The sequence below is a fragment of the Streptococcus sp. 27098_8_75 genome, from assembly GCF_041432475.1.
Classification (GTDB): domain Bacteria; phylum Bacillota; class Bacilli; order Lactobacillales; family Streptococcaceae; genus Streptococcus; species Streptococcus gordonii.
This window is the reverse complement of record NZ_JAPVZR010000001.1, coordinates 1-57,671: the sequence shown is the minus strand read 5'-3', so window position 1 is coordinate 57,671 and position 57,671 is coordinate 1. Positions and strand designations below refer to the sequence as shown.

Annotated in this window: 52 protein-coding genes and 1 other RNA gene (1 of these 53 running past the window's edge); 45 read left to right on the top strand and 8 right to left on the bottom strand. The window is 40.3% G+C overall.

Annotation, left to right across the window (positions count from 1 at the left end):
- The 7 genes from O3640_RS00265 to O3640_RS00235 all read left to right on the top strand — a co-directional run.
- A protein-coding gene (locus tag O3640_RS00265; RefSeq protein WP_268722996.1) for a restriction endonuclease subunit S crosses the window boundary here: on the top strand, nucleotides 1-620 show its 3' portion. It extends 607 nt beyond the left edge of the window; the window shows 620 of its 1,227 coding nt (coding positions 608-1,227); its start codon lies off the left edge, out of view; its stop codon occupies nucleotides 618-620.
- A 29-nt stretch (nucleotides 621-649) separates the two neighbouring features.
- Nucleotides 650-1,846, top strand: a complete 1,197-nt coding sequence (locus O3640_RS00260) for an HAD family hydrolase (RefSeq protein ID WP_268722995.1) — start codon at nucleotides 650-652, stop codon at nucleotides 1,844-1,846.
- Nucleotides 1,847-2,812: 966 nt separating this feature from the next.
- Nucleotides 2,813-4,414, top strand: coding sequence for a type I restriction-modification system subunit M (locus O3640_RS00255; RefSeq protein ID WP_268722994.1), 1,602 nt, complete (start codon nucleotides 2,813-2,815; stop codon nucleotides 4,412-4,414).
- A 130-nt stretch (nucleotides 4,415-4,544) separates the two neighbouring features.
- A complete protein-coding gene (locus O3640_RS00250) occupies nucleotides 4,545-4,883 on the top strand; it encodes a type II toxin-antitoxin system RelE/ParE family toxin (protein WP_268722993.1) in 339 nt (112 codons plus the stop codon).
- Entirely contained in the window at nucleotides 4,876-5,961 is a 1,086-nt protein-coding gene (locus tag O3640_RS00245) for a HigA family addiction module antitoxin (RefSeq protein WP_268722992.1), read from the top strand. The genes O3640_RS00250 and O3640_RS00245 overlap by 8 nt, the downstream gene beginning before the upstream one ends.
- 48 nt (nucleotides 5,962-6,009) lie before the next feature.
- Complete coding sequence (locus O3640_RS00240; protein WP_268722991.1) at nucleotides 6,010-6,225, top strand: hypothetical protein; 216 nt, start codon at nucleotides 6,010-6,012, stop codon at nucleotides 6,223-6,225.
- Entirely contained in the window at nucleotides 6,209-6,574 is a 366-nt protein-coding gene (locus tag O3640_RS00235; RefSeq protein WP_268722990.1) for a TIGR02328 family protein, read from the top strand. Before O3640_RS00240 ends, O3640_RS00235 begins: the two co-directional genes overlap by 17 nt.
- Before the next feature lie 297 nt (nucleotides 6,575-6,871).
- On the opposite strand, the gene adhP is transcribed toward O3640_RS00235, so the two are convergent.
- Nucleotides 6,872-7,894, bottom strand: a complete 1,023-nt coding sequence (adhP, locus tag O3640_RS00230) for an alcohol dehydrogenase AdhP (RefSeq protein ID WP_060552954.1) — start codon at nucleotides 7,892-7,894, stop codon at nucleotides 6,872-6,874.
- Between the two features lie 322 nt (nucleotides 7,895-8,216).
- Here adhP and O3640_RS00225 point away from each other — a divergent pair, with 322 nt between their 5' ends.
- The 4 genes from O3640_RS00225 to O3640_RS00210 all read left to right on the top strand — a co-directional run bounded on the left by O3640_RS00225 (nucleotide 8,217) and on the right by O3640_RS00210 (nucleotide 16,357).
- The gene (locus O3640_RS00225) at nucleotides 8,217-12,758 is read left to right on the top strand and encodes a S8 family serine peptidase (protein ID WP_371586413.1); all 4,542 of its coding nucleotides are present in this window, start codon (nucleotides 8,217-8,219) and stop codon (nucleotides 12,756-12,758) included.
- 359 nt (nucleotides 12,759-13,117) lie between these two features.
- Nucleotides 13,118-14,035 carry a glycine--tRNA ligase subunit alpha gene (gene glyQ / locus O3640_RS00220; protein WP_268722988.1) on the top strand — a complete coding sequence of 306 codons (918 nt, stop codon included), beginning with the start codon at nucleotides 13,118-13,120 and terminating at the stop codon, nucleotides 14,033-14,035.
- Nucleotides 14,036-14,037: 2 nt separating this feature from the next.
- Nucleotides 14,038-16,077 carry a glycine--tRNA ligase subunit beta gene (gene glyS / locus O3640_RS00215; RefSeq protein ID WP_268722987.1) on the top strand — a complete coding sequence of 680 codons (2,040 nt, stop codon included), beginning with the start codon at nucleotides 14,038-14,040 and terminating at the stop codon, nucleotides 16,075-16,077.
- 22 nt (nucleotides 16,078-16,099) lie between these two features.
- Nucleotides 16,100-16,357 (top strand): DUF896 family protein, encoded by a 258-nt coding sequence (locus O3640_RS00210; protein WP_048778781.1) that lies wholly within the window; start codon nucleotides 16,100-16,102, stop codon nucleotides 16,355-16,357.
- A gap of 215 nt (nucleotides 16,358-16,572) precedes the next feature.
- Here O3640_RS00210 and O3640_RS00205 read toward each other — a convergent pair whose 3' ends face one another.
- Together O3640_RS00205 and O3640_RS00200 are read right to left on the bottom strand one after the other, a co-directional pair.
- On the bottom strand, nucleotides 16,573-17,112 hold the full coding sequence (locus tag O3640_RS00205; RefSeq protein ID WP_048778778.1) for a DUF3278 domain-containing protein: 540 nt from the start codon (nucleotides 17,110-17,112) through the stop codon (nucleotides 16,573-16,575).
- A gap of 47 nt (nucleotides 17,113-17,159) precedes the next feature.
- On the bottom strand, nucleotides 17,160-17,375 hold the full coding sequence (locus tag O3640_RS00200; protein ID WP_048778776.1) for a helix-turn-helix transcriptional regulator: 216 nt from the start codon (nucleotides 17,373-17,375) through the stop codon (nucleotides 17,160-17,162).
- A 184-nt stretch (nucleotides 17,376-17,559) separates the two neighbouring features.
- Here O3640_RS00200 and rsmH point away from each other — a divergent pair, with 184 nt between their 5' ends.
- The 13 genes from rsmH (at nucleotide 17,560) to pepC (ending at nucleotide 31,069) form a co-directional block, all read left to right on the top strand.
- Nucleotides 17,560-18,510, top strand: coding sequence for a 16S rRNA (cytosine(1402)-N(4))-methyltransferase RsmH (gene rsmH, locus O3640_RS00195; RefSeq protein ID WP_268722986.1), 951 nt, complete (start codon nucleotides 17,560-17,562; stop codon nucleotides 18,508-18,510).
- An 8-nt stretch (nucleotides 18,511-18,518) separates the two neighbouring features.
- On the top strand, nucleotides 18,519-18,839 hold the full coding sequence (gene ftsL, locus O3640_RS00190; protein ID WP_012000070.1) for a cell division protein FtsL: 321 nt from the start codon (nucleotides 18,519-18,521) through the stop codon (nucleotides 18,837-18,839).
- A 3-nt stretch (nucleotides 18,840-18,842) separates the two neighbouring features.
- The gene (gene pbp2X / locus O3640_RS00185) at nucleotides 18,843-21,098 is read left to right on the top strand and encodes a penicillin-binding protein PBP2X (protein WP_096754708.1); all 2,256 of its coding nucleotides are present in this window, start codon (nucleotides 18,843-18,845) and stop codon (nucleotides 21,096-21,098) included.
- Between the two features lies 1 nt (nucleotide 21,099).
- A complete protein-coding gene (gene mraY, locus O3640_RS00180) occupies nucleotides 21,100-22,083 on the top strand; it encodes a phospho-N-acetylmuramoyl-pentapeptide-transferase (protein WP_061601454.1) in 984 nt (327 codons plus the stop codon).
- 99 nt (nucleotides 22,084-22,182) lie between these two features.
- Nucleotides 22,183-23,526: a DEAD/DEAH box helicase gene (locus O3640_RS00175; RefSeq protein ID WP_053794076.1), complete on the top strand. Its 1,344-nt coding sequence runs from the start codon at nucleotides 22,183-22,185 to the stop codon at nucleotides 23,524-23,526.
- A gap of 169 nt (nucleotides 23,527-23,695) precedes the next feature.
- Nucleotides 23,696-24,505, top strand: coding sequence for an amino acid ABC transporter permease (locus O3640_RS00170; protein ID WP_061596067.1), 810 nt, complete (start codon nucleotides 23,696-23,698; stop codon nucleotides 24,503-24,505).
- The gene (locus O3640_RS00165) at nucleotides 24,505-25,248 is read left to right on the top strand and encodes an amino acid ABC transporter ATP-binding protein (RefSeq protein WP_061596066.1); all 744 of its coding nucleotides are present in this window, start codon (nucleotides 24,505-24,507) and stop codon (nucleotides 25,246-25,248) included. The genes O3640_RS00170 and O3640_RS00165 overlap by 1 nt, the downstream gene beginning before the upstream one ends.
- Nucleotides 25,249-25,353: 105 nt before the next feature.
- Nucleotides 25,354-25,578 carry a DUF4059 family protein gene (locus O3640_RS00160; protein WP_045772959.1) on the top strand — a complete coding sequence of 75 codons (225 nt, stop codon included), beginning with the start codon at nucleotides 25,354-25,356 and terminating at the stop codon, nucleotides 25,576-25,578.
- 63 nt (nucleotides 25,579-25,641) lie between these two features.
- Nucleotides 25,642-26,556, top strand: coding sequence for a thioredoxin-disulfide reductase (gene trxB / locus O3640_RS00155; RefSeq protein WP_048778762.1), 915 nt, complete (start codon nucleotides 25,642-25,644; stop codon nucleotides 26,554-26,556).
- Between the two features lie 210 nt (nucleotides 26,557-26,766).
- Nucleotides 26,767-28,227 carry a nicotinate phosphoribosyltransferase gene (locus O3640_RS00150; protein ID WP_061596065.1) on the top strand — a complete coding sequence of 487 codons (1,461 nt, stop codon included), beginning with the start codon at nucleotides 26,767-26,769 and terminating at the stop codon, nucleotides 28,225-28,227.
- A complete protein-coding gene (nadE, locus tag O3640_RS00145) occupies nucleotides 28,224-29,048 on the top strand; it encodes an ammonia-dependent NAD(+) synthetase (RefSeq protein ID WP_061596064.1) in 825 nt (274 codons plus the stop codon). The genes O3640_RS00150 and nadE overlap by 4 nt, the downstream gene beginning before the upstream one ends.
- A 47-nt stretch (nucleotides 29,049-29,095) precedes the next feature.
- The gene (locus O3640_RS00140) at nucleotides 29,096-29,656 is read left to right on the top strand and encodes a GNAT family N-acetyltransferase (protein WP_049553156.1); all 561 of its coding nucleotides are present in this window, start codon (nucleotides 29,096-29,098) and stop codon (nucleotides 29,654-29,656) included.
- A gap of 78 nt (nucleotides 29,657-29,734) precedes the next feature.
- Nucleotides 29,735-31,069, top strand: coding sequence for an aminopeptidase C (pepC, locus tag O3640_RS00135; RefSeq protein WP_125367266.1), 1,335 nt, complete (start codon nucleotides 29,735-29,737; stop codon nucleotides 31,067-31,069).
- Between the two features lie 111 nt (nucleotides 31,070-31,180).
- Here pepC and pbp1a read toward each other — a convergent pair whose 3' ends face one another.
- Together pbp1a and recU are read right to left on the bottom strand one after the other, a co-directional pair.
- Nucleotides 31,181-33,319, bottom strand: coding sequence for a penicillin-binding protein PBP1A (gene pbp1a / locus O3640_RS00130; protein WP_020992772.1), 2,139 nt, complete (start codon nucleotides 33,317-33,319; stop codon nucleotides 31,181-31,183).
- On the bottom strand, nucleotides 33,312-33,914 hold the full coding sequence (gene recU / locus O3640_RS00125) for a Holliday junction resolvase RecU (protein ID WP_008808581.1): 603 nt from the start codon (nucleotides 33,912-33,914) through the stop codon (nucleotides 33,312-33,314). Before recU ends, pbp1a begins: the two co-directional genes overlap by 8 nt.
- A 65-nt stretch (nucleotides 33,915-33,979) precedes the next feature.
- Between recU and O3640_RS00120 the strand changes: the two genes are divergently transcribed.
- The 5 genes from O3640_RS00120 (at nucleotide 33,980) to O3640_RS00100 (ending at nucleotide 38,043) form a co-directional block, all read left to right on the top strand.
- Complete coding sequence (locus O3640_RS00120) at nucleotides 33,980-34,507, top strand: DUF1273 domain-containing protein (protein ID WP_045505956.1); 528 nt, start codon at nucleotides 33,980-33,982, stop codon at nucleotides 34,505-34,507.
- A gap of 69 nt (nucleotides 34,508-34,576) precedes the next feature.
- On the top strand, nucleotides 34,577-34,927 hold the full coding sequence (gpsB, locus tag O3640_RS00115; RefSeq protein WP_008808583.1) for a cell division regulator GpsB: 351 nt from the start codon (nucleotides 34,577-34,579) through the stop codon (nucleotides 34,925-34,927).
- A gap of 14 nt (nucleotides 34,928-34,941) precedes the next feature.
- Nucleotides 34,942-35,307: RNase P RNA component class B (gene rnpB / locus O3640_RS00110), an RNA gene on the top strand.
- A gap of 160 nt (nucleotides 35,308-35,467) precedes the next feature.
- On the top strand, nucleotides 35,468-36,634 hold the full coding sequence (locus O3640_RS00105) for a class I SAM-dependent RNA methyltransferase (protein ID WP_125367265.1): 1,167 nt from the start codon (nucleotides 35,468-35,470) through the stop codon (nucleotides 36,632-36,634).
- Nucleotides 36,635-36,636: 2 nt separating this feature from the next.
- Nucleotides 36,637-38,043 carry a cell division site-positioning protein MapZ family protein gene (locus tag O3640_RS00100; RefSeq protein WP_125367264.1) on the top strand — a complete coding sequence of 469 codons (1,407 nt, stop codon included), beginning with the start codon at nucleotides 36,637-36,639 and terminating at the stop codon, nucleotides 38,041-38,043.
- A gap of 61 nt (nucleotides 38,044-38,104) precedes the next feature.
- Here O3640_RS00100 and O3640_RS00095 read toward each other — a convergent pair whose 3' ends face one another.
- Nucleotides 38,105-38,587 carry an S-ribosylhomocysteine lyase gene (locus tag O3640_RS00095; RefSeq protein ID WP_008808586.1) on the bottom strand — a complete coding sequence of 161 codons (483 nt, stop codon included), beginning with the start codon at nucleotides 38,585-38,587 and terminating at the stop codon, nucleotides 38,105-38,107.
- Nucleotides 38,588-38,818: 231 nt separating this feature from the next.
- Here O3640_RS00095 and O3640_RS00090 point away from each other — a divergent pair, with 231 nt between their 5' ends.
- The 13 genes from O3640_RS00090 to O3640_RS00030 all read left to right on the top strand — a co-directional run bounded on the left by O3640_RS00090 (nucleotide 38,819) and on the right by O3640_RS00030 (nucleotide 53,247).
- The gene (locus tag O3640_RS00090; protein WP_371586405.1) at nucleotides 38,819-40,426 is read left to right on the top strand and encodes a ribonuclease Y; all 1,608 of its coding nucleotides are present in this window, start codon (nucleotides 38,819-38,821) and stop codon (nucleotides 40,424-40,426) included.
- 114 nt (nucleotides 40,427-40,540) lie between these two features.
- Entirely contained in the window at nucleotides 40,541-41,167 is a 627-nt protein-coding gene (gene gmk, locus O3640_RS00085; RefSeq protein WP_045505966.1) for a guanylate kinase, read from the top strand.
- A gap of 24 nt (nucleotides 41,168-41,191) precedes the next feature.
- Nucleotides 41,192-41,506: a DNA-directed RNA polymerase subunit omega gene (gene rpoZ, locus O3640_RS00080; protein WP_008808589.1), complete on the top strand. Its 315-nt coding sequence runs from the start codon at nucleotides 41,192-41,194 to the stop codon at nucleotides 41,504-41,506.
- Between the two features lie 120 nt (nucleotides 41,507-41,626).
- Nucleotides 41,627-44,008 carry a primosomal protein N' gene (locus tag O3640_RS00075; RefSeq protein WP_125375859.1) on the top strand — a complete coding sequence of 794 codons (2,382 nt, stop codon included), beginning with the start codon at nucleotides 41,627-41,629 and terminating at the stop codon, nucleotides 44,006-44,008.
- 12 nt (nucleotides 44,009-44,020) lie between these two features.
- A complete protein-coding gene (gene fmt / locus O3640_RS00070; RefSeq protein WP_268722984.1) occupies nucleotides 44,021-44,956 on the top strand; it encodes a methionyl-tRNA formyltransferase in 936 nt (311 codons plus the stop codon).
- Nucleotides 44,946-46,259 carry a 16S rRNA (cytosine(967)-C(5))-methyltransferase RsmB gene (gene rsmB, locus O3640_RS00065; protein ID WP_195321920.1) on the top strand — a complete coding sequence of 438 codons (1,314 nt, stop codon included), beginning with the start codon at nucleotides 44,946-44,948 and terminating at the stop codon, nucleotides 46,257-46,259. Before fmt ends, rsmB begins: the two co-directional genes overlap by 11 nt.
- Nucleotides 46,260-46,279: 20 nt before the next feature.
- Entirely contained in the window at nucleotides 46,280-47,020 is a 741-nt protein-coding gene (locus O3640_RS00060; protein ID WP_045772999.1) for a Stp1/IreP family PP2C-type Ser/Thr phosphatase, read from the top strand.
- Nucleotides 47,017-48,870: a Stk1 family PASTA domain-containing Ser/Thr kinase gene (gene pknB / locus O3640_RS00055; RefSeq protein WP_125367259.1), complete on the top strand. Its 1,854-nt coding sequence runs from the start codon at nucleotides 47,017-47,019 to the stop codon at nucleotides 48,868-48,870. The genes O3640_RS00060 and pknB overlap by 4 nt, the downstream gene beginning before the upstream one ends.
- Before the next feature lie 172 nt (nucleotides 48,871-49,042).
- A complete protein-coding gene (gene liaF, locus O3640_RS00050; protein ID WP_125367352.1) occupies nucleotides 49,043-49,741 on the top strand; it encodes a cell wall-active antibiotics response protein LiaF in 699 nt (232 codons plus the stop codon).
- Nucleotides 49,738-50,739: a sensor histidine kinase gene (locus tag O3640_RS00045; protein WP_125367258.1), complete on the top strand. Its 1,002-nt coding sequence runs from the start codon at nucleotides 49,738-49,740 to the stop codon at nucleotides 50,737-50,739. The genes liaF and O3640_RS00045 overlap by 4 nt, the downstream gene beginning before the upstream one ends.
- Nucleotide 50,740: 1 nt before the next feature.
- Nucleotides 50,741-51,373 carry a response regulator transcription factor gene (locus O3640_RS00040; protein ID WP_061603669.1) on the top strand — a complete coding sequence of 211 codons (633 nt, stop codon included), beginning with the start codon at nucleotides 50,741-50,743 and terminating at the stop codon, nucleotides 51,371-51,373.
- Between the two features lie 87 nt (nucleotides 51,374-51,460).
- On the top strand, nucleotides 51,461-52,864 hold the full coding sequence (locus O3640_RS00035; RefSeq protein WP_125367257.1) for a bifunctional Cof-type HAD-IIB family hydrolase/peptidylprolyl isomerase: 1,404 nt from the start codon (nucleotides 51,461-51,463) through the stop codon (nucleotides 52,862-52,864).
- The gene (locus O3640_RS00030) at nucleotides 52,861-53,247 is read left to right on the top strand and encodes a S1 RNA-binding domain-containing protein (protein WP_060552930.1); all 387 of its coding nucleotides are present in this window, start codon (nucleotides 52,861-52,863) and stop codon (nucleotides 53,245-53,247) included. The genes O3640_RS00035 and O3640_RS00030 overlap by 4 nt, the downstream gene beginning before the upstream one ends.
- A 36-nt stretch (nucleotides 53,248-53,283) precedes the next feature.
- Here O3640_RS00030 and cysK read toward each other — a convergent pair whose 3' ends face one another.
- Together cysK and O3640_RS00020 are read right to left on the bottom strand one after the other, a co-directional pair.
- Nucleotides 53,284-54,213: a cysteine synthase A gene (gene cysK, locus O3640_RS00025; RefSeq protein ID WP_125367256.1), complete on the bottom strand. Its 930-nt coding sequence runs from the start codon at nucleotides 54,211-54,213 to the stop codon at nucleotides 53,284-53,286.
- Nucleotides 54,214-54,310: 97 nt separating this feature from the next.
- Nucleotides 54,311-54,943 carry a YigZ family protein gene (locus O3640_RS00020; protein WP_045772978.1) on the bottom strand — a complete coding sequence of 211 codons (633 nt, stop codon included), beginning with the start codon at nucleotides 54,941-54,943 and terminating at the stop codon, nucleotides 54,311-54,313.
- 55 nt (nucleotides 54,944-54,998) lie between these two features.
- Between O3640_RS00020 and O3640_RS00015 the strand changes: the two genes are divergently transcribed.
- From O3640_RS00015 to hpf, 3 genes are all read left to right on the top strand, one after another.
- Nucleotides 54,999-56,300: a DEAD/DEAH box helicase gene (locus tag O3640_RS00015; protein WP_125367255.1), complete on the top strand. Its 1,302-nt coding sequence runs from the start codon at nucleotides 54,999-55,001 to the stop codon at nucleotides 56,298-56,300.
- Nucleotides 56,297-56,962 (top strand): ComF family protein, encoded by a 666-nt coding sequence (locus O3640_RS00010; RefSeq protein WP_125365837.1) that lies wholly within the window; start codon nucleotides 56,297-56,299, stop codon nucleotides 56,960-56,962. The genes O3640_RS00015 and O3640_RS00010 overlap by 4 nt, the downstream gene beginning before the upstream one ends.
- A gap of 84 nt (nucleotides 56,963-57,046) precedes the next feature.
- Nucleotides 57,047-57,589, top strand: coding sequence for a ribosome hibernation-promoting factor, HPF/YfiA family (hpf, locus tag O3640_RS00005; protein WP_012000104.1), 543 nt, complete (start codon nucleotides 57,047-57,049; stop codon nucleotides 57,587-57,589).
- The last annotated feature ends 82 nt before the right edge of the window (nucleotides 57,590-57,671 follow it).

Below are 57,671 nucleotides of genomic sequence, written 5' to 3'. Positions count from 1 at the left end.
CCAAAGCTGGACAGACCGTTCCTGAGATTCGTTTAGATGGATTTGAAGGTGAGTGGAAAAAGTCTAAATTAAAAGATGTCGCTCATCGTGTGCAGGGTAATGATGGAAGAATGGATTTACCAACTTTAACAATTTCTGCATCTGGCGGTTGGATGAATCAAATTGATCGATTTTCTGCTAATATTGCTGGAAAAGAACAAAAGAATTATACCCTGTTAAAAAAAGGGGAACTATCATATAACCATGGTAATTCAAAATTAGCAAAATATGGAGTTGTTTTTGAATTACAGGATTATGAAGAAGCACTTGTTCCAAAGGTTTATCATAGTTTTAGAGTTAATCAACTTGCAAATGCAAAATTTATTGAGATAATGTTTTCAACAAAAATCCCAGACCGGGAATTAGGGAAACTTGTTTCATCGGGGGCGAGAATGGATGGATTGTTAAATATTAGTTTTGAAGATTTTATGAATATTGCAATTATTATCCCAACTATTGAAGAACAACAAGCCATCGGCACATACTTCTCTAACCTCGATAACCTCATCACTGCTCATCAAGAAAAAATTTCTCAGCTAGAAATACTCAAAAAGAAACTCTTGCAGGATATGTTTATTTAAAGTTTTTATTTAACTGAAAGGGGCGAATTATGTCAGATACAACTTTTAACCGTGAAAAGAAAACAGATAGACCTGTTATTGCGCTTTGCTATGATTTTGATAAGACACTTTCTCCAGATGATATGCAGGCTCAAGGATATATCCAAACAGTACAACCAGAAGGCAGCGATATGATTGGTGATTTCTGGAGGGAGTCAAATGGTCGTGCCACGGCAAATAATATGGATAAGAACCTTGCTTATATGTATACAATGAAGAAAAAAGCACGTGGGCAAATCGTCTTTACAAAAGAAAAGCTAGCTGACTATGGATCTAAAGTAGCACTCTTCCCGGGTGTGGATAAATGGTTTGATCGCATAAGAGAATATGGAGCAGAAAAAGGGATTATTATCGAACATTATATTATATCTTCGGGTTTAAAAGAGATGATAGAAGGAACATCAATTGCGAAAGAGTTTAAAGAACTGTACGCAACATCTTTCTATTTTGATGAAGATGGGGTAGCTGTTTGGCCTGCTCAAGTAGTGAATTATACTAATAAGACACAGTTTCTTTTTCGTATCTCAAAGGGTGTTCTCGATGTTAATGATGAAGCGGTTAATGATTCTTTTGCACCAGATGAAATCAGAGTTCCTTTTCGGAATATGATTTATATAGGAGATAGTGATACAGATATTCCTTGTATGAAATTGGTGAATTCTCAAGGTGGTTATTCTGTCGGAGTTTTTAATCCAGATGAAAAAGATGAACTGAAGGCAAAGAATAAGGTCTATAAAATGATGAGAGATAATCGTATTTCTTACTTTGCTCCTGCAGACTATTCAGAGGGTAGTGAGCTTGACGAACTAGTGAAATTGATTATTGATAAAACTGTTTACAATGAAAAACTGTATGAGAAAAAGTACAACAATCAAAAAGAAGCTATTGAACGGGCTAAACCAAAAGAAGAGCAAGAGAAATTAGATTTAATCAACTCATTAGAAAGTAGTGGTAGTTTCAAAAATACTCATGCTATAGTTGAGAAGTTATCAAAATATACTAGTTGGAAATATGAAGAAATGGAAGACCTTTTACAAATTGCACTAGAAAATACTCAGGTATGGCATATTTTAAATGATCCAGATATTAAAAAGTTTTACCAGTATCTTATTGAACAACTTGGTAGTAATACTGAGGAGTCAATCAGAAATAAAGTGGAAAAAATTCAACAGAAAATTGAATCATAAATTGTAGACGAGAGTATTTAGGTGAGTTATGTCGGAGAATAATTTTATAGAACTAGATAAAATTGAAACCTCAACTGCGGCGCAAAATTTTGCAAATTTATTAAACGAGAATAAGACGTATTTTCCTTTTTAGAAAGTATTTTAGGAAAAAATGATGTAAGTGAGATTTTTTATTTTATTTTTAAGCATAGAATTTTTAGTTATCCAGATATGAAATGTCTTAGTACAAACTATTTAAGTCCATATGATAAAGAGTTCTCATCATATAGATTTAAATATGTAATATTATTAATATATTTGTACAGTCTAGAAAAAGAATATTACTATGATGAATGGGAAGATAAACTTTGGAACGCGATTATTAAACTAAGTAAAGAGGAATTCCTGAGGTTTTGGTTAGAATTTGGATTGATACGAAATAAAAATAATAAACTTGGATATGATTCTAAAAATAAAGATTATATTTTTGTAAACGATTTTAACACATTTTCTGACCAAAGAGATATTTTTTTCTTAATAGGAAAAATTAAGGAAAGACTAAAAGAACTCAAAGAAGAAGGATTCAAATTTGAGTATGAAAGCTAAAAGTAGTACTATGGTGTTTGTCACACAACGTATCAAAGATATTAGGCGACCTAGAGGTAGATATCTGCCCATTAAGTTATTTTCAGTAGAGAATCTAGATAATCATAGGGTTCTCCATCCGGTGGAGTCTGAATCTTCTGGTCTAGTGGGTATTTGTGTAGTCTACTTTACTCGGTTTATGAACGGCACTGATGTTAGGAGTACTTTCAGGATTTCTACACAATATAGAATATGAGAATATTTAGCCTGTTTAAAAATATTATTTACAAACTTCCAGTGTCATACATTTCATTGGTTTTATTGAAATTAAAGAAAATGAAGTTATTTGTTATAAATGATTGCTTTTTTTAAAAATAATTGCATTACAAAGAAAGAATTACTATGGAAACAACACAAACATCCCAGTCGCTCTACCAAGCCCTGTGGAACTCAGCGGATGTTCTCCGCTCTAAGATGGATGCCAATGACTACAAATCCTACCTTTTGGGCATGGTCTTTTACAAGTATCTGTCAGACAAGATGCTCTTTTTCGTGGCGGAGACCATGGAAGAGGGGACAGATAGTCTTGAGGATGCTCTTGAGGTCTATCGTAACTACTACGAGGATGCGGATACCCATGAGGACCTGTTATCAGTTATGAGCGACGAGCTCAACTATAGTATCAAGCCAGACCTGACTTTTACCGCTCTAGTAGCAAGGGTCAATGAGGGGACTTTCCAGCTGGAAGATCTAGCTCAAGGTTTTCGTGATATCGAGCAAAGTGACGACCTCTACGAAAACCTCTTTGAGGACATTGATCTGTACTCTAAGAAGCTAGGAGCAACTCCTCAAAAGCAAAACCAGCTAGTAGCTGCCGTTATGAAAGAGCTAGCAGTACTGGATGTGGCAGGTCATGCAGGAGACATGCTTGGTGATGCCTATGAGTACTTGATTGGTCAGTTTGCGACCGACTCGGGTAAGAAGGCAGGAGAGTTCTATACTCCGCAGCCTGTGGCCAAGCTCATGACCCAGATTGCCTTTTTAGGGCGTGAAGACGAGCAGGGCTTTACACTCTACGATGCCACCATGGGATCAGGCTCCCTCTTGCTCAATGCCAAGAAATACTCTCATAAACCGCAGACAGTGGTCTACTTCGGCCAGGAGCTCAATACTTCGACCTATAACCTGGCTCGGATGAACATGATCCTACACGGGGTTCCTGTTGAAAACCAGTTCTTGCACAATGCAGATACACTGGATGAAGACTGGCCGACACAAGAGCCGACTAACTTTGACGGTGTTCTCATGAATCCTCCATACTCTGCCAAGTGGTCTGCAAGCTCTGGATTCCTGAATGATCCTCGTTTCTCTCCTTTTGGGAAACTCGCGCCTCAGTCCAAAGCTGACTTTGCCTTTCTCTTGCATGGTTACTACCACCTCAAGCAGGACAAGGGAGTCATGGCGATCGTCCTTCCCCACGGGGTCCTTTTCCATGGCAATGCTGAGGGAACCATTCGTAAGGCCTTGTTAGAAGAAGGAGCCATTGACACTGTTATCGGTCTACCTGCTAATATCTTCTTTAATACCAGCATTCCGACCACGGTTATCATTCTCAAAAAGAACCGTACCAATCGTGATGTTTACTTTATCGATGCTTCTAAGGAATTTGATAAGGGTAAAAACCAGAATATCATGACGGATGCTCATATTGAGAAGATCCTGGAAGCCTATAAGTCTCGTGAGGAGATTGACAAGTTTGCCCATCTAGCAAGCTATGAAGAAATCGTCGAAAATGACTACAACCTCAATATTCCTCGCTATGTAGATACCTTTGAGGAAGAAGAAGTAGAGCCACTGACAGAAATCGTCAGCAAGATTAACGAGACAAATAAAGCAATCGAAAGCCAAACAGCTTCGCTACTAGAAATGCTGAATCAACTCCACGGAACCACACCAGAAGCAGATGCTGAGCTCAAACAGTTTTTGAAGGAGTTCAAAGGGTGATGGGAAAGTAGTTAGAAATGTCAACCCGATTTAAAATCCCAGCCAAATCAATCTTTGGCTGGTTTTTGTTTTTTAAAGATGCTATAATTAAATTACCTAAAAGGTAATTTAATTTGACATAAAGGGACATATGAAGCTTATCTATACAAACAAAACTGTTAAAAAGCAGTGCACAGAGCTAAGGCAGGCGAAAAAGGATTTTTCGGATAAGGTTGCTGTAAAGTTGCATCTCTTGATTACCTTTTTGGAAGCAGCAGATTCTTTGGCTAGTGTGACGGCTTTTCCTAAATATCACTTTCACCAACTCAAGGGAAAGAGACAGGGACAGTTTGCTTTGGATATAGATGGTCGAAGGAGTTCCTATCGGTTGATTGTAGAATTTCGTGAGGAGGATCTTGAAAAGGTGTTTCCAAGTCCCGTTGAAATCGAAATCCTAAAAATAGAGGAGGTCAGCAATCACTATGAGTAATAAAATTGTTGAATACAAAGACCTGATTGCTTTTCATCCAGGTCAGTATGTTGAAGAGTTGATTGAAGATTATAATGTGACGCAGAAAGAATTTGCAGAGCGTTTGGGAGTTTCGGCAAAGACTGTCAGCAAGCTTGTCAATGCGGAGGAGCCTATTAGTAAGGATACGGCTCATAAGTTAGCCAAGCTAAGCGGAGTTTCCATGCAAACCTGGCTCAATCTTCAAAATGCTTATGATGTAAAAGTTGCTGAGATTGCAGAACAAAGAGAGCTAGAAGAAGGTAGCGAGAAAGAAATCTGTGAGATGATTGATTTCAAGTATTTTAAGGAGGAGGGCTACGTCCCAGAAAAACGCTATACCTTGAAAGAAAAGATTGTCGAGCTTCGTAAGATTCTAGGTGTGGCGAATTTAAAAAACCTCACGGCTTTCAACCATTTAGTGAGCTATCGGAATACACGTGAGTTTACGCCTAAAAGTATAGTCAACTCCAATATCATGCTGGAGTTGGCATCTAAAAAAGCGCGTGATAAAACGACTACCAAGCTCAATCGCAGAAAGCTAGAGAGAAGCTTGCCTGCTTTGAGAAAGTTGACCAGACAAGATCCAGAAGTTTTTCCTCAACGCTTGTCTGATATCTTACTAGACTGTGGTGTTGTCCTAGTCGGTCTACCAGCTTTGCCAAATGCCAATCTGAATGGTGCAACTAAAAAATTTGGAAATGGCAGTGCCATGCTATTACTCACAGATCGAAACAAAGTATCCGATATTTTCTGGTTCTCACTTTTTCACGAGATTGGGCATATTCTGGAGAATGATTTTTCATCTGATGATGGTAATAGCGAATCTTATCGATGTTCTGAGGAAGAGGCAGATCAGTTTGCAAAAGATCTTTTGATAAACCCTGAAGACTATCAAGCTTTTGTAGAGAAAGGAAACTTTGATAAGTCAGATATCATACGCTTTGCTGAGGAAATAGATATTCACCCTAGTATTGTCTTAGGAAGATTACAAAATGAGGGCATTCTCAATTTTGACCGTTTCCGAGAATTAAAAGAAAATTATTACTTTGTTTCTTGAGGCGTTGTGACTCGTAGAAGATGAAAAAAGCTTCATACGGTCAGTAAATTGAGTCATTCTAGCAATATTTACAATGAAATTCGCCAGTATCTCAAGCAAGAAGTAGTGAAGTTGAGTCAGGTTCAACTCATGATTGACCGTGCCTGTCTAATTCCTGAACATAAGGGGGAGGTCTGTAAAGAAGATTTGCTTGCCCTTTATCTAAATGCTTACTTACAAAAATTAACTTTACTGAAAGGAGACTTACATGAGACTTTGGCATGAGGCCTTGATTCCTCAACTTCCCCGACCTCAACTTTTGGGGCAACATCGTGAGTGCTGCGCCCTACGTGGCAATGGCTGGGGGAGGAGGCATGCGACAGTTGACTATGTCTTTACCCATTCTCCCTACCATCTCTATGCTTACCATCGCTTGATTATGGAGGAAATGGCTAGTCGTGGTTATCGGGTCAGCCCAGAATGGCTGGATAAGAACTACCGTGGTAAGACCTGCCCTCCTTATGAGGATTTGACTGAGGAGAAGGTGGGCGCTCCCATCTATAGAGAGCATGATGCCCGCTACTATGAGGAATGTTTAGATAATCTCCGTGAGAAGGGGATAGAGCTGGAGTAACAGCGCGAAAGGTTTGCGATGCAAAATTCTTCTTCGTATTTTTTGAGTCATAAAGATGAGACCTAAGGATTCTTTCTTAGGTCTTATGTTTTTAGTGTTATGATGTATTTTCAGTTATAAAGTGATGAAAAAGAGCTTGTTGCACGCTATTTCATAAACAGGGTGATAGATCTGTGTTCTTTATAAATAGTGAGATTTTTTCATAATAAAACCTTAAGAACACTATACCGTAAAAGAATCAATAAAAAAACGAACTAACCATAGAGTAGTCCGTTTTTTGTTTAATAGAAAGAGGCATTAGTGAGTGAAGTCCAGTACCATACGTCCTTGGATAGTACCAGCTTCCATTTCATCAAAGACATCTACGGCATCTTCAACAGGGCGTTTTTCAACGACTGGAACAACTAAGCCTTCAGCACCAAATTGGAAGGCTTCTTCCAAGTCTTTACGAGTACCTACAAGAGAACCGATGACTTGGATACCGTCTAGAACAGTCTTGACAATGCTGAGGTCCATCATTTCAGATGGCAAACCAACAGCTACTACACGACCACCTGCACGTACAGAATCAACGGCTTGGTTGAAGGCCACTTTAGAAACGGCTGTTACAACAGCAGAATGAGCACCACCGTTTGTTTTTTCTTTGATGAGACCAGGTACGTCATCAACTTCACGTCCATTGATGACAATATCAGCACCAACTTCTTTGGCTAAAGCAAGTTTGTCATTGTTGATGTCGACTGCGATAACATGGGCATTGAATACTTTCTTAGCATATTGAACAGCTAGGTTACCCAAACCACCTGCACCATAAAGGACGATCCATTGGCCTGGTTGGAGCTGAGCTTCTTTGATGGCTTTGTAAGTAGTTACACCGGCACAAGTGATAGAAGAAGCTTGTGCAGGATCAAGACCTTCAGGAACTTTGACAGCATAGTCAGCTGTTACGATACATTGTTCAGCCATACCACCGTCAACAGAATAACCAGCATTTTTTACTGTACGGCAAAGAGTTTCACGTCCTGTAGTACAGTATTCACAAGTGCCACAACCTTCAAAGAACCAAGCGACACTGACACGGTCGCCTACTTTCAAGCTTTTTACATCTGGAGCCAATTCTTTGACGATACCGATCCCTTCGTGACCAAGGATACGGCCTGGGACCTTACCAAAGTCACCATGTGCAACGTGCAAGTCAGTGTGGCAGACACCACAGTATTCAATTTCTACAAGAGCTTCACCTGTTTCAAGCGGACGGAGTTCTTTGTTTTGAATAATTTCAACACCAGTACTTTCTGGATTAACAACAACTGCTTTCATAAGTAGTTCCTCCTGTTTAGTTATTATCATTAATATGTTAATTATATCACAAAGTTTTTGGGTCGGCAAGCGTTTTCAATAAAAAGGAATTCCTTGCTAGATCGCTAAGTGACCTATTTTTTGTGAGAAAGGTGGTAAAAACCGTATATTATTCTAATTTTGTTCTATAATTCAAACAAATTGACTCATCAAACTTTATAAAATAGGTATTAAGTAGAAAAACATTCGGAAATATTACATTTTCGTTACATTTTATAACAAAGTATGAATTTTCAGACAATTTTTATTATAATATGAGTTAAAAAATATTGAGGAGTTTTGTATGAAAAGACAACAACGTTTTTCACTTCGGAAGTTCAAATTTGGTTTGGCTTCGGCTTTGTTGGGAACTGCTTTGATTTTTGGCTCTGGCCAAGCTAATGCGGACGAACAGACAGGCGTTAGTACAGCAGAAGCGAGTCAGCAGTCAAGCCTAGTTACAACAGCAGATCCGTCAGAGCAGGAGTCTCTTTCTGCGGATAAGGCGACAGTAAAAGAGGACAAGTCGCAAGCTTCTGAAGAAGTAGACAAATCCTCAAGTTCAGAGCCAGCAAATGCTCAAGCTCCATCAGCAGGAGAAACTAAGGAAGAAAAGCAAGTAGTTAGCGAAAAGGAAGTAGCTACAGAGCCAAAACAGACTGTTTCGACAGCAGAGGTAACAAGCCCTTCATCTGCAAAGAAAGATGATAAGCAGGAGGTTAGAGCTACAAATCCTGAAAGCAAGCCAGCGACTACAGAAGCTGTAGCGTCAGAAAATACAGGTCAGCCAGTTGCTACTGCGACTTCTGCAGAAGAAGCTAAAGTCAGCAAGGACGAGCAACCTACCAGCATCAGTAGTAATGAAATCATCAAGGTTCCTCAAACTTGGTCTCAAGGTTATAAAGGGGAAGGTCGCTTGGTTGCTGTTATCGACTCTGGTTTAGACGTCCACCATGAAGTATTGCGTATTTCGGACCCTTCAAAAGCCAAATACCAAACGGAAGCAGCTCTTGAAGAAGCAAAGAAGAAGGCCGGAATTGATTATGGTAAATGGTATAACAGCAAGGTTGTTTATGCCTATAACTATATTGATGGCGATGATAGCATCAAGGAAAAAGATAGCTATTCTCACGGGATGCACGTTACTGGTATCACGGCTGGAAATCCAGACAAGAAGGATAGCAACGGGGAATACATCTATGGGGTTGCTCCTGAAGCTCAAGTGATGTTCATGCGGGTCTTCTCAGACCGTCAAAAAACTACGAGCGACGCCATTTATATCAAGGCCATCGAAGATGCGGTAGCCTTGGGAGCAGATTCCATCAACATGAGTTTGGGTTCAGCAACAGGATCAGTCGTAAACATGAGCCCTAGTCTCTCTGCAGCGATTGAACGAGCTCGAGCTAAAGGAGTCAGTGTCGTAATTGCGGCTGGTAATGAAAATACTTTCGGAAGTGGCCATTCTAAACCTCTGGCTGAAAATCCAGACTATGGTTTAGTCGGAAATCCGTCAACTGCAGAAGGAGCTATTTCTGTTGCCTCTGTTGATAATACAGTAGTGACTGAGGAAGTCATGGAAGTTCGTGGTCTAGAAGATAATACTGAATTAAGCAACGGAAAATTCACATTTGCCAAAGCAGATAGCAAGGCTGATTTTGAAAAGGGCAAGGAATACGAGTATGTTAATGCTGGTCAAGGACGCGAAGAAGATTTTAATGGCTTAGATTTGACAGGTAAGTTGGCCCTTATTCAGCGTGGTTCAATTACGTTCTCTGAGAAGATTAAAAATGCGATCCAACATGGTGCAGCTGGTGCCCTCATCTACAACAATGTTGAAGGGGCTAATATCCAGATGGCCTTGGATAAGGATTCAGAATCAGCTCCATCAGCCTTTATCAGCAAACAGTATGGTGAAGCCTTGGCTGCTGGTAATTATAAGATTGCCTTCAATGGATTGAAAGATAATCGTCCAAATCCAACAGCTAAAGAACTATCTGATTTCTCTAGCTGGGGTGTTACTACCGATGGGCAGCTGAAGCCAGATGTATCAGCTCCAGGTGGATCTATCTATTCTTCACTCAATGATAATACCTATGGTAGCATGAACGGAACCAGTATGGCCTCTCCACATGTGGCTGGTGTTGCGGCCTTGGTGAAAGAATACCTGCTCAAGCATTATCCAAACCTAACTCCAGCTCAGAATTCTGAATTGGTTAAGGCTTTGATCATGTCTACTGCGAAGCTGCATATTGATAAAGAAACAGGCGCTTATACCTCTCCGCGTCAGCAAGGTGCAGGAATCGTTGATACAGCTGCCGCAGTGTCTACTGGACTTTATGTTACTGGGGAAAACCAATACCCAAGCGTATCCTTAGGCAATGTCGAAGATAGTTTTACGTTTGACGTGACGGTTCATAATATTACTGATACTGACCGAACCCTGAAAATGATTGTCAATACCAATACAGATACGGTTAAGGATGGTCAATTTGATCTGACACCTCGTAAATTGACTGAGACAGTATGGCCTGAAGTTACGGTCAAGGCTCATAGTAGTCAGACTGTAACTGTAAAGGTTAATGTGGCTAAATTTGCAGAAGAGCTGACCAAGTTAATGCCAAACGGTTACTTCTTAGAAGGTTTTGTTCGCTTTGTTGATCCAGCAGATGACGGTGATGTAGTGAGCCTGCCATTTATGGGCTTCCGTGGTCAATTCCAAAATCTGCCAGCTGCTGAAAAACCAATTTATAAATTAGTTCGCGATGGCAAATCAGGTTTCTATTATCAGGTACCAGAGGATAAAAGTATTGATTCTAAAAGCAATGTGACGAGCCTCGTAACAACTTCTAAAGATACCCTTTATTCGACTGGTAAAACTGTAGACCGCAGTTCAGTTGTATTAGGAACAGCAGAAAATGCCGAAGGGAAACATATCTTACAGCTGGATGCTGATGGCAATATTCGTTTAGCCTTCTCACCAAATGGCGATGGCAATAAAGATGTAATCCAGTATCGCTCTGTCTTCTACCGGAATGTAAACAATCTGACAGCTAGTGTGTATACAACAGATGATACTGACTACCGCTTCCCAATCTGGCAAAGTAGCAAGGCTTGGGATGGCCGTAAGAATTTCTATAGTGGTGATGCGAGAAAACCGAAATCTTATCTTTTGACAAATACTGTTTGGGATGGTCGCGATAGCAAGGGCAACCCATTAGAAGATGGCCGCTATACCTATGTCGTTCGCTACACACCTGACGTGCCTGGTGCAGAAGAGCAAACTGTAAGCTTTGATCTTCAAATTGATACCCAAAAACCTCAGATTACTTCAGGTTATATCACGAATAAAGACGGTGTTGAGACTTTAACAGTCCGTAAGCCAAAGGATGTAGGAAACGGTGGTATCCTGCGCGAACAAGTCTTCTACTTGAAGGCAGACGAAGAAGGTTCGATCACTTATAAGGACGTGGATTCCCATGGAAAAGAACGGGAATACGAGCATAGAGTTTATCTTTCAGCCAATGAAGATGGTACGTACACCTTACCAGAAGGAGTAGACAAGTCTCAGATTTTCTATGCGGTAGAAGATTATGCAGGCAACAAAGATGTTCTTGCCTTGTCTGAATTTGTCAGCCCTGAAAATTCAGGTCGGATCCGAGTTTCCATGGTGGATGCAACTACACATAAAGATGTCGACACGACCTTTGTCTATCGAATCAAGGATGACAAAGGAAAATACGTTGATTTGGACAAAGGAAAAGATATCAACTTCTTGCCGTTAGGTCGTTATACAGTAGAAGTCTTCACCTATGATAGGGATGAAATTAAGTTCTATGGCTCCAAGACGCAGGAATTCGAATTAACAGCACAAGATAGCTTCAAGACAATCGAGTTCCTTGTTAAGGAAGTTGTCTTTGCGCCAGTCAGTGTTACTTTTGATCAGGCTGTACCAAAGAATACTCAAGTGCTTCTGAAGAACAACAATGGCGATGTATATACATTACCTGCTGCTAAATTTGGTAAGAATTCCTTTGGACGATCAGTAGGGGCAGGATTCTACTCTGTCTTTGTCAATCTCCCAACTGGTTATGAGCTTGTGGAAACAGATCCAACTGTTGAAGTTCTTGAAGGTAAGAACAATCTTCTTAAACTAGGACTTGTTGTTAAAACCCTTCTTATGGCTGCGGTTAATCAGCAATCAAATCTAGTAACGACAGTTCAATATTACAATGCTTCTAGCGCAAAACGACTGGCTTATGATCAAGCTTATCAATCTGCTAAAGATGCTTTAGCTGGTAAATTGACGCAGGCAGAAGTGGATGCTGTTGTTGCTAAATTGCAAGCCGCAACAACTGATCTTGACGGTAAAGAATCCGATGTAGCAGCTGTTAAAGCGGCAGTAGAAGCTTATGCTGCAACAACGAAGACAGGTGCTTATGCTAATGCTAAGGATAGAAACCGCCGTGCCTATGACCAAGCCTTCCAAGAAGTTACTCTTCTTTTACTTCAAGAGAAGGTAACCCAGGAGCAAATCGATACGGCACTGGCTAAACTGGCGGTAGCTGAGAAAAAATTAGATGGTAAGCCAACGAACTTTACTGATTTACAAAAATTAGTAGAATACGACATGCACTATCAAGCAATCAGCAATAAGTTTATCTATGCTAGCGAGAATGTTAAAGCAGCATATTTAGAAGCGTACGCTCAAGCTAAGGCAGTTCTGGACGATCCGGGAGCTAGCCAAGCAGAAGTTAAGGAAGCTATTGCGAATTTGAAGGTAGCTAGGAGAAAACTTGATGGCAGAAAACCAAGAGTTGTGAAGCCTAGAAAGCCAAGACAAGCTTAAAACTTTCAAGCTTACTTTAGAATTAGAATCCCTTAGGTTTATACTTGAGGGATTTCTTTTATGATAGGTACATAAGTGTTTTACAATAGTTAGGATTTCTGCTATAATCTTTTTTAGAAAGAAATCTCTTTGTCTACTTTTTAGCGAGTCTGGGATAGTGTGAGCCAGATAGGGAAGCAGAGCAGATGGCGCTTTTGGTTAACATTTTTAAACGTAATGAAGTAATAAATTAGGGTGGAACCGCGTTTTTGACGCCCCTAGGTCGCAATAGCCTAGGACTGTCGGATGTGGTTCTTTTGTTTGTTCAAACGGAGCAAAAGATGGTCCCTGAGCTAAAATAAAAACAAAAGGAGTAACTAATGTCCAAGAAACTTACCTTTCAGGAAATAATTTTGACTTTACAGCAATTCTGGAATGATCAGGGCTGTATGCTTATGCAGGCTTATGATAATGAGAAGGGGGCGGGAACCATGAGTCCCTATACCTTCCTGCGAGCTATTGGGCCAGAGCCTTGGAACGCGGCCTATGTAGAGCCGTCTCGCCGGCCAGCAGATGGACGATATGGGGAAAACCCTAACCGTCTTTACCAGCACCACCAATTTCAGGTGGTTATGAAGCCGTCTCCAAGCAATATCCAAGAACTGTACTTGCAGTCTTTGGAGCTCTTGGGCATCAATCCGCTGGAGCACGACATCCGCTTTGTCGAAGATAACTGGGAAAATCCGTCAACTGGATCAGCTGGTCTGGGCTGGGAAGTATGGCTGGATGGTATGGAAATCACTCAGTTCACTTACTTCCAGCAGGTCGGAGGTCTGCCAACTCAACCGGTGACAGCTGAGGTGACTTATGGTCTGGAGCGCCTGGCTTCTTATATTCAAGAAGTGGACTCTGTCTATGACATTGAGTGGGCTGATGGTGTTAAGTATGGCGAAATTTTCACTCATCCTGAATATGAGCATTCCAAGTACAGCTTTGAGGTTAGTGACCAAGACTTGCTCTTGGGGAATTTTGAGAGGTTTGAAGCAGAAGCTAAGCGCTGTCTGGACGAGCATCTGGTGCACCCAGCCTATGACTATGTTCTCAAATGCTCGCATACCTTTAACCTCTTGGATGCGCGTGGAGCTGTATCCGTGACAGAGCGAGCAGGCTATATTGCTCGCATTCGTAATCTGGCGCGTGTCGTGGCCAAGACCTTTGTGGCTGAGCGCAAGCGTCTGGGCTATCCGCTTTTGGATGATGAGACTCGTGAGAAACTCTTGGCAGAGGAGGGAGAATAATCATGGTAAAAAATTTATTAGTTGAATTAGGCTTGGAGGAAATGCCAGCCTATGTCGTGACACCGAGCATGAAGCAGCTGCGCGACAAGATGGGAGCCTTCCTGACAGACCATCGTCTGACCTTTGAGAAAATTGAAATGTTCTCTACGCCTCGCCGTTTGGCGGTGCGCGTGGTTGGCTTGGCGGACAAGCAGTCCGATTTGACCGAAGATTTCAAAGGCCCTTCTAAGAAAATTGCTCTGGATGCTGATGGCAACTTCACCAAGGCTGCAGAAGGCTTTGTCCGTGGCAAGGGCTTGACGGTTGAGGACATTACTTTCCGCGAAATCAAGGGGGAAGAATACGTCTATGTGACCAAGGAAGAAATCGGCCGCCCGGTAGAGGAAATCATCCCAGCAGTGACGGAAGTTCTGCAAGCTTTGACCTTCCCAGTCAGCATGCACTGGGCTAACAACACTTTTGAATACATCCGTCCGGTTCATACTTTGACTGTGCTCCTAGATGAGCAGGCCTTTGACTTGGATTTCTTGGACATCAAGAGCGGACGTACTAGCCGTGGACACCGTTTTTTGGGGAAAGAAACAGAGATTGCTTCCGCGGATTCCTATGAAGATGACCTACGGGCTCAGTTTGTTATTGCCAGCCCTCTTGAACGTGGAGATATGATTGTCGAGCAGATTCGAGCACTGGAAGAGGAGCACGGAGTTTCTATCGAGATTGACGAAGACCTGCTCAATGAAGTGTTGAATCTGGTAGAATATCCAACTGCTTTCTTGGGTAATTTTGATGCTAAATACTTAGAGGTGCCAGAGGAAGTGCTGGTAACTTCTATGAAAGAGCACCAGCGTTACTTTGTTGTGCGCGATGCTGAAGGCAAACTTTTGCCGCACTTCATCTCTGTCCGCAACGGAAATGCAGAGCATCTAGAAAATGTCATCAAGGGAAATGAGAAAGTCTTGGTGGCTCGTCTGGAAGATGGGGAATTCTTCTGGCGAGAAGACCAAAAGCTGGCTATTGCCGACTTGGTTGAAAAGCTGAGCAATGTGACTTTCCACGAAAAGATTGGCTCTCTGGCAGAGCACATGGAGCGGACTAGTAAGATTGCTGCTCTCTTGGCGCAAGAAGCAGGATTGGATGCTGATGAGACAGCCGATTTGGCTCGTGCAGCGGCTATTTATAAGTTTGACCTGCTGACTGGTATGGTTGGTGAATTTGATGAGCTGCAAGGTATCATGGGTGAGAAGTATGCTCTTCTGGCTGGTGAGAATGCTGCAGTGGCAGCTGCTATTCGGGAGCACTATATGCCGACTTCAGCCGATGGCGAATTGCCTGACACCAAGGTCGGTGCGGTCTTGGCGCTGGCTGATAAGCTAGATACCATTCTGTCCTTCTTCTCTGTGGGACTGATTCCGAGCGGTTCCAATGACCCATATGCACTGCGCCGTGCGACTCAGGGTGTCGTGCGTATCTTGGACAAGTTTGGCTGGAACATTGATTTGGCTCAGCTTCTTGGCCGACTTTACGAATTGAAGTTTGATAGCCTAAGCTATGACAATCAAGTGGCAGTGCTAGACTTCTTCCGTGCCCGCGTTGAGAAGATGATGGATCGCAACATTCCAAAAGACATCGTGACGGCTGTTCTTCAAAACACTCACTTTGTCGTACGCGATTTAGTAGAAACAGCAGCGCTTCTAGCAGAAAAAGCTCAGGAAGACAACTTCAAGTCAGCAGTCGAAAGCCTATCTCGGGTCTTTAATCTAGCTGAGAAAGCCCAAGGGCAGACAGCTGTCAATCCAGCTCTCTTTGAAAATCAAGAGGAAAAAGACTTGGCTGCTGCCATTGAAAAAGTGGAGCTGACATCTGACTTGGCTACCAATCTCGACCAACTCTTTGCACTCAGTCCAGTTATCGATGCTTTCTTTGACAATACCATGGTCATGGCAGAAGATGAGGCTGTGCGTAACAACCGTCTAGCTCTCCTGTCTTCTTTGACAGCCAAGGCGGGACAAATGGCGCAGTTTAATCAGATTAATACCAAATAAAAGGTAAGAGAGAGGTAGAATCATGGATCCTAAAAAAATTGCCCGTATTAATGAACTGGCTAAAAAGAAAAAAACGGAAGGCTTAACTGCTGAGGAAAAAGTGGAACAAGCCAAGCTTCGTGAAGAGTATATCGAGGGCTACCGTCGCTCTGTTCGTCATCACATTGAAGGCATCAAGATTGTCGACGAGGAAGGCAATGATGTGACGCCTGAAAAATTGCGTCAAGTTCAGCGTGAGAAAGGTCTTCACGGTCGCAGTCTAGATGATCCAAATTCATAAAAAAATAGTTGTCATTTCAGTGCATAAGCTGAAATGACAACTATTTTATTTTTTCTTCCTTTTTAAGAGTTTATAGCTGATGTAGAGAATGGCGACGCAAGTGAAGGTTAGAATCCAAAAAAGAACTGGATCTGTTGTGGTCCTCAGAAAGAAGAAGCAGACTAGAAAAATAGCAAATAATAGAATTAAGATAGTATTTCTATAAGATTGAAGGTTCATTCTTCTTCCTCCCTTTTTTGTGCTTGACGAATCTTTCCTTTGGAAATAAAATGCATAATCAGTCCAAATCCAAGACCAGCAGCTAATCCAGCTATAATAAGTTTTGGCTGAAGCAAAACTTGTAGGATATCTTTCTTTTCCATGACAGCTATCATGATGCTGAAGAGAGGGTAAAAGAGCAGCCAATAAGAGAAGCCTGCTTTGAGACCAGCATGTTTCATAGCTTTTTCTTCTTTTTCATCCTGAAGTCCTAGCTCTAGATTATCAATTCCTTTGCGCCGTGCTTGAATGACTATATAGACACAGAATCCGAGGATAAGGATTTCCAGCAGGATAGGATAGGTAACAGCAATAATTTTAGGCCATCGAAAAGCCAGTGGAAAGACGATGGCATTGCCAAAAATCAGAATAAAGAAAAGCCAGATAAAGCCTTTATTTCCTAGATGCTCAGCCTGTTGTCGCTTTTGCTCGTCCAAGGGTCCAGTAATGCCATAAAATCGTTTGATCATCTTGTCTGAGAATGTTTCTTTTTTCATGTTTGCTTCCTTTCTTTAGGTATGAATGTTGCTGCAAGGAAAAATTCTTAGTCCTCAGAATCTTCATCAGTCAGCTGGGAATCCCAAAAGAGGGCGTTGAGGTCAGTATCCAGTGTTTTTGCTAGATTGATGCAGAGCTCGAGGGTGGGGTTGTATTTGTTGTTTTCAATCATATTGATAGTTTGCCGCGATACCCCGATGGACTTGGCCAACTCTAGCTGAGACATCTTTTTTTCTTTTCGAAATTCTTTGACACGATTCATTACACCCTTCCTTTCTATTTTTTATCACCAATCAAATGTCGTGTATATTTGACTTTTAAAATAGTATAATCTTTTTTGGAGATTATGTCAAGTATATACGACAAAAACTTAGGATTATTTTTCCTGGTCCTACTTTTTCTTTAAAATTTTTTTTTGCTTTTGATTATGGTATAATAGATAAGATATGACAAATGAATTTCATCATGTAACCGTTCTTCTTCATGAAACTATTGATTATTTAGATGTTAAACCTGATGGGGTGTATGTTGATGCGACCTTAGGTGGGGCAGGCCATAGTGAATATTTACTAAGTAAGTTAAGTCCCAAGGGCCATCTCTATGCTTTTGATCAGGATGCGACAGCTATTGAACATGCCAAAAAACGTTTAGCACCATACATCGAAAAAGGCATGGTTACTTTTGTGCAGGATAATTTCCGCCATCTCAAACTACAGTTAGAAAAACTTGGTGTAGATGAGATTGATGGTATTTGTTATGATTTAGGGGTCTCAAGTCCCCAATTAGATGAGCGAGAACGTGGTTTTTCTTATAAACAAGATGCACCATTGGATATGCGTATGAATCGTCATGCGGATTTTAACGCTTATCAAGTAGTCAATGACTACGATTATCATGATTTAGTGCGTATTTTCTTTAAATACGGTGAAGATAAATTTTCAAAGCAAATTGCTCGTAAAATTGAGCAAGCTAGGCAGATCAAGCCGATTGAGACGACAACGGAGCTTGCAGAGATTATCAAATCTGCCAAGCCCGCCAAGGAATTAAAGAAAAAAGGGCATCCAGCCAAGCAGATTTTTCAAGCCATTCGGATTGAGGTCAATGATGAGCTGGGCGCAGCTGATGAGTCTATTCAGCAAGCAATTGATTTATTGGCGGTAGATGGTCGGATTTCAGTCATCACCTTCCATTCTTTGGAAGATCGCTTGACCAAGCAACTTTTTAAAGAGGCTTCGACAGTAGACGTGCCAAAGGGCTTGCCTTTTATTCCAGATGACTTGAAACCTAAACTGGAATTAATCAGTCGCAAGCCAATTTTGCCGAGTGCAGAAGAGCTTGAGCTGAATAATCGAGCACATTCAGCCAAATTGCGCGTGGCGCGAAAAGTACACAAGTGAGGGAATAAATGCCAAATAACAGCCAAGAAACGAGAGGACAGCAGCTCCAATCACGGATTAAAAAGTTCACTCGTATCGAGAAAGCATTTTATGCTTCGATTATCTTGACAGCGATTATTATTGCAGTTAGTGTTGTCTTTATGCAGACAAAACTTTTGCAAGTTCAGCATGATTTGACGGACTTGAATGTCCAAGTCAGCACTAAGCAGGTTGAAATTAATAACGCCAAGCAAGAGATTAATGATTTAACGCGTAAGGAAAGACTGTCTGGACTAGCTAGTTCTCAGGAAATGACCTTACAGAATGCAATCGTAAAAACGGCGGAATAAAGCATGAAGAATAAGATTTTAAGGTATGCTTTAAAAAATCGAAAAACAGCTAATATGAATCGAAAACAAGTGGGGAAAAATCTGAGTATCCTGACTGTTTTTCTTTTCTTTGTTTTTTTGATTAACTTTGCTATCTTGATTGGGTCTGGTCGAAAATTTGGAGTGGACCTGGTGGCAGAGGCTAAAAAAGTTTACCAGATTCAAAAAACAGTACAGGCTAAGCGGGGAACGATTTATGATCGGAACGGCAATGCCATTGCAGAAGATTCAACGACTTATAATCTCTATGCCATTATTGATAAAAAGTATAAGTCAGCTACAGGAGAGATTCTCTATGTAGAGCCCTCTCAGTATGAGACGGTTGCTCAAATTCTACACGATAAGTTAGACATTGAGACTGATTATGCCAAGAGCCAGCTATCACAGGAAAAATTGACTCAGGTCTATTTTGGTGCTAAAGGAAATAATATTCCTTACGCAACGATGACAGATATTAAGAAGTCCATGGAAGATGCTGGCGTTAAAGGAATCAGTTTTGATACCAGTCCTAGTCGAAGCTATCCAAATGAAACCTTTGCCTCTCAGTTTGTCGGTATTGCCCAATTGGTAGAAAATGAGGATGGATCTAAGAGCCTACGTGGTTCAACAGGCTTGGAATATTCCTTGGATAAAATCTTGGCTGGACGGGATGGTTTGGTGACCTATGAGCGCGATAAAAACGGAAATATTGTGCCTGGTTCAGACCAAGTTTCTGTGGCAACAGAAAATGGTAAAGATGTCTATACGACTATTTCTAGCCATCTGCAAAGCTATCTAGAGACAAGAATGGACATCTTCCAAGAAAAGGTCAAAGGGAAATTTGTATCTGCAACACTGGTTAGTGCTAAGACAGGTGAAGTTTTGGCAACAACTCAGCGCCCAAGTTTTAATGCAGATACCAAGGAAGGTCTGTCTAAAGACTTCAATTGGTCAACCTTGCTTTATCAAAGCCCTTATGAGCCTGGATCAACTATGAAAGTATTTACCTTGGCTAGTGCTATCGATAATCATACTTTCCCTGCCAATGAAACCTACTTTAATGACGAGTTTCAAATCGAGGATACAATCATCAAAGACTGGGGAGTCAATATGGGGCTCTCAACTGGTCAGACCCTGACTTATGCTCAAGGATTTGCCTATTCAAGTAATATCGGTATGGCCCGTCTGGAGAAAAAGATGGGAGATGATAAGTGGCGTGATTATTTAGATAAATTCAAGTTTGGTGTTCGTACACGATTTGGTATGATGGGTGAAGACGTCGGCAATCTTCCGGATAAAAATGTCGTTACAACCGCAATGAGTTCCTTTGGTCAAGGGATTAACGTAACACAAGTTCAAATGCTACGTGGATTTACAGCAATTGCTAACGACGGTGTTATGTTGGAACCTAAATTTATCAGTGCTATTTATGATTCAGCGACTAACAGTGCCCGCAAGGGAACAAATGAGATCATAGGAAATCCGGTTTCTAAAACAGCGGCTCAAGAGACCCGGAAGTATATGGTGACAGTCGGAACTGATCCTAACTTTGGAACCTTGCAGACAGATGGAGTACCAATCATTCAAGTTCCGGGACAAGATGTGGCTGTTAAATCAGGTACGGCCCAAATTGCGGCAGAAGCTAAAGATGGGGGCGGGTACTTGGAAGGTGAGTACATCTATTCGGTAGTTGCTATGACGCCGGCTGAAGATCCTGATTTCATCATGTATGTGGCAGTGAAGCAGCCTGAAGAGAAGTTCTATCCAGATTTATGGAAAGAAGTCGTTAATCCTCTTTTGGAAGAAGCAGTTGCCATGAAAGATACCCTTGGTTTAACGACTCCAACGCATGTTTTAGATAATGTGATTACTGAAACCAAGTACACTATGCCTAAAACAAAAGAAAAGGGCAAAGATAAATCACCGGGTTCTTATGCTGAAGAGCTACGTCGTAATTTGGTTCAGCCGATTATCCTTGGTACAGGAAGTAGCATCACTAAATTATCTGTTGAAGCAGGTAAGAATGTTGCTTCTAACCAGCAAGTCCTTCTTCTAACAGATGAGCTGGATGACATGCCAGACATGTATGGTTGGACCAAAGAGAACGCGTCAACCTTTGCCAAATGGTTAGATATAAAGATTACCTACAAAGGTGAAGGTTCGAAGGTTGTTGGACAGAGCGTAAAAGCCAATACCTCTATCAAGAACCTCAAAGAAATAACAATAACACTAGGAGAGTAAGATGCTTACAGCTATAATTGCAGGAATTACTACTTTGATTTTAACAATTATTGGGATACCTGCCTTTATTCGTTTTTATCAAAAAGCCCGCATTTCCGGGCAACAAATGCACGAAGATGTCAAACAGCACCAGGCCAAAGCTGGAACACCCACTATGGGAGGGACTGTTTTCCTCTTGGCTTCGATTGTGGCGAGTTTTGTCATTGCATTATTTTCAGGAAATCTTTCTAGTAGCGTTACAACTATTTTGTTTATTCTGTTCTTGTACGGTTTAGTTGGCTTTTTAGATGATTTCTTAAAAGTTTTCCGCCGAATCAACGAGGGACTGAATCCTAAGCAAAAACTATTCTTGCAGCTGGTTGGCGGTGTGGTTTTTTATCTCTTTTTTGAACGCCACGGCGGTGGGGACATGCTGAACGTTTTCGGTTTTCCACTAGAATTAGGTTTTCTTTATATTTTCTTTGTTCTCTTTTGGTTGATTGGCTTTTCCAATGCAGTCAACCTAACTGATGGAATTGACGGTCTTGCAAGTATTTCCGTCGTGATCAGCTTGGGAGCTTATGCGGTTATTGCTTTAGAACAAAAACGTTTTGATCTTCTAATCGTGATCTTTAGTATGATTGGTGGCCTACTTGGTTTCTTCGGATTTAACCATAAGCCGGCTAAGATCTTTATGGGAGATGTGGGAAGTCTGGCTCTAGGAGGTATGCTGGCAGCTCTCTCTATTGCCCTCCACCAAGAATGGACCCTTCTTTTGATTGGGATTGTCTATGTATTTGAAACAGCTTCAGTCATGCTACAAGTTACTTACTTTAAGATGACAGGAGGCAAACGAATCTTCCGTATGACTCCAGTTCACCATCATTTTGAACTTGGTGGTTTTTCTGGCCGTGGTAAAGCTTGGAGTGAATGGAAGGTAGATTTTCTCTTCTGGGGAATAGGCCTTGTTGCAAGTTTGATTACTCTAGCAATTTTGTATTTGTAAGAAAAAGGAGAACGATTGTTCTCCTTCTTTTCATATAAATGGCTATAAATCCATAATTTCTGTTATAATAGATAGGACTACTAAGGATAAGAGGAAAAAATGAAATTTACAGAATTTACTTTTAAAAATTATATTCAGGAGGCTTTAGAGGATCTGAAGTTTGTTGAAGCAACAGAAGTACAGGAGCGATTAATTCCAGTTGTTTTGTCTGGGCGCGACCTTGTCGGTGAATCAAAGACAGGTTCTGGGAAGACCCATACTTTTCTGCTACCAATTTTTCAAAAGCTGAATGAAGATGAGGATCATGTACAAGTTGTGATTACGGCACCAAGCCGTGAGTTGGCCACCCAGATTTATCAAGCAACTAGACAGATTGCTTCTTTTTCTGATAAGGAAATTCGTGTTGCTAATTATGTGGGTGGGACTGACAAGGCCCGCCAAATTGATAAACTTGAATTTAGCCAACCTCATATTGTTATCGGGACACCAGGCCGAATCTATGATTTGGTCAAGTCAGGAGATTTAGCTATTCATAAGGCCAAGACCTTTGTTGTGGACGAGGCAGATATGACACTAGATATGGGCTTCTTGGAAACAGTGGATAAAATCGCCTCAAGTTTGCCAAAAGATTTGCAGTTTTTGGTATTCTCAGCGACTATTCCGCAGAAGCTACAGCCTTTCTTGAAGAAATATCTGTCCAATCCGGTCATGGAGCAAATCAAGACTAAAACGGTTATTTCTGATACAATCGAAAATTGGCTGGTTTCAACAAAGGGGCGCGATAAAAATGCGCAGATTTATGAAATCAGCAGAATTTTACAGCCTTATTTGGCTATGATTTTTGTCAATACCAAGACACGAGCAGATGAGCTACATAGTTACTTACTTGCTCAAGGCTTGAAAGTGGCTAAGATTCACGGTGATATTGCACCTCGTGAGCGTAAGCGGATTATGAATCAAGTGAAAAATCTTGATTTTGAATATATTGTTGCGACTGACCTAGCAGCAAGGGGAATTGATATTGAGGGGGTCAGTCATGTCATCAATGATGCTATTCCGCAGGACCTGTCTTTCTTTGTCCATCGAGTGGGAAGAACAGGACGCAATGGACTTCCTGGTACGGCCATTACGCTTTATCAGCCAAGTGATGACTCTGATATTCGTGAATTAGAGAAACTGGGTATCAAGTTCATTCCTAAGATGATAAAGAACGGTGAATTTCAGGACACTTATGATCGAGATCGACGAGCCAACCGCGAAAAGTCTTATGAGAAGCTTGATACAGAAATGATTGGTTTGGTTAAAAAGAAAAAGAAGAAAATCAAACCTGGCTATAAGAAAAAAATTCAGTGGGCTGTCAATGAAAAACGTCGTAAGACTAAGCGGGCCGAAAATCGTGCTCGAGGTCGTGCAGAACGCAAGGCCAAGCGCCAAAGCTTCTAGTCATAAAATTTGCTTATACCCTTGATAAATAAATTATACTGTTCGATATAAAAATAGTGTGATAGACTAGAGTATACTGGTCTATCTTTTTTTCTGGTCTCATAAAGACATGGTAAATTTGTTAAAGAGCATAGACCTTCTTAAATGAGAATGATGAAAGGATTGAATGATGAACGCAAGTTTAGTTATATTAGCTTCTAACTGGTATCAGGAATTAATGAAGTCTATCCCAGATGGTCAAAATTTTAGTTTAAGATCTGTTTTTGATGCCCTGCCAAGAATTATTGAAAAATTACCAACAACTTTATTTTTAACCCTGGGCGGCGCCCTTTTTGGTTTAGTTTTGGCTCTGCTGTTTGCTATTGTCAAAATCAACCGTGTCAAAGTTCTGTACCCTATTCAGGCTTTCTTTGTCAGCTTTTTAAGGGGGACACCTATCTTAGTCCAATTGATGCTTACCTATTATGGGATTCCTATAGCTCTAAAGGTTTTTAATCAACGTTTTGGAACGGCTTTTAATATCAATGCAATCCCAGCCTCAATCTTTGCTGTTGTTGCTTTTGCTTTTAATGAGGCAGCTTATGCTAGCGAAACAATCCGTGCAGCAATCCTCTCTGTTAGTGAAGGAGAAATTGAAGCTGCTAGAAGTCTGGGAATGACCAATGCCCAAGTATACCGTCGTGTGATTATTCCTAATGCAGCAGTGGTAGCTACACCAACCCTGATCAACTCCTTAATTGGTTTGACCAAAGGAACTTCACTGGCCTTTAGTGCTGGAGTGGTAGAAGTATTTGCCCAAGCCCAGATTTTAGGTGGTTCGGATTACCGTTATTTTGAGCGCTTCATCTCTGTCGCTCTAGTCTATTGGGTTGTCAATATTATGATTGAGCAATTTGGTCGCTTTATCGAAAGAAAAATGGCCATTCAAACGCCGGCTGCAATTGATTCAGCAATTCAAGCGAAAGGAGATCTCCTTTAATGATTCACATTTTTAACCTCAGTAAATCTTTCTCCGGTCAGGCAGTACTAGACAATCTTAGTTTGGATATCCAAAAAGGAGAGGTTATTGCCTTGATTGGTTCCTCAGGAGCTGGTAAATCAACCTTTCTTCGTAGTCTGAATTACTTGGAAACTCCAGACAGCGGTATCATTGAGATTGATGACTTTAGGGTTGATTTTTCCCAAATTACTCAGGAGGAAGTCTTAACACTTCGTAGAAAATTGGCCATGGTTTTCCAGCAGTTTAATCTATTTGAGAGACGGACTGCTCTGGAAAACGTAAAAGAAGGCCTGCTCGTTGTCAAGAAACTATCGGATGAAGAAGCTACTAAAATAGCTAAAGAAGAATTGGCCAAGGTAGGTTTATCAGATCGAGAAAATCATTATCCCCGTCATTTATCAGGTGGACAAAAACAGCGGGTAGCTTTGGCAAGAGCTCTGGCCATGAAACCTGATGTTCTCCTGCTAGATGAGCCTACATCTGCTCTGGATCCTGAACTTGTCGGCGAAGTAGAAAAATCCATTGCTGATGCTGCAAGATCTGGTCAAACAATGATTTTGGTTAGTCATGATATGTCCTTTGTTTCACAGGTTGCTGACAAGGTTCTCTTTTTAGATAAGGGGCATATTATTGAAGGTGGTAAGCCTGATGAGATTATGAATAATCCGAAAGAAGAACGGACGAAAGAGTTTTTTGCTAGTTACAAACGAACCTATATTTGATATAATAGATGAAAGATAACTCGGTTGGTTCTGCCAGCTGAGTTTGTTTTGAGCAAAATAAGCATGACTTATTGGACATAAATAGACCAAAACATAGGAGATTAAATGTTAAAGCAAATTTTTTCTCTCTATATAGAGAGTCTTCTTTTGACAACAGCACTTATTGGAGGTTTGTCAGGGATTTTAATTTTAGCCAGAATGGCTAGTCGCAAGGATAAGACAGCAAAGGCACGACAGGCGCATTTGTTTGATGTACTTTTGATTGATATTATGACTATCCCTATTTTATCTTTTGCGGTTATGGGCATTCTCTTAGTGCTGAAAGCATAATGCTTGCAAAAGTTTTTTATTGGCGTTAGAATAATTATTATTACAACAAAAGAAGGTGGAGTCATGTACGATACAATTATTATTGGAGCAGGTCCTGCAGGAATGACAGCGGCGCTTTATACTGCAAGAAGCAACCTAAAAGTTGCCTTACTGGAAGCTGGTATTCCAGGCGGACAAATGAACAATACAGCGGATGTTGAAAACTATCCTGGCTACGCCCTGATTAGCGGTCCAGAATTGGCTGAAAAGATGTTTGAGCCATTGGAAAATCTCGGAGTAGAGCATGTCTTTGGTCATGTTCAAAGAATTGAAGATCAGGGTGATTTTAAAAAAGTTATCACAGAAGACGAAGTTTATGAAAGTAAGACTGTTATTATTGCAACAGGAGCCTTTCACCGTCAGCTCAATGTACCGGGTGAGGCTGAATTTAATAGTCGGGGTGTTTCTTATTGTGCAGTTTGTGATGGAGCTTTTTTCCGTGATGAAGACTTACTAGTTGTTGGTGGAGGCGATTCAGCGGTTGAGGAAGCCATTTTCTTGACCCAGTTTGCTAAAAGTGTGACCATTGTTCACCGTCGTGATCAATTACGCGCACAAAAAGTTTTGCAAGATCGTGCCTTTGCTAATGAAAAAATTAGTTTTGTCTGGGATTCAGTCGTAGAAGCTATTCATGGTGACGAGCGTAAGGTGACTGGAGTAACCTTTAAAAATATCAAGACTGGTGAAACTAGCCAAGCAGATTTTGGTGGTATCTTCATTTATGTTGGTTTGGATCCAGTTAGTGAGTTTGTAGCTGATTTGGGTATAAGAGATGAATCAGGTTGGATTGTGACAGATGACCATATGAAGACCTCAGTAGCTGGTATCTACGCAATCGGAGATGTCCGTCAAAAAGACTTACGCCAGATTACGACAGCAGTAGGTGATGGAGCGATTGCGGGTCAAGAAGCTTATAAATATATCACTGAACATGAATAAAACCGAAAACCTTGTTAGTTATGGCTAACAAGGTTTTTTGATCTATTGAATCTTTTTGAGGAGTGGTTTCTTAGAAACTAAATAGCTACCAGCTAAATTGGTGGAGGAAAGATTTCAATTTTCTAATTGCCGGACTATTTCCCTATAACCTCTTAATTGTAAATTTATGATATAATAAGTAAAATCCATGCAGTTTATAAAGGAGAAAATATGTTTCCAGATGATAGTTTAACCTTACATACAGACTTGTATCAAATCAATATGATGCAGGTTTATTTCAATCAGAATATCCATAACAAACGTGCAGTCTTTGAAGTTTTTTTCCGTAAGAATCCTTTTAATAACGGCTACGCTGTCTTTGCGGGCTTAGAAAGAATTATTTCCTATCTCAATAATCTGACGTTCAGCCAGAGTGATTTAGACTATCTTGAGTCCTTGGGTTATCATGGAGACTTCTTAGATTACTTGCGGAATTTAAAGATGAGCCTTAGTGTACGGTCGGCTCAGGAAGGGGACTTAGTTTTTGCCAATGAGCCAATTGTGCAAGTGGAAGGTCCTCTGGCTCAGTGTCAGCTTGTGGAGACCGCCCTGCTCAATATCGTTAATTTTCAGACCCTGATTGCCACTAAGGCAGCCCGTATCCGTTCTGTTATCGAAGATGAGCCCCTGATGGAGTTTGGAACTCGCCGTGCTCAAGAAATGGATGCAGCTATCTGGGGAACTCGGGCTGCTGTGATTGGTGGAGCCAACGGTACCAGTAATGTTCGAGCGGGTAAGCTCTTTGATATTCCTGTTTTAGGAACCCACGCTCATGCCCTTGTTCAAGTTTACGGTAATGATTATGATGCCTTTAAAGCTTATGCCGAAACTCACCATGATTGTGTATTTTTGGTAGATACTTATGATACATTGCGTTTGGGTGTTCCGGCAGCCATTCGAGTTGCGCGTGAGCTGGGTGATAAGATTAAATTCCTAGGTGTTCGTATTGACTCAGGTGACCTTGCCTATATTTCTAAGAAGGTTCGGCAGCAATTAGATGAAGCTGGCTTCCCTGATGCTAAGATTTATGCGTCCAATGATCTGGATGAAAATACCATTCTCAACTTGAAAATGCAAAAAGCTAAGATTGATGTTTGGGGCGTGGGTACCAAGTTGATTACGGCTTATGATCAGCCGGCTTTAGGAGCAGTTTATAAGATTGTTGCTATTGAAGATGAGAATGGAGAATTGCGCAATACCATCAAGCTGTCCAATAATGCTGAAAAAGTTTCGACTCCAGGTAAGAAGCAGGTTTGGCGCATTACCAGTCGGGAAAAAGGTAAGTCTGAAGGAGACTACATTACCTATGAAGGAATTGATGTCAATGGCTTGGAAGAGCTGGAAATGTTCCATCCTACCTACACTTACATTAATAAGACAGTTAAGGATTTTGATGCTGTGCCGCTATTGGTAGATATTTTCCAAGAGGGAAATCTCGTTTACAAAAAGCGGAGCCTGACTGAGATTCAAGCTTATGCCCGTAAGGAATTTGATAAACTCTGGGATGAGTACAAGCGGGTTCTTAATCCACAGGATTATCCAGTTGACCTGGCTAGAGATATCTGGCAGGATAAGATGGACTTGATTGACCAGATGCGTAAGAAAGCCTACCAGACAGGAGCAGAAAAATGAGCCTACAAGAAGAAATCATCGCTCAATTGGGCGTCAAACCTATCATTGACCCGGAGGAAGAAATCCGCAAGTCGGTCGACTTTCTCAAGGCCTATCTGAAAAAGCACCCTTTTTTGAAAAGTTATGTTCTGGGAATTTCTGGTGGTCAGGATTCAACCTTGGCTGGTCGCTTAGCTCAGCTGGCTGTAGAGGAAATGCGCTCTGAAACTGGAGATGATAGCTATCGCTTTATCGCCGTTCGTTTGCCTTACGGTGTTCAAGCAGATGAAGATGATGCGCAAAAGGCTCTGGCTTTTATCCAGCCTGATGTCAGTCTGACAGTCAATATCAAGGAATCAGCTGATGCTATGACAAGGGCGATAGAGGCAACAGGTGCCAAAGTCTCTGATTTTAACAAGGGTAATATCAAGGCCCGCAGCCGTATGATTGCCCAGTATGCTTTGGCTGGTTCATACAGTGGGGCTGTTATTGGGACCGATCACGCAGCAGAAAATGTCACCGCATTTTTCACCAAGTTTGGGGATGGCGGAGCAGATATCTTACCACTTTACCGCCTCAATAAACGTCAAGGCAAGCAGCTTTTGGCCACTTTAGGAGCTGATCCGGCTCTCTATGAAAAGGTGCCGACGGCTGATTTGGAAGAGGAAAAACCTGGGATTGCAGATGAAGTCGCTCTAGGCGTGACTTATAATGAAATTGACGATTATCTCGAAGGCAAGTCCGTTTCAGCCCACGCCCAAGAAACTATCGAGTCTTGGTGGCATAAAGGTCAGCATAAACGCCATTTGCCAATTACGATTTTTGACGAATTTTGGAAGTGAAAATCTCTATCGTAACTTTTTAGTCCGAGCCAAGAAACGAGAAAACGATGAAAAAGATAGGTACACAGTCTATTGAAACCAAACGTCTTTTGCTAAGACCTTTTCTGGAATCAGATGCTCAAGCTATGTATGACAACTGGGCTTCTCGTCCAGATAATTTACTGCATGTGACCTGGGATGCTCACGAGAGTCCTGAAGTCACCCAACAGTCTATTGCTCGCTGGGTTGAGAATTATCAAAACATGGATTTTTACAAGTGGGCCATCTGCCTGAAGGAAAATCCTGAACAAGTGCTTGGTGATATCAGTGTGGTTGATAGAGATGATACGGTCAATGATTGCGAGGTCGGTTACATTTTAAGTAAAGACTATTGGGGGCAGGGGCTGATGACAGAAGCTTTGAAAGCTGTTTTGAACTATCTCTTGCAAGACGCAGACTTCAATCGTGTCACAGCAAGATTTGTAACAGCCAATCCAGCTTCGGGGCGTGTTATGGCTAAGGCTGGCATGAGCTACGAAGGTACTTTCCGTCAGGCTGTATTGCATAAAGGACAAGTCAAAGATTTTTCCGTCTATGGCATCCTAAAATCTGATTTAGAAAAAGGCTAGGACTCTTTTGTCTAGCCTTTTTACTTGCACTCCTTTTTTAAAGTTCTATAATAGATGTATAATGACAAGGAGGATTCTATGCATTCGTTAGAACAAAATTTTACAGATAAGCTGTATGCTGCTTATGAGGCCAATCCCAAGTTTGCAGCGATGGAAAATGCAATCAGTCACAATGGCCTTTTGGCTTCCTTAGAGAAGCGAAGCGCCGCTGTGGAAAATACACCTATCTTTTCACTGGATCTTACTAAGGACAAGGTCAGTGACCAGAAAGCTTCAGGACGCTGTTGGATGTTTGCAGCTCTTAATACCTTCCGCCACAAGATGATTGCTGGTTTCCAACTGGAAGATTTTGAGCTATCTCAGGCTCACACTTTCTTTTGGGATAAATATGAGAAATCCAACTGGTTCTTAGAGCAGGTGCTGGCGACAGCTGACCAAGAATTGACCAGCCGCAAGGTTAAGTTTCTCTTAGATACTCCCCAGCAGGATGGCGGTCAATGGGATATGGTTGTTTCTCTTTTTGAAAAATATGGCGTCGTACCCAAGTCAGTCTATCCAGAGTCAATTTCTTCTAGCAACAGCCGTGAGCTCAATCAGATTCTTAATAAACTCCTGCGTCAGGATGCACAGATTTTGCGAGAATTAGTGGCAGAAGGTGCAAACTCGGCTGAACTTCAGGCTAAGAAAGAAGAACTTCTCCAGGAAGTCTTTAACTTCCTAGCTATGAATTTAGGTTTACCGCCTCGCCAATTCGACTTCTCTTATCGCGATAAAGATAACAATTTTCATAGTGAGAGCGGATTGACACCACAAGTTTTCTTCAAAAAATATGTTGATCTCAAATTAGACGATTATGTCTCTATCATCAATGCGCCAACTGCAGACAAGCCTTATGGTAAGTCCTATACAGTTGAGATGCTGGGTAATGTCGTTGGTAGCAAGCCAGTTCGTTATTTGAATGTTGAAATGGACAGGCTAAAAGAGCTGGCTATCGCCCAAATGCAAGCTGGCGAGACCGTGTGGTTTGGTTCTGATGTTGGACAGTCTAGCAATCGTAAAGCGGGTAGTATGGCTGATGGCATGTATGACTTCACTTCTAGTATGGATATCCAGTTGACTCAAGACAAGGCGGGACGTTTGGACTATAGCGAAAGTCTGATGACCCATGCAATGGTTTTGACGGGGGTGGACTTGGATGAAAATGAAAAAGCCAAGAAATGGAAGGTCGAAAACTCTTGGGGCGAAAAGGTTGGTAACAAGGGTTACTTTGTAGCCTCTGACTCTTGGATGGATGAATATACCTACCAGATCGTAGTGCGCAAAGAATTTTTGACTGAAGCGGAATTAGCTGCTTATGAAGCAGAGCCTATTGTCTTGGCTCCGTGGGATCCAATGGGAGCCTTAGCCCTATAAAAGAATATTTATGAAGAAGGTCCTTATAGCTATATAAGGCCTTTTCTAAATAAAAAAACTCTATCTTCTCATATGAGAGAAGATAGAGTTTTTATGTTGATCTTCCAAACATTAGCGCTGGCCGTTATTAATTTGCGGTTTGCTTTCTTGAGGGTTAGAAGTAGAGGATGAACTTGATTCGGAAGTAGTAGAAGATTCCGAACTACTTGAAGAAGACTCTTCCTCAGAAGAAGATGATTCTTCTGAAGTTGAGGAAGGTTGGATATAGTATCGATATGGATTAGATCCGTTTAGGTATAGATAGTAACCAACTCGATAAACCCCATTTGGTTGCTCCCAGTCTTCGTTTCCATTGGTATTCAAGAAAGTCATCATAGACCGATAGACATCAGTTGCAACCTTGACCCCATCATCAAGAACTGGTGTCAATCGGTTTGAATAACCAGTCCATACAGCCATTGAATACTGAGGGGTGTAACCGACGAAGAGCTCATCTGGAGTTACAATACTAGAGCCATAATAAGGTTTTGTAAGTTTGGTTAATTCATCGTCTGCATAGTTAGAAGTACCAGTTTTCCCAGCCTGATAGACACCAGAAATTGCTGCATTTGTACCTGTTCCGGATGTCAAAACAGTCTTCATCATATCTGTCATCATGTAGGCTGTTGTTTCTTTCATGGCTCTTGAACCTTCGTTAGAGAAGACTTTTTCAGTACCATCGCTAAAGACAATTCTATTGACATATTGAGGTTTGTAGTAGGTTCCTCCATTAGCAAAAGCTGCATAGGCCGCAGCCATCTTCTCACTGCTTGCGCCATATTCGTTTCCAGATTTGTTGGTATTACTTGAAATGGCATTTGAATAGTGCATTTCTGGATAGTTGATACCAATCTTATTCAAGAACTTAAGAGCTTGTTTGAGACCAACTGCTTCTAAAGTTTTAACAGCTGGAACGTTCCGTGATTCTTGGATGGCATATTGCATGGTTATATTACCATAGTAGCGCATATCCCAGTTGTAGACAGGAGTGCTAGAGCCAGGGAAATTATAAGGAGCATCTGCAATAGTTGCAGATGTTGCACTATAGACCCCATCTTCGATGGCTGGTGCATAGTCTGTGATAGGTTTCATAGTTGAACCCCAGTCCCGATTGGTTTCAACGGCTTGGTTTGTACCAAATGAAACATTAGTAGACTGTTTACGAGCTCCAAGTTGGGCAATGACTTTACCATTTGTTACATCCATAACTGTGGAAGCGACTTGAAGTTCATCGTCTGGGTAGTTAACATAGGTATCGGAGTTATAGATCTCCCACAGTTGCTTTTGAGCGTCTGTATTGACATTGGTGTAGACTTCCATACCAGTAGTCAGCAAGTTATAGCCTGTTTCTTTTTCGACTTGCTCGATAACTTGTTTTAGATAGTTATCCATATATGCTGGATAAGATGCAGAGCTCTTCAAGCTTTGCAAACCGTCAGTAACAGGGGTATTGATAGCTTGTTCATACTGTTCAGCAGTGATGTATTTCAGTTGGTACATCTCAGATAAAACCAGGTTACGGCGTTGAAGTGCTGCTTCTGGTTGAGAGTATGGATCATACTGGTTTGGAGCTTGGGGCATTCCAGCAAGCAAGGCTAATTGAGGCAAGCTTAGATCTTTTAAGTCCTTACCATAAAAACTTTGTGCTGCTGTCTGCATCCCATAGTTCCCATTAGACATGTAAACCTTATTGACATAATAGGTCAGAATTTGTTGCTTTGTAGCTTTTCTTTCTAGTTGGAAAGCCAGCCAAGCTTCCTGAGCTTTACGTGAGACCGTCTGGTCTGCTTTTGAGGTAGAAAAATATGTCAGTTTGATCAACTGTTGGGTCAAGGTAGAACCACCCTGAAGTCCATTTGATCTCTTAAGAATATTATTAAAGATAGAGCCGATAATCCGAATAGAGTCCACTCCACGGTGATTGAAGAAACGATGGTCTTCAATAGCAACAATAGCATTGACCAAATCAGTTGGAATTTGATCAGTGGTTACATTTACGCGCTTTTCAGATCCCAAATCTGCGATAAGGTTATTTTGGCTATCATAAATTTTGCTGGAAGTAGTAGCAACGAGCTTGCTCTCTGATAACTCAGGGGCCTTGCTCACATAGTAGAAGAAGAGACAACTTCCTATCAGAAGTCCCAAAAGAAAGAGTGAGATAAGGCCGCTTGCAACCCATTTTAGGGCTGTGATTAAGGTTTGTTTATTCATTAGAGTGACCACCTAGTAAATTTTTTGAGATTATATCAAGATAAGGTACGCTGGGAAGGATGTTTTGTTCAATGAGATAACCATGTTTCTGAATATAATCCAGGGGCATGGATTTCCCACCCTTATCAATCTTGTAAAACTCAATTAAGTAGGGAGCAGGAAGGAGGTAGGTTTCCTTCAGGCTAGAAAAGTGAAGTAAGACAAAGCAAATCCCGCCTTGATTGAGCACTTGATCCATATGTTCAATCTGGTGTGCATGAAAATTTTTCATAGGCATAGATTGCTTTTGCCGCGTTTCCTTGGCTTCAAAATCAATGTAATGCCCACGGTAAACTCCCGAGTAGTCCGTAGTAGATGCCTGGCGAAAGTAGGCCTCGACAATCTTGGCACGGCTTCGCTTAGGATAATCAACTTTGACAATTTGCACGGGTGTAGGCTTTTTATGAATAACAGCTAATCCACGGCTAAGATAATAGTCATTGGTGTCGTTAATCATTTTTTCGAAAGTCATTCCCCGATTAGCGAAATCGACAGTCTCTTTTTTCACCTTTTTTATGTTATTTTTAGATGTAAGCTTATGCGGATAGTTGACCATAAAACTCCTTATTGGTACAATAACATCACTCTATTATACCATAAATCATTGTAAAAGGATAAAAAATGGTCAGTGTACTTGTTGTAGGCTATAAAGCCTTTGATTTAGGAATCTTTGGAGACAAGGATCAACGCTTGAAAATTATCAAAGCAGCTATTCGTAGGGATTTGATTTATCTCTTAGAAAATGGCATGAAATGGCTGGTTTTTACGGGAAACTTGGGCTTTGAGGTCTGGGTTCTGGAAGTTGCTAAGGAATTACAGGAAGAATATAATTTTCAATTGGCGACGATTTTTATTTTTGAAAACCAAGGTGAAAATTGGAATGAGGTTAACCAAGAAAAATTGGCTAACTTTAAAAATGTTGATTTTATCAAATATGCTTATCCAAGCTATGAAAATCCAAGTCAGTTTCGGACTTATAATCAATTTTTGTTAGAGAGCACAGACGGCGCTTATCTATTTTACGATGAGGAAAATGAGACAAAGCTCAAGTATCTTTACCGAATGATGAAGGAAAATGAACAATATCATATCAAAAAATTAACATTTGATGACTTAAATGAGATGGCGGAAAATTTTTCTGAAATTTAAAGTTTATACCTTGATTTTTCTCTTCCTTTTCGTATATAATGATAATAATAAACCAGATTGGAGAGAGAAATGGCTAGTATTATTTTTACACCTAAAGATATTTTTGATCAAGATTTTAAAACAGCAGTACGTGGATATAGTAAGCAAGAAGTGGATGAGTTTTTAGATGATGTGATCAAAGACTACGAAACTTATTCAGCTTTAGTGAAGGAATTGCGTGAAGAAAATAGCCGTTTAAAACAAGAACTTTCTAAACGAATTCAGGAAGCTCCAAATTCAACTGCTTCTCAGGTTCATCAGTCATTTGGAGACACAACTCAAACGACAATTACCAATTTTGATATCTTGAAAAGACTAAGCCGTTTGGAAAAAGAAGTGTTCGGTAAACAAATCCAAGCGAGCGAATTAAATCAATTGTAATTATAAGACGTGCAATTTTTGGATAATCGCATGAAAAGTTATTTTTTATGAGGAAAGTCCATGCTAGCACTGGCTGTGATGCCGGTAGTGTTTGTGCTAGGCGAAACAATAAGCCTAGGGACGGATTATTCCGTTACGGCGGATGAAACAGCTAAGTCTCTTGATATGCTGGAGTAGGCCTGAAAGTGCCACAGTGACGTAGTTTTTGTGGAAACACAAAAAGTGGAACGCGGTAAACCCCTCAAGCTAGCAACCCAAACTTTGGTCGGGGCATGGAATGCGTGGAAACGAACATTGCATTCTGACTGGAAACAGTAGACAGATGATTATCGAAGGAAATGGTACCTAGTCATTTCTGGAACAAAACATGGCTTATAGAAAATTGCATATAGGTAGAGGCTAGGGCTTGGTTCTTAGCCTCTAATTATAGTGAAATATACTTTAAAAAGTTAGGGATAGCAACTTTTCCTGATGTAAGTAAATCTCAAGTCGGCTATCTCAGTATATGGATAGACGCTTCCCCTTTGTTTTGAGGAAATAATGAAAAAAACATTTGACTTAATAGCGACAGCTGCAGCAGGTCTAGAAGCAGTAGTTGGTCGTGAAATTAGAAATCTTGGAATCGATTGTCAGGTTGAAAATGGTCGTGTTCGTTTTGAAGGAGACGTTCAAACGATTATTCAAACCAATCTTTGGTTACGGTCGGCAGATCGGATCAAAATCATTGTTGGGACTTTTCCTGCCAAGACTTTTGAAGAGCTTTTTCAAGGTGTCTTTGCACTTGATTGGGAAAACTACCTACCTTTAGGCGCAAAATTTCCTATTTCGAAAGCGAAATGTGTCAAGTCCAAACTTCACAATGAACCCAGCGTTCAGGCAATTTCTAAGAAGGCTGTTGTGAAGAAGTTGCAGAAACACTATGCGCGTCCTGAAGGGGTTCCCCTTATGGAAAATGGACCTGAATTTAAGATTGAAGTTTCTATTTTAAAAGATTTGGCGACAGTCATGATTGATACGACGGGGACTAGCTTGTTTAAGCGTGGTTATAGGACAGATAAGGGTGGAGCACCAATTAAGGAAAATATGGCAGCTGCTATTCTTCTCTTATCCAATTGGTATCCTGATAAACCTTTAGTTGATCCGACATGTGGCTCTGGAACTTTTTGTATAGAGGCTGCTTTGATTGGTAAAAACATTGCTCCTGGTCTCTATCGCTCTTTTGCTTTTGAAGAATGGAATTGGATAGATCGAGCACAAATTCAGAAAGCAAAAGCTGATGCTCGTATGCAAATTAAGCAGGATATTCAATTGGATATTGCTGGATCAGATTTGGATGCACGTATGATTGACATTGCCAAGAAGAATGCTGAAGAAGCTGGGGTGGAAGACTGTATTTGCTTTAAGCAAATGAGGTTGCAAGACTTGCACACTAATAAAATCAATGGTGTGATTATCTCAAATCCTCCCTATGGGGAAAGGCTTTTGGATGATACGGCTGTTACAAAACTCTACCAGGAAATGGGGCAGACTTTTGCACCATTAGAAACATGGAGTAAATTTATTCTGACCAGTGATGAGGCTTTTGAAAGTAAATATGGAAGTCCAGCAGATAAAAAGAGAAAACTCTATAATGGAACCTTGAAGGTTGATTTATATCAATATTTTGGACAAAGAGTCAAACGAAAACTTGAAGAGCAGAAAGGATGACTATGAGTAAGGAAAATAAAAAACCTGAAAGCCAAGAGCAAGAATCTATTTTAGATTTTGAAGAAGCTAAGGAAATGACTATTGGTCAGGCTGCCAGAAAAAGTGAAGAATTAGAAGCTGGCGTCAAAGATGATGATAGTGTTTTAGACAAATATATCAAGCAGCATCGTCAAGAAATTGAAGCTGGAAAGTATACAGCGACCGTCCAAGCTCAAAAGAAACAAGACGAAAAGGCAGAAGAAGCGCAAAAAGAAACAGTTTCAACTGATGAGACGAAAGAAGAAGTTATAGCTTCTCCTAAAAGTTCTGGATTAGAAGCTGAGGTCAGCCAAGCTTTTGCTGACGAGCCTGAAGATAAGACTCAAGTGGACATGGAGACTGTTGCTCCAGTATCTACACCAGTTACTGAGGATTCTTATGAAGATGATGATGAAAAGACCGGTTCTGGTAGTAAAAAGGTCATCTACGCTCTAGTGGCTCTTCTGGCGGTGGCTGGAATTGCGGCAACTGCTTACTTTGCGATGAATCGAAATCAGGCTGGTAAAACAGTAACAAGCTCCAGCAGTCAATCAAGTAAAAAAACTAGTTCAAGTAGTTCAAGTTCTGAAAACAAGGCCTTGAAAAAATTTAATGATTTATACGATTCTTTCTTTACTGATAAGAATAAATTGGCTCTTAAAAACAGTAGCTTTGCCAACTTAGATCAATTAAAAGCAGCGCTTGAAGCCCTAAAAAATGATAAGGAATATACGGTTGCTAAGGCTAAATATGATAGTCTTGTAAAACAAATCTCAGCAATTCAAGCAGTCAATTCTCAGTTTGAAACAGCTGCGATCAAAGATGGCGTTTTGGATACCAATGCCAAAGTCAAGGGAGACGCGACTTTTACTGAAACTAAAACGGGTAATGGTAATTTAGATAAGTTAATCAGCTCTGCCATTAGTCAAGGAAAGGGTCAGCAAACAGTCTCTCAATCAGCTGGAGGTCAAGGGACTGCTTCCAATACAACTCCAGCACCTGCTGAAACAACTCCAACAGCACCGACCACTAATAATACGGATCAAGGCGTAATCACTGGTGGTTCTACTGGATATGGAGGATTGTCCAGCACTGGTGTGGCTCTGCAGAGAAATCTAAGCCGTGTTCCTTATAATCAGGCTGTGATTGATGATGTCAATAATCCCGCTTGGGTCTTTAATCCAGGTATTTTGGAAAAAATCTTAAAAATTTCACGGGAACGTGGCTATATTACTGGCGATCAATATATCATCGAACGTGTCAATATTATAAAAGGAAATGGCTACTATAATCTTTTTAAACCAGATGGAACCTATCTCTTTAGTATCAACTGTAAAACGGGTTATTTTGTAGGAAATGGTCCGGGTTATGCGGATTCTCTAGACTATTAGAAACAAATAAAAAATCTCAAGCTAAAAAATTAGTCTTGAGATTTTTTTCGTTATTGAATAATCAAATAACATGGCGTTCGAAAGCATTATCTGAGATCCCTTGTTTGAGGATTAATTTAGCCCACTCCTTGGCAGAAAAAAGGCTGTGATCTTTATAGTTTCCGCAAGACTCAATCGTAGTTCCTGGGACGTCCTCCCAAGTAGTGGTTTCAGCGATTTCTTCAAGGCATGATTTGATCACTTGGGCGATTTCGGATGGGGTATGACGTCCCCACATGATCATATGGAAACCAGTTCGACAACCAAAAGGAGAGCAATCAATCATTCCATCAATACGTTTACGGATAAGCATAGCTAGCAGGTGTTCAATGGTATGGAGTCCTGCAGTTGGAATGGAATCTTCATTGGGCTGGACAAGTCGGATATCAAAATTAGAAATAACATCTCCTTTTGGTCCGCTTTCTTCTCCAATGAGTCGTACATAAGGGGCCTTAACGATGGTGTGATCAAGCTCGAAACTTTCAACAATAACTTCTTTAGACATAAAAGTCTCCTTTGTAATCAATTTCTATAGTTCGATTATATCAAATATTTTTGCAAAAAAATAATTTTTGACAAGAATAAAGGTGTCACAAGGCTTTGCCAAAAACTTAATAAAATAATATAAGAAATCGCTCTCTTTTTTACCAAAATCAGTTTGTTAATTTATCAAATTTATGATAAAATAATTAAGAATTTTCGAATTCAATTTAAAATAAATTAATGAGGTAAAAACATGGAAATGATTTTCGCTCTTGTTTTTGCCGTCATCATTGGTTTAGTCATTGGATATGTAAGCATCTCGGCTCGAATGAAATCTTCAAAAGAAGCCGCGGAACTTACTCTTTTGAATGCTGAACAAGAAGCAACGAATTTACGCGGTCAGGCCGAGCGTGAAGCAGATATCATTTTGAAAGATGCAAAACGCGAGACTGATTCGCTTAAAAAAGAAGCACTTTTGGAGGCAAAAGAAGAAGCCAGAAAATATCGAGAAGAAGTTGAGGCAGAGTTTAAGTCTGAGCGTCAAGAGCTGAAACAAACAGAAAGTCGTTTGACAGAACGTGCAGCTAGCCTTGATCGAAAAGATGATAACTTGACCAACAAAGAGAGATTGCTCGAGCAGAAAGAACAAAGTCTTTCAGATAAAACTAAATACATTGATGAGCGGGAAGAACAACTAGCTGAGCTTGAAAAACAAAAAGAAGCTGAACTAGAAAGAGTTGCTTCACTATCGCAGAACGAAGCACGTGATCTGATTCTTGCTCAAACAGAGGAAAAGCTAACCAAAGAAATTGCGATGCGTATTCGTGAGGCTGAACAAGAGGTTAAAGAACGCTCTGACAAGATGGCTAAAGATATCTTGGTTCAAGCCATGCAGCGGATTGCTGGTGATTATGTGGCTGAGCAGACCAACTCAACGGTCCACTTGCCTGATGATACTATGAAGGGACGGATTATCGGTCGTGAAGGACGCAATATCCGCACTTTTGAAAGTCTTACAGGAATTGATGTCATTATCGATGACACTCCAGACGTTGTAACCCTATCTGGATTTGATCCTGTTCGCCGTGAAATTGCTCGTATGACGATGGAAGCCCTCCTCAAAGATGGACGGATTCATCCAGCTCGTATTGAAGAGCTAGTTGAGAAGAACCGTTTGGAAATTGATAATCGTATTCGTGAATATGGGGAAGCAGCAGCCTATGAAATTGGAGCTCCAAACCTTCACCCTGATTTGATGAAGATCATGGGACGATTGCAATTCCGCACGTCTTATGGACAAAATGTCCTTCGTCATTCAATTGAAGTGGCGAAGTTAGCAGGAGTCATTGCTGGTGAACTTGGTGAAAATGCAACTCTGGCACGCCGGGCTGGTTTCCTTCACGATATCGGAAAAGCAATTGACCGAGAAGTGGAAGGAAGTCACGTTGAAATTGGTACCGAGCTCGCTCGTAAGTACAAGGAACATCCAGTTGTGGTCAACACCATTGCTAGCCACCATGGAGATGTAGAAGCTGAAAGCGTGATTGCAGTCATTGTTGCTGCAGCGGATGCGCTCAGCGCTGCTCGTCCGGGTGCTCGTAGCGAGTCACTAGAGAGCTATATTAAACGCTTGCATGACTTAGAAGAAATTGCGAATGAATTCGATGGTGTTAAGACAAGCTTTGCTTTGCAGGCGGGTCGTGAAATCCGCATCATGGTTCATCCTGAAAAAATCAAGGATGATAAGGTGACGGTTTTGGCACATGATGTTCGTGAGAAGATTGAAAACAATCTGGAGTATCCAGGAAATATCAAGGTCACAGTTATTCGTGAATTGCGTGCCGTTGATTATGCTAAGTAGAGAAACAGCTTTCGAGCTGTTTTTTTCTTTCAGTAGCTTATAATCATCATAAAAAGCAGTTGAAATATCTGTTGTTTTTTGTTACACTAAGTAAAAGACTGTGAAGGAGACCAAATGACGGAACGTGGCTTGTTAATCGTTTTTTCTGGACCATCTGGTGTAGGAAAAGGAACGGTTAGACGTGAAATTTTTGAAAGCTCAGAAAACCAATTTCAATATTCTGTATCTATGACGACACGTCCGCAACGTCCAGGTGAAGTGGACGGTGTGGATTATTTCTTTAGAACTCGCGAAGAGTTTGAAGAGTTGATCCGCCAAGGCCAGATGTTGGAGTATGCTGAGTATGTCGGTAACTACTACGGGACGCCACTAACTTATGTCAACGAGACCTTGGATAAGGGAATCGATGTCTTCCTTGAAATTGAGGTGCAAGGTGCCTTGCAGGTCAAGAAAAAAGTTCCAGACGCTGTCTTTATTTTTTTGACACCTCCAGATTTGGAAGAATTACAAGACCGTTTGGTTGGTCGTGGCACAGACAGCGCAGACGTCATTGCTAAGCGCATTGAGAAAGCCAAGGAAGAAATTGCCCTCATGCGTGAGTATGACTATGCTATTGTCAATGATGAGGTCAGTCTAGCGGCCGAACGAGTTAAGCGAGTGATTGAGGCGGAGCATTTCCGTGTGGATCGCGTGATAGGCCACTATCAAGATATGGTGAAAAATTCTGCAACAGTAAGATAAAGATTAGAAATTAGGTAAAGAATTATGATGTTAAAACCGTCTATTGATACTTTGTTGGACAAGGTACCATCAAAATATTCATTAGTAATTTTGGAAGCAAAGCGTGCACACGAGCTTGAGGCTGGCGCTACACCGACTCAGGACTTTAAATCTGTCAAATCAACTCTTCGAGCTCTAGAAGAAATTGAGTCTGGAAATGTAACGATTCACCCAGATCCAGAAGGAAAGCGTGAAGCTGTTCGTCGCCGTGCAGAAGAAGAGCGCTTGCGTAAGGAAGAAGAAGAGCGTAAAATTAAAGAACAAATCGCTAAAGAAAAAGAAGAAGGCGAAAAGATTTAAGATTGGGGAAACTCAATCTTCTTTTTTCTATTCCAGCTATTTTTTCGGTATAATAGAGAGACGTATATTTTTGAGCAAATAATTAGCTAATACTTAAAAGTGAGAAAGGAAGGTGGGGAAATGCTAGTTGCTAAAGTTATCGTAGATGTGCCCTTGATGCAGACTGACAAACCTTTCAGTTACGCAGTTCCTCAAGAGTTTTCTCAAACCTTGCAAGTCGGGATGAGGGTTCACGTTCCGTTTGGGAAAGCCAATCGTTTGATTCAAGGGATTGTTCTTGCTATTGAAGAGGAAGAGGGATTGGGATTAAAAGAACTTGTTGAAGTTCTCGATTTTAGTCCGGTTTTAAACGAAGAGCAACTCTGGCTAGCAGATGAGCTACGTAAAACAGTCTTCTCTTACAAAATTTCAATTTTAAAAGCCATGCTACCTAATTTTCTTAACTCCTCCTACGACAAAATACTCTATCCGACGGAAGCGATGTCTTTAGAGGAGAAACAAGAAATTTTTGGTGAACAGACTAGTCTTCGTTTTTCTGATTTAGATAAGGAACGACAAGCCTTTTTCATGCGTTTGAGCCAATTAGGACAGATTCGTATGGAGTATCAGGCAACAGATCAAAAACGAATCAAAACAGAGAAATGGTATAAGGTAGATCATAATTCCTTAGTAGAAATGCCTATATCCAATCGAGCCAAAAGAAAGCAGGATTTAAAAGAGTATTTACTGAAGCAAAACGAAGTACAGTTGCTGGCAGATTTGCGGGAAAAATTTTCTAGAGAATTGGTTCAATATTTTATAAACCAAAATGCAATTGTTGTTGAGGAAAAAGAAGTCAGTCGAACAGCGAGTTATTTTGAAAGAGAGAGAAAGGACCAAGAATTACAGCTCAATAACGAGCAAGAGCACGCTGTCGCTGCTATAACTGAGAAGATTGGCCAAGATGCGAAACCGATCTTGTTAGAAGGGATTACGGGAAGTGGCAAGACAGAGGTCTATATTCAAGTAATTGAGCAAGTTTTACAAAAAGGGAAAACAGCTATCATGTTGGTCCCTGAAATCTCTCTGACCCCGCAGGTGACCGATCGTTTTATTGCCCGCTTTGGCCAGCAGGTGGCAATCCTTCATTCTGGTTTGTCTAATGGTGAAAAATATGACGAATGGCGTAAGGTAGAAAGAGGGGAAGCTCAGGTCGTTGTTGGCGCGCGCTCAGCTGTCTTTGCTCCTCTCAAAAATATTGGTGCAATTATTATTGATGAGGAGCATGAAGCTTCATACAAGCAGGATTCTAATCCGCGTTATCATGCTCGAGAAGTTGCTATTCTCCGAGCTCAGTATAATCGGGCGGTTTTAGTTCTGGGGTCAGCAACGCCAAGTTTGGAAAGCAGAGCTAGGGCAGGAAAGGGGCGGTATCAGTTTTTAAGGCTGACTAAGCGAGCCAATCCCCTAGCCAAGGTTCCAAAAGTTGAAGTGGTCGATTTTAGAGATTATATTGGTCAAAATGAAGCTAAAAACTTTACCCCTCCACTTTTAGAGGCTATTCAAGAGCGCTTGGATAAAAGGGAGCAAGTTGTTCTCATGTTGAACCGCAGGGGTTATTCAAGTTTTATTATGTGCCGAGAATGCGGGACAGTAGACACTTGTCCAAACTGTGATATCTCTTTAACGCTCCATATGGATACCAAGACCATGAACTGCCATTATTGCGGTTTTATCAAAGATATTCCCTATGCCTGTCCAAACTGTTCCAGCAGGAGTATGCGATATTATGGAACTGGGACGCAGAAAGCTTATGATGAGCTAAAAACAGCCTTTCCAGATGCGCGGGTTTTGAGAATGGATGTGGATACGACTCGAAAAAAAGGTAGTCATGAAAAGATTTTAGAAGCTTTTGGGCGAGGTGAAGCGGATATCTTACTGGGAACCCAGATGATTGCTAAGGGCTTGGATTTTCCAAATGTAACCTTGGTCGGTGTGCTGAATGCGGACACAGCTCTGAATTTACCAGATTTTCGTTCTTCTGAGCGGACTTTCCAGCTTTTGACTCAAGTAGCTGGTCGAGCAGGCCGCGCTGAAAAGGAAGGCCAAGTTTTGATTCAGTCCTACAACCCCCACCACTATGCTATTGAGTATGCTAAAAAGCAAGATTATGAAGGCTTTTTTAACTATGAAATGAATATTCGCAGGCAACTTGGCTATCCGCCTTATTATTTTACAGTTGGTTTGACCCTATCCCACAAAGATGAAGAATTTTTAGTAAAAAAATCCTATCAAGTTTTGGATATTTTGAAGCAGGGTCTGTCTGACCAGGTTAAAATACTGGGACCTACACCCAAGCCAATTGCCCGTACACATAATCTTTTTCATTATCAGATTTTAGTAAAATATCGTTTTGAAGATAATTTGCAAGAAACTTTAAATAAGATTTTGGAATGGACGCAGGAACGGGATAACAAGGACTTGCGTTTCAGCATTGATAACGAACCACAAAACTTTATGTAAAAGGAAATAAGTATGACAAAACTAATATTTATGGGTACGCCTGACTTTTCTGCTACGGTCTTAAAGGGATTGTTGGAAAGTGGCCAATATGAAATTTTGGCTGTGGTAACCCAGCCAGATCGAGCAGTAGGTCGAAAAAAAGAAATTAGAATGACGCCAGTGAAAGAAGTGGCTTTATCTTACGAGTTGCCAATCTATCAGCCAGAAAAATTATCAGGAAGTCCGGAAATGGAAGCCATTATGAATCTAGGTGCTGACGGAATTGTAACAGCAGCATTTGGACAGTTTCTCCCAAGTAAACTCCTTGATAGCATGGACTTTGCAGTCAACGTTCACGCTTCCCTCCTTCCGAAACATCGTGGTGGTGCCCCAATTCATTATGCCTTGATTCAAGGTGATGAGGAAGCTGGTGTGACTATTATGGAGATGGTCAAGGAGATGGATGCAGGAGATATGATTTTCCGCCGAAGTATTCCAATCACTGATGATGATAATGTCGGCACTTTGTTTGAGAAATTGGCCATTGTTGGTCGCGATTTACTTTTGGACACATTGCCGGCTTATCTTTCTGGGGATATTCAGCCTGAAGCTCAGGATCCAAGTCAGGTTACTTTCTCACCAAATATCAGACCTGAAGAAGAAAGACTGGATTGGAACAAGACCAATCGTCAACTCTTTAATCAGATACGCGGAATGAATCCTTGGCCTGTAGCCCATACTCTATGGCAAGGTGAAAGATTTAAAATTTATGAAGCGGAATTAGCAGATGGAGAAGGCCAGCCTGGAGAGATTTTAGAGATTGGGAAAAGGCAGCTACTTGTTGCAACTGGAGAAGGGGCACTTGCCTTTAAGACAGTTCAGCCAGCTGGAAAACCCAAAATGACTATCTCAGATTTTTTGAATGGTGCTGGCCGAAACTTAGCAGTAGGAGATAAGTTTGGAAACTAGAAGAAAAAGTGCGCGACAGGTGGCTTTAGAGGTGTTAGAAGAAGTATTTGACCAAGGAGCTTTTTCGAATATTGCCCTCAATAAGGCCCTCAATAAGGTTCGGCTTTCTCAACAAGATAAAAGTTTGGTGACAGAACTTGTCTACGGAACAGTTGCTCGTAAGCTGACCCTTGAGTGGTATCTGTCCCATCTAATTGAAGACCGGGATAAACTAGACTCTTGGCTATACATTCTTTTGCTCTTGAGTCTTTATCAAATGCTGTATTTGGATAAGATTCCAAATCACGCTCTTATTCATGAAGCTGTTGAACTAGCTAAAAAACGAAAGCTAGGAAGCGATAAGTTTGTTAATGCTATTTTGCGTCGGATAGAGCGTGAAGGTGTAGCTGACGTTGAAACGATTAAACGGAAGAACAAGCGCTATTCTATCCAATATTCGACGCCAGTATGGCTAGTTAAGGCTTTAATAGAAGAGTATGGTGAAGAACGTGCTCTGGCCATTTTAGCGAGTCTTTTTGAGCGGAATAAAGCCAGTATTCGTGTGACAGACTTGGCTCGTAAAGAGGAACTAAAAGGACTTTTACAGGCAGAAGATTCTCTCTTAGCTCCGTCTGCTTTGGTTAAGAATCAAGGTCACTTTGCTGGTCACGAATTGTTTACGTCTGGCCTAATTACAATTCAGGATGAATCTAGTCAGCTAGTAGCTCCAACCTTATGTATTGAAGGTGACGAAAGAATCTTAGATGCTTGCAGTGCGCCTGGTGGAAAGACTCTTCATATGGCTTCATATTTGAATACTGGGGAAATCATAGCCCTAGACTTGTATGAGCATAAGCTTCAATTGATCGAAGAAGCAGCTACTCGGTTGGGTCTTGCTGATAAAGTTCAAACAAAAAAGCTTGATGCTAGAGAAGTCTATCAGAAATTCGGTAAGGATGCCTTTGATAAGATTTTAGTAGATGCTCCGTGTTCGGGAATTGGTCTCTTACGGAGAAAACCAGATATCAAATATAACAAAGAAAATGCAGATTTTCTCTCTTTACAAAAAATTCAGCTAGAGATACTAGATAGTGTTTGTAAAAGTTTGAGAAAAGGTGGTATAATAACTTATAGTACCTGCACTATTTTTTCACAAGAAAATAGTCAAGTAGTTTCTAAATTTTTAGAGAAACATCCTAACTTTGAGCAGGTAAACTTAAAACATGAAAGAAAAGATATTCTAAAAGATGGGTGTATTTTGATTACCCCCGAATTATATGGAAGCGATGGCTTTTTTATCAGTCAGTTTAGGAGAATATCTTGAAAGAGGAGGATACTAACAGAATGGAAATAGCATTATTAACAGATGTTGGTAAAAAACGTACAAATAATCAAGACTTTGTAAATCATTTTGTAAATCGTTCTGGGATGCCTTTGATTGTCCTAGCGGACGGCATGGGTGGTCACCGTGCTGGAAATATTGCAAGTGAAATGGCCGTAACAGACTTGGGTGCTGCTTGGGTCGATACGCAGATTGATTCTGTCAATGGTGTGAGAGATTGGTTTGCTGAGCACTTAGAAGCAGAAAATAAAAAGATTCATGAAGTTGGACAATCAGACGAGTACAAGGGAATGGGAACGACACTTGAGGCCATTGCGATTATTGGCAATCAAGCAATTTATGCTCACATAGGGGATTCCCGTATCGGATTGGTCCGTGGAGAAGAGTACAAACAACTAACAAGTGACCATTCTTTAGTCAATGCTCTTTTGAAAGCTGGTCAGATTACAGTTGAAGAAGCTGAACGCCATCCTCAACGAAATATCATTACCCAATCCATCGGACAAAAAGATGAAATTCAGCCCGATTTTGGAATAATCACTTTAGAAGAGGGCGACTATATCGTGATTAACAGTGATGGTTTATCAAATATGGTAGCCGGAAGTGAAATCTATGATATTCTAAAAAGTGATCTTACTTTGCCAGAAAAAGCTCAAACTTTAATTCGCTTTGCCAATAATGCAGGAGGTCTGGATAATATTACAGTAGCTCTTGTGTACTTTGACAAGGAGGAAGAAGCATGATTCAAATCGGCAAAATTTTTGCCGGGCGATATAAAATCATCAAACAAATTGGCCGAGGCGGGATGGCAGATGTCTATCTTGCCAAGGATTTGATTTTAGATGGTGAAGAAGTGGCGGTTAAGGTTCTTAGAACCAATTACCAGACGGATCCTATCGCTGTTGCACGTTTCCAACGAGAAGCGCGTGCCATGGCGGATTTGGATCATCCACATATCGTTCGCATCACCGACATTGGTGAAGAAGATGGCCAGCAATATTTGGCTATGGAATATGTAGCTGGCTTGGATCTCAAACGATACATTAAAGAGCACGCTCCTTTGTCGAACGAGGAAGCCGTTCGAATTATGGGACAAATTCTTTTAGCTATGCGCTTGGCACATGCTCGTGGGATTGTTCACCGAGATTTGAAACCGCAAAACGTTCTCCTGACTCCAGATGGAAATGCTAAGGTAACGGACTTTGGGATTGCGGTTGCCTTTGCAGAAACAAGTTTGACCCAAACAAATTCCATGCTTGGTAGTGTCCATTATTTGTCTCCTGAGCAGGCGCGTGGTTCGAAAGCAACTTTCCAAAGCGATATTTATGCGATGGGGATCATCTTTTATGAGATGCTGACTGGTCATATTCCTTATGATGGGGATAGTGCAGTGACGATCGCTCTACAACATTTCCAAAAACCATTGCCGTCCATTATTGCTGAAAACGCCAATGTTCCGCAGTCTTTGGAAAATGTTATTATTAAGGCTACTGCTAAAAAGCTGACAGATCGATATCAGAGTGTTTCGGATATGTATGTAGATCTGTCTAGCTGCCTGTCAACTGAACGACGGAATGAAAAGAAACTGATGTTTGATGACGCGGTAAAAGCGGATACTAAAACACTTCCGAAGATTCCACAAGTCACACCTCCTGTAGCTTCTAGAGAAAAAAATGATCCAGCTACAGACGTTGAACAGCAAGCTCCTCAAGTTGCACCGCCAACAAAACCTAAGAAAAAGCATCATTTGAGAGCGAGATACAAGGTTTTGTTAGCTGCAGTATTTCTGGTCATTGCTGCTTTTCTAGCTTTGCTCTATCTAACGCCATCTAATAAGCAGGTTCCAGATGTTACTGGCAAGACCGTTGCTGAAGCTAGAGAAGCGATTGAAAAAGTCAATTTAAAAGTTGGCGAAGAAATAGAAGAGAATAGTGATGAAGTAGCTTCTGGAATGATTATTCGAACAGATCCAGTGGCAGGGACTCAGAGAAAGGAAGGCAGTACGGTTAATTTAGTTGTTTCTAAGGGAGCTAAAACGCTGATCATGGAAGACTATACTGGTCAAACTACTGCCCAAGCTGTTGAGAGACTCACTGATGTTCTAAAAGTTCCAAAAAAAAATATTAAAGTTGAAGAAGTTGAAACAAACGATGCAGAAGAAGGAACAATTTTTGAACAGACACCAGCTGCGGGAGCTACCTATGATCTCACTTCAAATACGAAGATTGTTTTAAAAGTAGCCAAAGCAGTATCAACGATTGAAATGCCAAACTTTGGTAGCCTTCAATATACTTATGCAAACGCTCGGAACTATCTGATTTCTCTGGGAATTCCATCTAGTAACATTGAAAGAGTCGTGGATCGTTCAGTTGTGTCGAGTCAATCTGATTTGGTGACATCACAATCTCCAGCAACTGGACCAGTTAATCCTAAGAAGGTAAAAGTAACCTTATATGTAACTGAAGCAACTACTCAAAGTTCAAGTTCTAGCTCAAGTTCGAATTCTAACTCCTCATCAAGTAGCAAGAATACGTCATCGTCAAGTTCTTCAGAGGATGAAACTTCAGCATCAAGTTCGACACATGGTGATTAAAAAAGCAACCTCCTTGGTTGCTTTTCTTATGGCCTTCCTCTGAAAGTTGAGATTTTCTGGAATGAATAAGAATTGAGCTGATGTCTGGAAATTTAGGATTCATGCTTAGGTCTGAGGAAAAAATAGTAAAATTTGATACAATAGAAATAGGAAAGTAGAAAGGATAAGTATGATGAGAAAGATTCAGTTTTTTGTATTAATTGAAGCAATTTTACTGACAATGGCTTTTGTTACGGTTGTTGCAGGCGATTTTTCTCGACTTGTCCTTCTCTCAATTTTGTTTTTGCTCTTTCTCTATTATTATTTTGGCAGGCAAAGAGGTAACTTTTTCCTAGTTACAGCTTCCATTCTCTTTTTTCTTATTATTATGCTCAATCCATTTGTCATTGCAGCAGTTCTATTTGCTGTTGTTTATGGTCTGATTGTTGCTTCGCCCTATATATACAGAGAAAATGAAGCGACACATCTAGTTTTTGAGCAAGATACAGTTGTAAAAAAAGAGAAAAATCGTTGGCTTGGGGATATACATCATTTTTCCTCCAACGATAGTTGCCGATTTGATGATATTAACCTTTTTCGAATGGTAGGGAAAGATACTATTCATCTGGAAGAGGTAATTTTAACCAATCATGATAATGTTATTATCTTGCGAAAAGGGATTGGCGATACAAAAATTATTGTTCCAGTTGATGTGGCAGTCAGTTTAAAGGTTAATAGCTTATATGGGGAACTCTCCTTTTTAGGACAGACTGTTCGAGAATTGAGAAATGAAAGTATTTCTCTGACTACGCCAGACTTTGACAGAGCCAATAAAAGCGTTAAAATTGTCATTGCCAGCCTTATTGGAAATGTTGAGGTCGTTCGCAAATGAGGAAATCTTATTATTTTATACTCTTCTTTTATTCCTTTCTTGTTTTGGCCGTTATCGTTCAATATGTCTTCAGCCTTTTCAGTTTTCAATGGCAAACAGTTCTGGAAAATTTTGAAACGCTACAAAAATTTATCTTCTTCATTTTCTTTTTAGCTCTGTCTTTGACTATATTACTCTTGCTGATTATGAAATTTGTACAGATTGTAACCTTAACATCTATCAGAAGAAATATTCGAAATATTTTAGATGGCCAAAAAATAGAGGTAAGTAATCAGGAAGACATTGATTATGGATTTGAAAAAATTGTTGCTAAGATGGCATTGTTAACAGAAAATCTGCAGAAGTCTGAAAATCAAGTTCTTCAAAACGAAGAGGTGATTGTTGAGAAAGAACGCCGTCGTATTGCTAGAGATCTTCACGATACGGTTAGTCAGGAGCTTTTTGCAGCGAATATGATTCTATCTGGTGTCTCAGGTCAACTGGGAACTCTGGAAAAAGAAGTGGTAGAGCAGCAATTAAAAGGAGTATCCTCTATTTTGGATACTGCCCAAAAAGATTTGCGAATCTTGCTACTACATCTTCGGCCTACAGAATTAGAAGGTCGAAGTTTGGTTGAAGGTTTGGAAGTGATCTTGAAAGAGCTAGTTGATAAGAGTGAGATTGAAGTCAACTTTGAACATCGTGTTGGTTCTATTCCTAGACAGATTGAGGAACATATCTTTCGAATTGCGCAAGAGATTATTAGCAATACCCTTCGCCATGCTAAGGCTAGTCGTTTAGATGTCTACTTATATCAGAACAGACACGAAGTTCAGCTAAAAATGGCTGATAATGGTATTGGTTTTCACAGAGAAAAGCTAGATGAAATAAGTTATGGCTTGAAAAATATTGAAGAGAGAGTTCATGATATGGCAGGAGAAATTCAGATTTTGACTGCTCCTAAGCAAGGAGTTGCAATTGATATTCGAGTGCCTTTACTAGATAGAAATGAGAATTAGTATGAAAATTTTATTAGTAGATGATCACGAAATGGTTCGCTTGGGCTTAAAAAGCTACTTGGACTTACAAGAAGATGTTGAAGTGGTGGCAGAAAGTTCTAATGGCCGTGAGGGAGTTGAGCTGGCTTTGGAGCTAAGACCAGATGTCATCATCATGGATATTGTTATGCCAGAGATGAATGGCATCGAGGCAACTATGGCCATTCTAGAAACTTGGCCAGAAGCAAAAATTTTGATTTTGACTTCCTACTTGGATAATGAAAAGATTTATCCTGTTTTGGATGCTGGTGCTAAAGGATACATGCTGAAGACATCTAGTGCAGATGAGATTTTACATGCTGTCCGAAAAGTAGCTAGAGGAGAAGTTGCGATTGAAACAGAAGTCAGTAAAAAAGTTCAGCACCATCGCAATCACATTGAATTACATGATGATTTAACCGCCCGAGAACGAGATATTTTGGGGCTTCTAGCCAAGGGCTATGAAAATCAACGCATTGCTGATGAACTTTATATTTCTCTAAAAACAGTAAAAACTCATGTTTCTAATATCTTATCAAAATTGGAAGTGAGCGACCGGACTCAAGCGGTTGTTTATGCCTTCCAGCATCACTTAGTCCCTCAGGAAGACTTTTGATAAGGTAGAAAAAGTCTTCTGATTTTGAGAGCAGTCCTCTGGCTGTATTTATGGTATAATGGGAACATCGCAAATAAAGAGGGATATATGGACGTAAAATTAAAATACAAGGCTAAGAAAATTAAAATTGTTTTCTTTGACATTGATGATACTTTGAGGGTAAAAGATACAGGTTTTATGCCGGCGAGTATCCAACGAGTATTTGAGTCTCTGAAAGAAAAAGGGATCCTGATAGGGATCGCTTCTGGTCGTGGGATTTTTGGTGTGGTGCCCGAGATTCGTGAACTAGAACCTGACTTTTTTGTGACCCTAAACGGTGCTTATGTAGAAGATAAAAAAGGACAAGTCGTTAGTGAGCAAGCAATTCCCCAAAATATAGTAGAGAAGTATATTGCTTGGACTAAGGAAGTTGGAATTGAATACGGGCTTGTTGGCAGTCATGGAGCCGCTCTTTCGGCTCGCAGTCCAATGATTAATCAAGCCATTGATGTTGTTTACCAGAATCTACCTGTTGATCCTGACTTTTACCAGTCAGAAAAGATTTATCAAATGTGGACTTTTGAGGATCAAGGAGATAGTTTACAGCTACCTGCAGATTTATCAGGAGATTTACGTTTGGTTCGTTGGCACCCGAATTCCTCAGATGTCGTTTCGATTGCTGGTTCCAAGGCGACAGGAGTCCAAAAGGTTATTGAAAAACTTGGTTTAAAACCTGAAAATCTCTTGGTTTTCGGTGATGAGTTGAATGACCTAGAGCTATTTGACTATGCTGGCATGAGTATTGCTATGGGGCACTCACATCCAAAAATTTTTGAGAAAGCAGATTATATTACAAAAACAGTAGAAGAAGATGGCATCTTTGATGCTTTGGAGAAATTAGGTATGGTAGAAAAAGAATTAAACTTCCCCCAAGTGGAAATTGAAAATAATAAAGGACCTTTTGCAACAATCAAGACAAATCTAGGTGATATGAAATTGGTCTTGTTCCCAGAACAAGCTCCTAAAACGGTAGCTAACTTTATCGCTTTGTCAAAAGACGGCTATTACGATGGTGTCATTTTCCATCGTATTATTCAAGATTTCATGATTCAAGGGGGAGATCCCACAGGAACAGGAATGGGTGGCGAATCGATTTACGGTGAAAGATTTGAAGACGAATTTTCACCAGAATTGTATAATATTCGCGGGGCGCTCTCTATGGCCAATGCTGGACCTAATACTAACGGCAGTCAGTTCTTCATCGTTCAAAATTCTAATCTGCCGTACTCAGCAAAAGAATTGAGTCGTGGGGGATGGCCGGAACCTATCGCAGAGATCTATGCAACTAAAGGCGGTACACCCCACTTAGATCGACGTCATACTGTGTTTGGTCAGTTACTAGATGAACAATCCTATCAAGTTTTAGATAAGATTGCTCAGGTAGAGACTAGAGCGATGGATAGACCAGTGGAAGATGTAGTTATCGAGACAATTGAGGTTGAAGACGAATGAAGATTGGCGATAAATTAAGGGGGACCATTACAGGAATCCAACCTTATGGTGCCTTTGTTGAACTTGAATCTGGTATTACCGGATTGATTCATATATCTGAGATTAAAACTGGATACATAGAAAATATTCATGATCTTCTAGCTATAGGGGATTCTGTGCAAGTGCAAGTCCTTGATTTCGATGAATATACTAAGAAGGCTAGCCTATCAATGAGAACTTTGGAAGAAGAAAAACATCGCCTACCTAAGCGTCATCGCTTTTCGAATGACCGTCATAAGTTTGGCTTTGCACCTCTTGCTAAGAGTATTCCGACTTGGACTGAAGAAGCCCTTCAATTTCTATCTCAGCAAAAAGACGAAAAAGAAAATCATCCTGAATGTTAGGATGATTTTCTTTTATCTGTCATATCGTTTGTGAAATTATTTGTCAAATTCATATAAAGCAGTTGACAAATAGCGTTCACCATTGTCTGGAGCAAGAGCAAGGACCTTTTTACCTTGTCCAAGTTTTTTAGCAACTTCAATTGCTGCATAAATTGCTGCTGCAGATGAAATACCAACGAGGAAACCTTCTTTGCCACCAATATGACGGCCAAAGTCTAAAGCCTGTTCAGAAGTAACTCGCACAATTTTATCATAGCCATCAGTATCGAGGGTTTCAGGGATAAAGCCGGCAGAAAGTCCTTGGATTTTATGTGGTCCAGGTTTTTCACCAGATAGAACAGCAGATTCGTCTGCTTCAACCGCATAAATCTCAATTGCAGGATTTGCTTTTTTAAGGGTATGGGAAACTCCTGAAATAGTTCCTCCTGTTCCGACTCCACCAACAAAAGCATCCAATCCAGTATCACCAAAGGCAGCTAGAATTTCTACACCAGTAGTTCTTTCATGTACTTCAGGGTTAGCAGGATTATTAAATTGAAGTGGCACCCACGCATTTCTTTCTTCAGCAATTTCCTGTGCTTTTGCAATAGCTCCCTTCATTCCTTCGCTTCCAGGAGTCAAGACTAACTCAGCTCCATAAGCTTGGATGATTTTACGACGCTCAACACTCATCGTTTCAGGCATGACAATAACAACCTTATAGCCTTTTGCTGCTCCAACCCAAGACAAACCAATTCCAGTGTTTCCACTGGTTGCTTCAACAATAGTTGATCCAGATTTAAGAAGTCCATCACGCTCTGCTGCCTCAATCATACTGAGAGCAATACGGTCTTTGACAGAAGATCCTGGATTAAAGGCTTCTAACTTCACGTATACATCAGCAGCTCCCTCAGGAACTAAATGATTAAGTTTGACAATGGGAGTATTTCCGATTAGTTCGGTAATGTTATTATAGATTTTAGACATAAGTACACCTCATAAAATAGAATTAAGAAAAGTATAAAATGAAAATTGGAATTTGTAAAATATAAAAAAGCTATGGCTATCATAGCTTTTTTTTATATCAAGAAATAATAGGAACTTCCACTTGCCGAATTCCTTGGTTGCTTAACTGAACTTTACCATTGAAAAATTCGATCAGGCCTTCCTCGATTCTATTTTGATCTTCTTTATTCACAAAAATAGTAGTAGCTACAGAATCCGTAAACTCGGTATCAAACTCCATTAGGTTTTCAGATTTTAAAAAATTAGCATACTCTTGGTACTGACTATAGGACAACTGAAGCCTTAATCCCACTTGCTCTTTAATTTCTACCAGTCCAATTTCTTTAACTGCTAGAGCGACGCTTCCTGCGTAAGCTCGAATCAATCCTCCCGCGCCTAATTTAATTCCGCCAAAATATCGAGTTACAACAACGCAAAGATTGGTTAACTGATGACTTTCCAAGACTCCCAGCATGGGAACACCAGCAGTACCACTTGGTTCACCATCATCACTAGTTCTCTTGATTTCACTTTTTTCTCCCAAAATAAAGGCAGAGCAGTTATGAGTGGCCTTGTAGTGCTCTTTTTTTATGGTGTTTATAAAGTCTCTGGCTTCTTCTTCAGATTCTACCCGCTTTACATGACAGATAAAACGGGATTTTTTGATTTCCTCTTCAACTTGACCATTTTCTTTGATAGTTTTAAATTCCATGATTTCATTGTACAAAAAATCAAGGATTTTTCCAAGAAAATACGAATAAAAAGATATGTTAGAATTGCAAGATTGTTTAGGACGGATTTTTACTAAAGAACAGTTACCTCCTGAACTACTTAAGAAAGCTCAAAGACTATCATCAGTTTTTGAAAAAAAGGGAGAACTCTTTTGTTCTCGCTGCTACAGTCAGATTGATAAGGAAAGATATTTATTGCCAATTGGTGCATATTATTGTAGAGAATGCATTCTTCTAGGGAGAGTGCGTAGTGACGAAGATCTTTATTTTTTTCCTCAAGAGTCTTTTCCTTTTATATCGAGTTTGAAATGGCTTGGCCAATTGACAGAATATCAGGAAAGAGTTTCTAAAGGATTACTTGAAGGAGTACAAAATAAGCAGGATACTTTAGTTCACGCTGTAACTGGAGCAGGAAAAACAGAGATGATTTATCAAGTGGTTGCTCAGGTGTTAGATCAAGGAGGTGCTGTCTGTATAGCCAGTCCTCGGATAGATGTCTGTTTGGAACTTTACCGGCGTTTAAAAGAAGATTTTTTATGTGATATTTCCCTATTGCATGGGGAGTCCGACCCCTATTCACGCAGTCCCTTAGTGATTGCAACAACTCATCAATTACTAAAATTTTATCAGGCATTTGATTTACTCATTGTTGATGAGGTAGATGCCTTTCCTTATGTAGATAACCCTGTGCTCTATCACGCTGTCGAGCAAGCAGTAAAAAATGAAGGAACTACAATATTCTTAACGGCTACGTCAACTGATGAGCTTGATAAAAAAGTTCAAAAAGGAATTTTGAAAAGATTAAGTTTGCCAAGACGCTTTCATGGAAATCCTTTGATTCTCCCTCAAAAAGTATGGCTTTATGATCTAAATAAAGACCTCCAAAGAGAAAAACTACCAGCCAAGTTAGTCAAGTATCTGAGAAAACAAAGAAAAACAAAATTCCCACTCTTAATTTTTGCTTCAGAAATTAAAAAAGGGCAGGAGATAAAGCAAGTCTTACAAAAATATTTTCCAGAAGAAAATGTAGGTTTTGTAGCCTCTACAACGGAAAATAGATTAAAAATAGTGCAAGATTTTCGAGATAAAAAGATAAGTATATTAGTAACAACTACAATTTTAGAAAGAGGGGTTACTTTTCCCTGTGTAGATGTAATTGTTTTAGAAGCTAACCATCGTCTCTTTACAAGGAGTGCTTTAGTACAAATTGGCGGGCGAGTAGGAAGAAGTATGGAACGACCGACAGGTGACTTGCTATTTTTCCATGATGGCACTAATATACAGATAGAAAAAGCAATCAATGAGATTAAAGCAATGAATAGAGAGGCCGGATTATGAGACAATGTCTACTCTGCTTATCCCTATTAGAAGAGCAGTTAAATTTTATAGATTTATTACAATTAAAAAGAAAAGAAAATGACGTTTGTCAAGAATGCTTAAATACCTTCGAAGAAATTCCAGAAGAACATTGTCCAAGCTGTTATAAAGCTGGGGACAAAAACTTGTGCCAAGATTGTCAGTACTGGCAGGAAAGAGGGTTAGAAGTGGCTCATAAAAGTTTGTACACTTATAATAAGGCTATGAAAGACTATTTTAGTCGTTACAAATTTCAAGGAGATTACCTATTAAGAAATGTGTTTGCCTTAAGTATAAGAAGAGAATTAAAAAAATACCAAAGTTACACAATTTTAAACCTTCCTTTAAGTGAAAGTAAGATGAAAACAAGAGGATTCAATCAAGTATCTGGATTGCTTGAAGCTGCACAGATACCTTATCAAGAACTATTAAAGAAAAAAGAAAGCCAGACTCAGTCTAGTAAAAGCAGAAAAGAGAGATTAGAAAACACAGGTAATTTTTATATGATTGAAAATACGAAAATCCCCCCCAAAATTTTACTTGTAGATGACATCTATACAACAGGTGCAACCTTACAGGATGCAAAAGTGACATTATTTGAAAACGGAGCGAAAGAAATCATGACATTTTCACTAGCGAGATAAGAAAAAAATTTGCAAAAACATAATGAAAGCGTTATAATTAATATATAAAAAGAAAAATTTTATGTTTAGAAAGAAGGTACTTATATGATTAAATATAGTATCCGTGGTGAAAACCTTGAAGTAACAGAAGCAATCCGTGATTACGTAGTTTCTAAACTGGAAAAGATTGAAAAATACTTCCAAGCTGATCAAGAACTTGATGCACGTGTAAATCTTAAAGTCTACCGTGAAAAAACGGCTAAGGTTGAGGTGACAATTCCGCTTGGTTCAATAACCCTTCGCGCTGAAGATATCTCACAAGATATGTATGGCTCAATTGACCTAGTAGTTGATAAAATTGAACGCCAAATTCGCAAAAATAAAACTAAAATTGAAAGAAAAAATAGAACTAAAGTTTCAACAAGTCAAATCTTTACAGATGCAGTAGTAGAAGAAGTTGATGAAGCACCTGCAAAAGTTGTTCGTTCAAAACACATTGATTTGAAACCGATGGATTTAGAAGAAGCACTTCTTCAAATGGAGTTGCTGGGACATGATTTCTTCATTTATACGGATGTAGATGATAACACAACAAATGTCATCTACCGTCGAGAAGATGGAGATCTTGGTTTACTTGAGGTAAAATAATGAGTTTTAGAAAAGCTGGACCACTGTCCAGCTTTTTGATTATATATTTAACAAAGGTTTAAAACATTAATTTTAAAAAAAT

Excerpts from the sequence above, each read along its gene's own strand:
- gpsB (WP_008808583.1), top strand. The coding sequence starts at position 34,577 with ATGGCTAGTATTATTTTTACACCTAAAGATATTTTTGATCAAGATTTT.
- adhP (WP_060552954.1), bottom strand. The coding sequence starts at position 7,894 with ATGAAAGCAGTTGTTGTTAATCCAGAAAGTACTGGTGTTGAAATTATT.
- O3640_RS00020 (WP_045772978.1), bottom strand. The coding sequence starts at position 54,943 with ATGGAATTTAAAACTATCAAAGAAAATGGTCAAGTTGAAGAGGAAATC.
- O3640_RS00035 (WP_125367257.1), top strand. The coding sequence starts at position 51,461 with ATGGACGTAAAATTAAAATACAAGGCTAAGAAAATTAAAATTGTTTTC.
- rpoZ (WP_008808589.1), top strand. The coding sequence starts at position 41,192 with ATGATGTTAAAACCGTCTATTGATACTTTGTTGGACAAGGTACCATCA.
- O3640_RS00075 (WP_125375859.1), top strand. The coding sequence starts at position 41,627 with ATGCTAGTTGCTAAAGTTATCGTAGATGTGCCCTTGATGCAGACTGAC.
- O3640_RS00045 (WP_125367258.1), top strand. The coding sequence starts at position 49,738 with ATGAGGAAATCTTATTATTTTATACTCTTCTTTTATTCCTTTCTTGTT.
- O3640_RS00105 (WP_125367265.1), top strand. The coding sequence starts at position 35,468 with ATGAAAAAAACATTTGACTTAATAGCGACAGCTGCAGCAGGTCTAGAA.
- O3640_RS00260 (WP_268722995.1), top strand. The coding sequence starts at position 650 with ATGTCAGATACAACTTTTAACCGTGAAAAGAAAACAGATAGACCTGTT.
- O3640_RS00245 (WP_268722992.1), top strand. The coding sequence starts at position 4,876 with ATGAGTAATAAAATTGTTGAATACAAAGACCTGATTGCTTTTCATCCA.
- O3640_RS00160 (WP_045772959.1), top strand. The coding sequence starts at position 25,354 with ATGTTAAAGCAAATTTTTTCTCTCTATATAGAGAGTCTTCTTTTGACA.
- gmk (WP_045505966.1), top strand. The coding sequence starts at position 40,541 with ATGACGGAACGTGGCTTGTTAATCGTTTTTTCTGGACCATCTGGTGTA.
- pbp1a (WP_020992772.1), bottom strand. The coding sequence starts at position 33,319 with ATGAATAAACAAACCTTAATCACAGCCCTAAAATGGGTTGCAAGCGGC.
- O3640_RS00170 (WP_061596067.1), top strand. The coding sequence starts at position 23,696 with ATGAACGCAAGTTTAGTTATATTAGCTTCTAACTGGTATCAGGAATTA.
- O3640_RS00030 (WP_060552930.1), top strand. The coding sequence starts at position 52,861 with ATGAAGATTGGCGATAAATTAAGGGGGACCATTACAGGAATCCAACCT.
- glyQ (WP_268722988.1), top strand. The coding sequence starts at position 13,118 with ATGTCCAAGAAACTTACCTTTCAGGAAATAATTTTGACTTTACAGCAA.
- pknB (WP_125367259.1), top strand. The coding sequence starts at position 47,017 with ATGATTCAAATCGGCAAAATTTTTGCCGGGCGATATAAAATCATCAAA.
- recU (WP_008808581.1), bottom strand. The coding sequence starts at position 33,914 with ATGGTCAACTATCCGCATAAGCTTACATCTAAAAATAACATAAAAAAG.
- O3640_RS00095 (WP_008808586.1), bottom strand. The coding sequence starts at position 38,587 with ATGTCTAAAGAAGTTATTGTTGAAAGTTTCGAGCTTGATCACACCATC.
- pbp2X (WP_096754708.1), top strand. The coding sequence starts at position 18,843 with ATGAAGAATAAGATTTTAAGGTATGCTTTAAAAAATCGAAAAACAGCT.
- hpf (WP_012000104.1), top strand. The coding sequence starts at position 57,047 with ATGATTAAATATAGTATCCGTGGTGAAAACCTTGAAGTAACAGAAGCA.
- O3640_RS00120 (WP_045505956.1), top strand. The coding sequence starts at position 33,980 with ATGGTCAGTGTACTTGTTGTAGGCTATAAAGCCTTTGATTTAGGAATC.
- O3640_RS00210 (WP_048778781.1), top strand. The coding sequence starts at position 16,100 with ATGGATCCTAAAAAAATTGCCCGTATTAATGAACTGGCTAAAAAGAAA.
- O3640_RS00150 (WP_061596065.1), top strand. The coding sequence starts at position 26,767 with ATGTTTCCAGATGATAGTTTAACCTTACATACAGACTTGTATCAAATC.
- O3640_RS00235 (WP_268722990.1), top strand. The coding sequence starts at position 6,209 with ATGAGACTTTGGCATGAGGCCTTGATTCCTCAACTTCCCCGACCTCAA.
- O3640_RS00255 (WP_268722994.1), top strand. The coding sequence starts at position 2,813 with ATGGAAACAACACAAACATCCCAGTCGCTCTACCAAGCCCTGTGGAAC.
- glyS (WP_268722987.1), top strand. The coding sequence starts at position 14,038 with ATGGTAAAAAATTTATTAGTTGAATTAGGCTTGGAGGAAATGCCAGCC.
- O3640_RS00040 (WP_061603669.1), top strand. The coding sequence starts at position 50,741 with ATGAAAATTTTATTAGTAGATGATCACGAAATGGTTCGCTTGGGCTTA.
- O3640_RS00140 (WP_049553156.1), top strand. The coding sequence starts at position 29,096 with ATGAAAAAGATAGGTACACAGTCTATTGAAACCAAACGTCTTTTGCTA.
- O3640_RS00060 (WP_045772999.1), top strand. The coding sequence starts at position 46,280 with ATGGAAATAGCATTATTAACAGATGTTGGTAAAAAACGTACAAATAAT.
- trxB (WP_048778762.1), top strand. The coding sequence starts at position 25,642 with ATGTACGATACAATTATTATTGGAGCAGGTCCTGCAGGAATGACAGCG.
- nadE (WP_061596064.1), top strand. The coding sequence starts at position 28,224 with ATGAGCCTACAAGAAGAAATCATCGCTCAATTGGGCGTCAAACCTATC.
- O3640_RS00015 (WP_125367255.1), top strand. The coding sequence starts at position 54,999 with ATGTTAGAATTGCAAGATTGTTTAGGACGGATTTTTACTAAAGAACAG.
- liaF (WP_125367352.1), top strand. The coding sequence starts at position 49,043 with ATGAGAAAGATTCAGTTTTTTGTATTAATTGAAGCAATTTTACTGACA.
- O3640_RS00250 (WP_268722993.1), top strand. The coding sequence starts at position 4,545 with ATGAAGCTTATCTATACAAACAAAACTGTTAAAAAGCAGTGCACAGAG.
- mraY (WP_061601454.1), top strand. The coding sequence starts at position 21,100 with ATGCTTACAGCTATAATTGCAGGAATTACTACTTTGATTTTAACAATT.
- cysK (WP_125367256.1), bottom strand. The coding sequence starts at position 54,213 with ATGTCTAAAATCTATAATAACATTACCGAACTAATCGGAAATACTCCC.
- O3640_RS00225 (WP_371586413.1), top strand. The coding sequence starts at position 8,217 with ATGAAAAGACAACAACGTTTTTCACTTCGGAAGTTCAAATTTGGTTTG.
- rsmH (WP_268722986.1), top strand. The coding sequence starts at position 17,560 with ATGACAAATGAATTTCATCATGTAACCGTTCTTCTTCATGAAACTATT.
- fmt (WP_268722984.1), top strand. The coding sequence starts at position 44,021 with ATGACAAAACTAATATTTATGGGTACGCCTGACTTTTCTGCTACGGTC.
- O3640_RS00090 (WP_371586405.1), top strand. The coding sequence starts at position 38,819 with ATGGAAATGATTTTCGCTCTTGTTTTTGCCGTCATCATTGGTTTAGTC.
- O3640_RS00205 (WP_048778778.1), bottom strand. The coding sequence starts at position 17,112 with ATGAAAAAAGAAACATTCTCAGACAAGATGATCAAACGATTTTATGGC.
- pepC (WP_125367266.1), top strand. The coding sequence starts at position 29,735 with ATGCATTCGTTAGAACAAAATTTTACAGATAAGCTGTATGCTGCTTAT.
- O3640_RS00165 (WP_061596066.1), top strand. The coding sequence starts at position 24,505 with ATGATTCACATTTTTAACCTCAGTAAATCTTTCTCCGGTCAGGCAGTA.
- O3640_RS00010 (WP_125365837.1), top strand. The coding sequence starts at position 56,297 with ATGAGACAATGTCTACTCTGCTTATCCCTATTAGAAGAGCAGTTAAAT.
- O3640_RS00200 (WP_048778776.1), bottom strand. The coding sequence starts at position 17,375 with ATGAATCGTGTCAAAGAATTTCGAAAAGAAAAAAAGATGTCTCAGCTA.
- O3640_RS00175 (WP_053794076.1), top strand. The coding sequence starts at position 22,183 with ATGAAATTTACAGAATTTACTTTTAAAAATTATATTCAGGAGGCTTTA.
- O3640_RS00100 (WP_125367264.1), top strand. The coding sequence starts at position 36,637 with ATGAGTAAGGAAAATAAAAAACCTGAAAGCCAAGAGCAAGAATCTATT.
- ftsL (WP_012000070.1), top strand. The coding sequence starts at position 18,519 with ATGCCAAATAACAGCCAAGAAACGAGAGGACAGCAGCTCCAATCACGG.